This is a genomic window from Streptomyces sp. NPDC019937, assembly GCF_040631655.1.
In the GTDB taxonomy this organism is placed as follows: domain Bacteria; phylum Actinomycetota; class Actinomycetes; order Streptomycetales; family Streptomycetaceae; genus Streptomyces.
In genome coordinates this window covers 57,672-113,050 of the sequence record NZ_JBEYAL010000011.1, presented here as the reverse complement: position 1 = coordinate 113,050, position 55,379 = coordinate 57,672, and the positions used below count along the sequence as shown (strand labels likewise).

The 55,379-nt window shown below is 72.6% G+C and carries 55 protein-coding genes and 2 pseudogenes (2 of these 57 cut by a window edge); 29 read left to right on the top strand and 28 right to left on the bottom strand.

Annotation, left to right across the window (positions count from 1 at the left end):
* The 8 genes from ABZ562_RS13660 to ABZ562_RS13625 all read right to left on the bottom strand — a co-directional run.
* Positions 1-340, bottom strand: partial view of a helix-turn-helix domain-containing protein gene (locus ABZ562_RS13660; protein WP_361477694.1) — the 5' portion only. 617 nt of this gene lie to the left of the window's left edge; 340 of the gene's 957 nt are visible here — the first part of the coding sequence; the start codon lies at positions 338-340; the stop codon falls past the left edge of the window.
* A gap of 429 nt (positions 341-769) precedes the next feature.
* On the bottom strand, positions 770-1,291 hold the full coding sequence (locus tag ABZ562_RS13655) for a hypothetical protein (RefSeq protein WP_361477691.1): 522 nt from the start codon (positions 1,289-1,291) through the stop codon (positions 770-772).
* 141 nt (positions 1,292-1,432) lie between these two features.
* Positions 1,433-2,491, bottom strand: a complete 1,059-nt coding sequence (locus tag ABZ562_RS13650) for a hypothetical protein (RefSeq protein WP_361477688.1) — start codon at positions 2,489-2,491, stop codon at positions 1,433-1,435.
* A gap of 134 nt (positions 2,492-2,625) precedes the next feature.
* Positions 2,626-3,705 (bottom strand): oligopeptide/dipeptide ABC transporter ATP-binding protein, encoded by a 1,080-nt coding sequence (locus ABZ562_RS13645; protein ID WP_361477685.1) that lies wholly within the window; start codon positions 3,703-3,705, stop codon positions 2,626-2,628.
* Between the two features lie 13 nt (positions 3,706-3,718).
* Positions 3,719-4,756 carry an ABC transporter ATP-binding protein gene (locus tag ABZ562_RS13640; protein WP_361477682.1) on the bottom strand — a complete coding sequence of 346 codons (1,038 nt, stop codon included), beginning with the start codon at positions 4,754-4,756 and terminating at the stop codon, positions 3,719-3,721.
* A 12-nt stretch (positions 4,757-4,768) separates the two neighbouring features.
* Positions 4,769-5,746, bottom strand: a complete 978-nt coding sequence (locus tag ABZ562_RS13635) for an ABC transporter permease (RefSeq protein ID WP_055548110.1) — start codon at positions 5,744-5,746, stop codon at positions 4,769-4,771.
* A gap of 105 nt (positions 5,747-5,851) precedes the next feature.
* Positions 5,852-7,639, bottom strand: a complete 1,788-nt coding sequence (locus ABZ562_RS13630) for an ABC transporter substrate-binding protein (protein ID WP_361477679.1) — start codon at positions 7,637-7,639, stop codon at positions 5,852-5,854.
* Positions 7,640-7,717: 78 nt separating this feature from the next.
* A complete protein-coding gene (locus ABZ562_RS13625; protein WP_361477676.1) occupies positions 7,718-8,731 on the bottom strand; it encodes an ABC transporter permease in 1,014 nt (337 codons plus the stop codon).
* 524 nt (positions 8,732-9,255) lie between these two features.
* On the opposite strand from ABZ562_RS13625, the gene ABZ562_RS13620 reads away from it, so the two are divergent.
* Positions 9,256-10,278, top strand: coding sequence for a hypothetical protein (locus ABZ562_RS13620; protein WP_361477673.1), 1,023 nt, complete (start codon positions 9,256-9,258; stop codon positions 10,276-10,278).
* 1 nt (position 10,279) lies between these two features.
* Here ABZ562_RS13620 and ABZ562_RS13615 read toward each other — a convergent pair whose 3' ends face one another.
* Positions 10,280-12,445 (bottom strand): alpha/beta fold hydrolase, encoded by a 2,166-nt coding sequence (locus ABZ562_RS13615; RefSeq protein ID WP_361477670.1) that lies wholly within the window; start codon positions 12,443-12,445, stop codon positions 10,280-10,282.
* A 320-nt stretch (positions 12,446-12,765) separates the two neighbouring features.
* Here ABZ562_RS13615 and ABZ562_RS13610 point away from each other — a divergent pair, with 320 nt between their 5' ends.
* The 8 genes from ABZ562_RS13610 (at position 12,766) to ABZ562_RS13575 (ending at position 20,273) form a co-directional block, all read left to right on the top strand.
* The gene (locus ABZ562_RS13610) at positions 12,766-12,960 is read left to right on the top strand and encodes a hypothetical protein (RefSeq protein WP_055548098.1); all 195 of its coding nucleotides are present in this window, start codon (positions 12,766-12,768) and stop codon (positions 12,958-12,960) included.
* 60 nt (positions 12,961-13,020) lie between these two features.
* Positions 13,021-13,905 carry an N-acetyl-1-D-myo-inositol-2-amino-2-deoxy-alpha-D-glucopyranoside deacetylase gene (gene mshB / locus ABZ562_RS13605; protein ID WP_361477667.1) on the top strand — a complete coding sequence of 295 codons (885 nt, stop codon included), beginning with the start codon at positions 13,021-13,023 and terminating at the stop codon, positions 13,903-13,905.
* Entirely contained in the window at positions 13,902-14,270 is a 369-nt protein-coding gene (locus ABZ562_RS13600) for a DUF6113 family protein (RefSeq protein WP_361477664.1), read from the top strand. The genes mshB and ABZ562_RS13600 overlap by 4 nt, the downstream gene beginning before the upstream one ends.
* A 208-nt stretch (positions 14,271-14,478) precedes the next feature.
* Entirely contained in the window at positions 14,479-16,542 is a 2,064-nt protein-coding gene (locus ABZ562_RS13595; protein WP_361477661.1) for a hypothetical protein, read from the top strand.
* Positions 16,543-16,703: 161 nt separating this feature from the next.
* Positions 16,704-17,663, top strand: coding sequence for an ABC transporter ATP-binding protein (locus ABZ562_RS13590; RefSeq protein WP_361477658.1), 960 nt, complete (start codon positions 16,704-16,706; stop codon positions 17,661-17,663).
* A 2-nt stretch (positions 17,664-17,665) separates the two neighbouring features.
* Complete coding sequence (locus ABZ562_RS13585) at positions 17,666-18,409, top strand: ABC transporter permease (RefSeq protein WP_361477987.1); 744 nt, start codon at positions 17,666-17,668, stop codon at positions 18,407-18,409.
* Positions 18,406-19,620 (top strand): sensor histidine kinase, encoded by a 1,215-nt coding sequence (locus ABZ562_RS13580; protein ID WP_361477655.1) that lies wholly within the window; start codon positions 18,406-18,408, stop codon positions 19,618-19,620. Before ABZ562_RS13585 ends, ABZ562_RS13580 begins: the two co-directional genes overlap by 4 nt.
* A gap of 47 nt (positions 19,621-19,667) precedes the next feature.
* On the top strand, positions 19,668-20,273 hold the full coding sequence (locus tag ABZ562_RS13575; RefSeq protein ID WP_361477652.1) for a response regulator transcription factor: 606 nt from the start codon (positions 19,668-19,670) through the stop codon (positions 20,271-20,273).
* A 12-nt stretch (positions 20,274-20,285) separates the two neighbouring features.
* Here the strand turns inward: ABZ562_RS13575 and ABZ562_RS13570 are convergent, their stop codons facing one another.
* Together ABZ562_RS13570 and ABZ562_RS13565 are read right to left on the bottom strand one after the other, a co-directional pair.
* Entirely contained in the window at positions 20,286-21,113 is an 828-nt protein-coding gene (locus tag ABZ562_RS13570; protein WP_361477650.1) for a transglutaminase-like domain-containing protein, read from the bottom strand.
* Positions 21,110-22,135 (bottom strand): GNAT family N-acetyltransferase, encoded by a 1,026-nt coding sequence (locus ABZ562_RS13565; RefSeq protein ID WP_361477647.1) that lies wholly within the window; start codon positions 22,133-22,135, stop codon positions 21,110-21,112. Before ABZ562_RS13565 ends, ABZ562_RS13570 begins: the two co-directional genes overlap by 4 nt.
* A gap of 112 nt (positions 22,136-22,247) precedes the next feature.
* Between ABZ562_RS13565 and fdxA the strand changes: the two genes are divergently transcribed.
* Together fdxA and dapC are read left to right on the top strand one after the other, a co-directional pair.
* The gene (fdxA, locus tag ABZ562_RS13560) at positions 22,248-22,574 is read left to right on the top strand and encodes a ferredoxin (protein WP_014054705.1); all 327 of its coding nucleotides are present in this window, start codon (positions 22,248-22,250) and stop codon (positions 22,572-22,574) included.
* Positions 22,575-22,754: 180 nt separating this feature from the next.
* On the top strand, positions 22,755-23,852 hold the full coding sequence (gene dapC / locus ABZ562_RS13555; RefSeq protein WP_361477644.1) for a succinyldiaminopimelate transaminase: 1,098 nt from the start codon (positions 22,755-22,757) through the stop codon (positions 23,850-23,852).
* 529 nt (positions 23,853-24,381) lie between these two features.
* Here dapC and ABZ562_RS13550 read toward each other — a convergent pair.
* Both ABZ562_RS13550 and ABZ562_RS13545 read right to left on the bottom strand, forming a co-directional pair.
* A pseudogene (locus ABZ562_RS13550) lies at positions 24,382-24,570 on the bottom strand (ATP-binding protein); the annotation flags it as partial.
* Between the two features lie 203 nt (positions 24,571-24,773).
* Positions 24,774-25,688 (bottom strand): hypothetical protein, encoded by a 915-nt coding sequence (locus tag ABZ562_RS13545; protein WP_361477641.1) that lies wholly within the window; start codon positions 25,686-25,688, stop codon positions 24,774-24,776.
* A 108-nt stretch (positions 25,689-25,796) separates the two neighbouring features.
* Between ABZ562_RS13545 and dapE the strand changes: the two genes are divergently transcribed.
* Both dapE and ABZ562_RS13535 read left to right on the top strand, forming a co-directional pair.
* The gene (gene dapE, locus ABZ562_RS13540; RefSeq protein WP_361477638.1) at positions 25,797-26,867 is read left to right on the top strand and encodes a succinyl-diaminopimelate desuccinylase; all 1,071 of its coding nucleotides are present in this window, start codon (positions 25,797-25,799) and stop codon (positions 26,865-26,867) included.
* Positions 26,868-27,037: 170 nt separating this feature from the next.
* Positions 27,038-27,784, top strand: a complete 747-nt coding sequence (locus ABZ562_RS13535) for a TIGR00730 family Rossman fold protein (protein WP_361477635.1) — start codon at positions 27,038-27,040, stop codon at positions 27,782-27,784.
* 25 nt (positions 27,785-27,809) lie between these two features.
* Here the strand turns inward: ABZ562_RS13535 and folP are convergent, their stop codons facing one another.
* Entirely contained in the window at positions 27,810-28,670 is an 861-nt protein-coding gene (gene folP / locus ABZ562_RS13530; RefSeq protein ID WP_361477632.1) for a dihydropteroate synthase, read from the bottom strand.
* 136 nt (positions 28,671-28,806) lie between these two features.
* On the opposite strand from folP, the gene ABZ562_RS13525 reads away from it, so the two are divergent.
* Together ABZ562_RS13525 and ABZ562_RS13520 are read left to right on the top strand one after the other, a co-directional pair.
* Positions 28,807-29,166: a DivIVA domain-containing protein gene (locus ABZ562_RS13525; protein ID WP_361477630.1), complete on the top strand. Its 360-nt coding sequence runs from the start codon at positions 28,807-28,809 to the stop codon at positions 29,164-29,166.
* Positions 29,163-29,801, top strand: coding sequence for a DNA-3-methyladenine glycosylase I (locus ABZ562_RS13520; RefSeq protein ID WP_361477627.1), 639 nt, complete (start codon positions 29,163-29,165; stop codon positions 29,799-29,801). Before ABZ562_RS13525 ends, ABZ562_RS13520 begins: the two co-directional genes overlap by 4 nt.
* Here the strand turns inward: ABZ562_RS13520 and ABZ562_RS13515 are convergent.
* Positions 29,788-30,606 (bottom strand): enoyl-CoA hydratase-related protein, encoded by an 819-nt coding sequence (locus tag ABZ562_RS13515; protein WP_361477624.1) that lies wholly within the window; start codon positions 30,604-30,606, stop codon positions 29,788-29,790. The two genes, ABZ562_RS13520 and ABZ562_RS13515, sit on opposite strands and share 14 nt — an antisense overlap.
* Positions 30,607-30,831: 225 nt before the next feature.
* On the opposite strand from ABZ562_RS13515, the gene ABZ562_RS13510 reads away from it, so the two are divergent.
* Positions 30,832-30,999 carry a DUF3117 domain-containing protein gene (locus ABZ562_RS13510; RefSeq protein WP_003966491.1) on the top strand — a complete coding sequence of 56 codons (168 nt, stop codon included), beginning with the start codon at positions 30,832-30,834 and terminating at the stop codon, positions 30,997-30,999.
* Positions 31,000-31,130: 131 nt separating this feature from the next.
* Here the strand turns inward: ABZ562_RS13510 and ABZ562_RS13505 are convergent, their stop codons facing one another.
* Positions 31,131-31,799 carry an O-methyltransferase gene (locus tag ABZ562_RS13505; protein WP_055548063.1) on the bottom strand — a complete coding sequence of 223 codons (669 nt, stop codon included), beginning with the start codon at positions 31,797-31,799 and terminating at the stop codon, positions 31,131-31,133.
* 131 nt (positions 31,800-31,930) lie between these two features.
* Here ABZ562_RS13505 and sigE point away from each other — a divergent pair, with 131 nt between their 5' ends.
* The 5 genes from sigE to ABZ562_RS13480 all read left to right on the top strand — a co-directional run bounded on the left by sigE (position 31,931) and on the right by ABZ562_RS13480 (position 37,001).
* Complete coding sequence (sigE, locus tag ABZ562_RS13500; RefSeq protein WP_361477622.1) at positions 31,931-32,734, top strand: RNA polymerase sigma factor SigE; 804 nt, start codon at positions 31,931-31,933, stop codon at positions 32,732-32,734.
* Positions 32,731-33,639 carry a zf-HC2 domain-containing protein gene (locus tag ABZ562_RS13495; RefSeq protein ID WP_361477619.1) on the top strand — a complete coding sequence of 303 codons (909 nt, stop codon included), beginning with the start codon at positions 32,731-32,733 and terminating at the stop codon, positions 33,637-33,639. The genes sigE and ABZ562_RS13495 overlap by 4 nt, the downstream gene beginning before the upstream one ends.
* Before the next feature lie 389 nt (positions 33,640-34,028).
* Positions 34,029-35,642 carry a trypsin-like peptidase domain-containing protein gene (locus ABZ562_RS13490; protein ID WP_361477616.1) on the top strand — a complete coding sequence of 538 codons (1,614 nt, stop codon included), beginning with the start codon at positions 34,029-34,031 and terminating at the stop codon, positions 35,640-35,642.
* A gap of 110 nt (positions 35,643-35,752) precedes the next feature.
* The gene (locus ABZ562_RS13485; RefSeq protein WP_361477613.1) at positions 35,753-36,223 is read left to right on the top strand and encodes a sec-independent translocase; all 471 of its coding nucleotides are present in this window, start codon (positions 35,753-35,755) and stop codon (positions 36,221-36,223) included.
* 172 nt (positions 36,224-36,395) lie between these two features.
* Complete coding sequence (locus tag ABZ562_RS13480) at positions 36,396-37,001, top strand: hypothetical protein (RefSeq protein ID WP_361477610.1); 606 nt, start codon at positions 36,396-36,398, stop codon at positions 36,999-37,001.
* Between the two features lie 47 nt (positions 37,002-37,048).
* Here ABZ562_RS13480 and ABZ562_RS13475 read toward each other — a convergent pair whose 3' ends face one another.
* Genes ABZ562_RS13475 through ABZ562_RS13465 form a run of 3 tightly spaced genes read right to left on the bottom strand, consistent with a single transcriptional unit; the run spans position 37,049 to position 40,023 of the window.
* Complete coding sequence (locus ABZ562_RS13475; RefSeq protein ID WP_361477607.1) at positions 37,049-38,203, bottom strand: Mrp/NBP35 family ATP-binding protein; 1,155 nt, start codon at positions 38,201-38,203, stop codon at positions 37,049-37,051.
* 43 nt (positions 38,204-38,246) lie between these two features.
* Entirely contained in the window at positions 38,247-38,750 is a 504-nt protein-coding gene (locus tag ABZ562_RS13470; protein ID WP_361477605.1) for a DUF1003 domain-containing protein, read from the bottom strand.
* Positions 38,740-40,023: a CBS domain-containing protein gene (locus ABZ562_RS13465; RefSeq protein WP_361477602.1), complete on the bottom strand. Its 1,284-nt coding sequence runs from the start codon at positions 40,021-40,023 to the stop codon at positions 38,740-38,742. The genes ABZ562_RS13470 and ABZ562_RS13465 overlap by 11 nt, the downstream gene beginning before the upstream one ends.
* A 205-nt stretch (positions 40,024-40,228) precedes the next feature.
* Between ABZ562_RS13465 and ABZ562_RS13460 the strand changes: the two genes are divergently transcribed.
* Positions 40,229-40,945, top strand: coding sequence for a hypothetical protein (locus tag ABZ562_RS13460; RefSeq protein ID WP_361477984.1), 717 nt, complete (start codon positions 40,229-40,231; stop codon positions 40,943-40,945).
* Positions 40,946-41,294: 349 nt separating this feature from the next.
* Here the strand turns inward: ABZ562_RS13460 and ABZ562_RS13455 are convergent, their stop codons facing one another.
* A complete protein-coding gene (locus ABZ562_RS13455; RefSeq protein WP_361477981.1) occupies positions 41,295-41,822 on the bottom strand; it encodes a hypothetical protein in 528 nt (175 codons plus the stop codon).
* A 126-nt stretch (positions 41,823-41,948) separates the two neighbouring features.
* Positions 41,949-43,049 carry a magnesium and cobalt transport protein CorA gene (locus ABZ562_RS13450; protein WP_361477599.1) on the bottom strand — a complete coding sequence of 367 codons (1,101 nt, stop codon included), beginning with the start codon at positions 43,047-43,049 and terminating at the stop codon, positions 41,949-41,951.
* A 456-nt stretch (positions 43,050-43,505) separates the two neighbouring features.
* Here ABZ562_RS13450 and ABZ562_RS13445 point away from each other — a divergent pair, with 456 nt between their 5' ends.
* The 3 genes from ABZ562_RS13445 to ABZ562_RS13435 all read left to right on the top strand — a co-directional run bounded on the left by ABZ562_RS13445 (position 43,506) and on the right by ABZ562_RS13435 (position 45,846).
* Positions 43,506-44,108: a suppressor of fused domain protein gene (locus ABZ562_RS13445; RefSeq protein ID WP_361477596.1), complete on the top strand. Its 603-nt coding sequence runs from the start codon at positions 43,506-43,508 to the stop codon at positions 44,106-44,108.
* A gap of 89 nt (positions 44,109-44,197) precedes the next feature.
* A complete protein-coding gene (locus ABZ562_RS13440) occupies positions 44,198-44,836 on the top strand; it encodes a DUF6758 family protein (RefSeq protein WP_055548047.1) in 639 nt (212 codons plus the stop codon).
* A 134-nt stretch (positions 44,837-44,970) separates the two neighbouring features.
* A complete protein-coding gene (locus tag ABZ562_RS13435; RefSeq protein WP_361477592.1) occupies positions 44,971-45,846 on the top strand; it encodes a PHP domain-containing protein in 876 nt (291 codons plus the stop codon).
* Positions 45,847-45,921: 75 nt separating this feature from the next.
* Here the strand turns inward: ABZ562_RS13435 and ABZ562_RS13430 are convergent, their stop codons facing one another.
* Positions 45,922-46,077, bottom strand: a complete 156-nt coding sequence (locus ABZ562_RS13430; protein ID WP_009715242.1) for a hypothetical protein — start codon at positions 46,075-46,077, stop codon at positions 45,922-45,924.
* Between the two features lie 220 nt (positions 46,078-46,297).
* Here ABZ562_RS13430 and ABZ562_RS13425 point away from each other — a divergent pair, with 220 nt between their 5' ends.
* Positions 46,298-47,227 carry an NYN domain-containing protein gene (locus ABZ562_RS13425; RefSeq protein WP_055548044.1) on the top strand — a complete coding sequence of 310 codons (930 nt, stop codon included), beginning with the start codon at positions 46,298-46,300 and terminating at the stop codon, positions 47,225-47,227.
* On the opposite strand, the gene ABZ562_RS13420 is transcribed toward ABZ562_RS13425, so the two are convergent.
* Together ABZ562_RS13420 and ABZ562_RS13415 are read right to left on the bottom strand one after the other, a co-directional pair.
* Positions 47,224-48,087 (bottom strand): alpha/beta hydrolase, encoded by an 864-nt coding sequence (locus ABZ562_RS13420; RefSeq protein ID WP_361477588.1) that lies wholly within the window; start codon positions 48,085-48,087, stop codon positions 47,224-47,226. The genes ABZ562_RS13425 and ABZ562_RS13420 overlap by 4 nt on opposite strands.
* A gap of 121 nt (positions 48,088-48,208) precedes the next feature.
* A pseudogene (locus ABZ562_RS13415) lies at positions 48,209-50,426 on the bottom strand (DEAD/DEAH box helicase).
* A gap of 220 nt (positions 50,427-50,646) precedes the next feature.
* Between ABZ562_RS13415 and ABZ562_RS13410 the strand changes: the two are divergent.
* Positions 50,647-51,381, top strand: a complete 735-nt coding sequence (locus ABZ562_RS13410) for a ferritin-like fold-containing protein (protein ID WP_361477585.1) — start codon at positions 50,647-50,649, stop codon at positions 51,379-51,381.
* An 85-nt stretch (positions 51,382-51,466) separates the two neighbouring features.
* Here the strand turns inward: ABZ562_RS13410 and ABZ562_RS13405 are convergent, their stop codons facing one another.
* The 4 genes from ABZ562_RS13405 to ABZ562_RS13390 form a co-directional block, all read right to left on the bottom strand.
* Positions 51,467-51,736: a hypothetical protein gene (locus ABZ562_RS13405; RefSeq protein WP_361477582.1), complete on the bottom strand. Its 270-nt coding sequence runs from the start codon at positions 51,734-51,736 to the stop codon at positions 51,467-51,469.
* A gap of 197 nt (positions 51,737-51,933) precedes the next feature.
* Positions 51,934-52,161 carry a DUF3107 domain-containing protein gene (locus tag ABZ562_RS13400; protein WP_361477579.1) on the bottom strand — a complete coding sequence of 76 codons (228 nt, stop codon included), beginning with the start codon at positions 52,159-52,161 and terminating at the stop codon, positions 51,934-51,936.
* Between the two features lie 115 nt (positions 52,162-52,276).
* On the bottom strand, positions 52,277-52,918 hold the full coding sequence (locus ABZ562_RS13395) for a TetR/AcrR family transcriptional regulator (RefSeq protein WP_361477576.1): 642 nt from the start codon (positions 52,916-52,918) through the stop codon (positions 52,277-52,279).
* Between the two features lie 134 nt (positions 52,919-53,052).
* Positions 53,053-53,283: a hypothetical protein gene (locus ABZ562_RS13390; protein WP_361477573.1), complete on the bottom strand. Its 231-nt coding sequence runs from the start codon at positions 53,281-53,283 to the stop codon at positions 53,053-53,055.
* A 132-nt stretch (positions 53,284-53,415) separates the two neighbouring features.
* Between ABZ562_RS13390 and ABZ562_RS13385 the strand changes: the two genes are divergently transcribed.
* The gene (locus ABZ562_RS13385) at positions 53,416-54,495 is read left to right on the top strand and encodes an alpha/beta hydrolase (RefSeq protein WP_361477570.1); all 1,080 of its coding nucleotides are present in this window, start codon (positions 53,416-53,418) and stop codon (positions 54,493-54,495) included.
* Positions 54,479-55,379: the 5' portion of a DUF3152 domain-containing protein gene (locus ABZ562_RS13380; protein ID WP_361477567.1), read on the top strand. Its footprint extends 569 nt past the window's final position; 901 of the gene's 1,470 nt are visible here — the first part of the coding sequence; the start codon lies at positions 54,479-54,481; the stop codon falls past the right edge of the window. The genes ABZ562_RS13385 and ABZ562_RS13380 overlap by 17 nt, the downstream gene beginning before the upstream one ends.

The window sequence follows — 55,379 nt, the reverse complement described above, 5'->3', positions numbered from 1 at the left end:
CGAGCGCGAAGGCCCCCGTCGAGATGGCGGCGAGCCGCGCGCCCCGGGCGTGGGCGGCGACCAGCGCGTCGCGGACGGCCCCCGGCGGATCGTCGCGGTCCGGGAACCGGTAGCCGGGGATGAACACGATGTCGGCCCACGCGAGCGCGTCGAGGCCCTGGGCGACGTGGTACGACAGGCCGTCGCCCCCCGTCACCAGCCCGGGCGCCGCGCCGCACACCCGCACCTCGTACGGCATGCTCGCCCGGGTCGTGAACACCTGCGCGGGAATGCCGACGTCGAGCGGTTTGGCGCCGTCGAGCACGAGGACGGCGACGCGACGGAGGCGGGAGGCTGGCACGGGAACAGGCTACGCGGGGAGGCTAGCGGTCTGCCGAGGTCAGGGCCCGTTCGATGCCCCGGGGGAGACCGGGCCGGCCGTTGCCCAAGCCGTCGAGCGCGGTCCGGCCTCGGTGACCTCCTGTCAAGGTTCTCCGACACGCCATGCCTCGCCGTCCCACCTGTAGACGGGCAGTCCGTCGGCCGGGGTGGTGCGGAAGGGGCGTCCCCTGTCCGTGATCGTCGTGGTGCCGGAGGCGGCGCCGTCCGACCAGTGGAGCCGGCCGGTCCAGGTGCACGCGCAGTGCTGTGTCGACACGTCGATTTCGAGCTCGACGGGAGAGGCGGACGTCACCTGGTACGGGAAGGCCAGAGGGCTCGTCCGGACGCCGTCCCCGCGCTCCGCGCCCGGGACCCGACGGAGCGGGGATTCGCCGCCTCCACCGCACCTCTAGCTGACCAGCCGAGGGTCGAGCACCGTGCCTGTCATGGGCTTGGCGCGCTTGACGATGCGCACGGTGAAGTCCTCGAGGACGATGGTGCGGCCGCTCCGCCCCGACACCCTGAGGCCGAGCCTGAGGGCGTTCGGTGCCGCGCCCCCGAAGGCGTACGGGTCCCGGTCCCAGGTCGTCCCGTGCCGGCTGGGCCGCTCCCCGGGTACGTAGTCGGCCAGCCGGGCCGTCGGCGTGGGAAAGACCCACCCGCCGCCCGTGCCGCAACCGCTGTCGAGGTGCGGCGTGGCCTCCACCGTGACCATCGGCCCCTCACCGCTCGGGCTCGTCTCGGCCGTGGGCTGCGAATCGCGCGGCTCCGTGCGGACCGGTACGAACTGATCGATCAGGGGTTCCCCCGCGTACCGCAATGCGGCCCCGGCCAGTTCCTCCCCCCATACGACCATGCCGCCGACCAGCCCCAGCGGCAGCAGCCACGCCAGCCACCCGGCCCACTGCGGCCGCCTCCTGCCAGGCGTCATGGCGCCCCCCGCCCATGTATGACTGACCGTCAGGCAGATGCCCGTGACGGTCCATCGTCAAACGGGGCGAGGCCGCTGCGCGTGGCTACGCGATGAGGCCGTCGAACTCTCCGGCCTTGGCGGCGCGAGGGCGGCTCGGGATCAGCGCTGCGTGCGGCTCGCCCACACCGGGGCGCCCGCGTCGTTGTACAGGCAGAAGTTGCCGTCGTTCTGGATTTTCACGCTTGTGGCGTGCAGATCCATCCCCGTCGCCCAGACCGCGTTGTGGTCGCGGTCGTAGAGCACGAAGTTCCCGTCGGTCTGCAGGGTGGCGCAGTTGCCGCGGCCCAGGGCGTCCGGAGCGGCCCAGACGGCCTGCCCGTCCCGGTACACGACCAGGTTGCCGTCCTGTTGCATCCGCAGCTCGGTACGCCCGTCGCGCGAGGGCCAGCTCGCACCCATGCACAGTTCGCTGTTCGGTCCCCAGGCGGCGTCTCCCGCGCTCCCCGCGGCGCTCTTCTTGTCCTTGGGCTTCGCGGACGTCCGCTTGGGGGACGGTTTGTGCGCGGCGTTGGTCGGCTTGGCGGACTTCGGGCCCTTGGACGGGAGCGGGGAGCGGGCCGCAGGGGGCGGCGCACTCGCCGTGGACTCCTTGGACTTCGGTTTCTTCTGCGGGCTCCGGCTGGGTTCCGGGGAGGCCGCCTCGTACACCCCGGCACGCGCGCCTTCGCGTTCGAGTACCTTCGTCGCCGCCTTCGAGTCGTCCCGGCCGTCCTTCTCCGAGGAGCCGAGCTTCCCCGCCACCACGAGCAGCGGCACGGCCAGCAAGAGCGCTCCGACGATCGCGGCCCCCGCGAGCACCGGCCGGCGCGGACCGCCCGGCGGCTGCGCCGGTCCCGGTGTCCCGGCGGACGGCCCCGGGCCGCCCGCCGTGGCGGTTTCCGCGAGGCTTCCGCCGTCGTGCTCCTCGGTCCGTGAGGCGCGGGAGGCCTCCTCGGCCGATGCCGATGCCGATGCCGATGCGGAAGCCGGAGCCGATGCCGGAGTGGATGTCGAGGCCGGAGCCGGGGCGGGATCGGCGCCCTTGCCGGCCGCGGACCCGGCCTCGGCCTCCCGGGCCGCGGGGGTGGCCGGTGCCTCCCGCTCGGCGGGTTCCGCCGCCGCGGCCGCGTCTCCCGCGCCGAACGCCGCGCCGGACGCGTCTTGCTTGCGGACAGTCAACTTCCCACCGCATTCCTGAGAGCCGCCCCGCATACGTCTCGCAGCGGGCTGCTCATTAGAAACGCGGCCCCGCGTTCAGGTCAAGCAACTCATGGGAAGCCCCCGGCAGTTGTAGGGGAATCCGGCTTCGGGGACTACGACAGCGCCGGGTCCAGCACGATGTCCTGGTCGCGCGCCTCGGTGGTGGGGGCCTCGGGGAAGTGGCAGGCGGACAGGTGGCCCTCGCGGTTGCCCTCGATGCGCAGCAGCGGCGGCTCCTGCCGCGCGCAGAGGTCCTGGGCCTTCCAGCAGCGGGTGCGGAAGCGGCAGCCGGAGGGCGGGGCGATGGGGGAGGGGACGTCGCCGGCGAGGCGGATGCGTTCGCGGCCCGCGCCGGAGGACGCGTCGTCGCCGTCCATCACCACGGCCGCGTCCGGGACGGCGGACAGCAGGGCGTGGGTGTACGGGTGGCGGGGGCGGCGGTAGATGGAGTCGCGGTCGCCGACCTCCACGATCTTCCCGAGGTACATGACCGCGACGCGCTGCGAGAAGTGCCGTACGACGGCGAGGTCGTGGGCGATGAAGAGGAAGGCGATGCCCAGCTCGCGCTGGAGTTGCCGGAGCAGGTTGACGACCTGGGCCTGGATCGAGACGTCGAGCGCCGAGACCGGCTCGTCGGCGACGATCAGCCGGGGTTCGAGGGCGAGCGCGCGGGCCACCCCGATGCGCTGGCGCTGGCCGCCGGAGAACTCGTGCGGGAAGCGGTTGTAGTGCTCGGGGTTGAGGCCGACGGTCTCCAGCAGCTCGCGCACCCGGGCCTCGCGGCCGCCGGGCGGGCGGATGCCGTTGATCTCCATCGGCCCGGAGATGATGGTGCCGACGGTCTGCCGGGGATTCAGCGAGGAGTACGGATCCTGGAAGATCATCTGGATCTCGGAGCGGACCGGTGCGAGCTGTTTGCGGTCCGCGTGGGTGATGTCCCGCCCCCGGTAGGTGATCCGCCCGGCGGTGGGCTCCAGCAGCCGGGTCAGCAGCCGTCCGGTGGTGGACTTGCCGCAGCCGGACTCGCCGACCAGGCCGAAGCTCTCACCCGCGTGCACGGTCAGGTCGATGCCGTCGACGGCCTGGACGGCGCCCACCTTCCGCCGGAACGGGAAGCCGCCCATGATCGGGAAGTGCTTGGTCAGCTTCTCGGCGACCAGGAGGGGTTCGGGGGTGCCCGATTCGATGCTCATCTGAAGGCGCTCCTTAGCCCAGCCGGGGCTTGATCTGCTCGGTGAAGAGGACCTGGGTCCGCTCGGCGTCCAGATGGCAGGCGGCGCCCCGCCCGTCCGGGAGCGCGGGCCGTATCCCGTGGCACCGCTCGCCGTCCACCTCCGCGGTGTAGCCGCACCGCGGGTGGAAGGGGCAGCCGGGCGGTGGGGCGAGGAGGCTCGGCGGGGTGCCGGGGATGGGGCTGAGCGGTTCGTCGAGGGCGGAGGACAGCCGGGGCATGGAGCCCAGCAGCCCCCAGGTGTACGGGTGCCGGGGCGCCCGCAGCACCTCGCGGACCGTACCGCGCTCCACGGCCCGGCCCGCGTACATCACCAGCAGGTCGTCGGCGGTGTGGGCGACCACGCCCAGGTCGTGGGTGATGAGGATGATCGCGGAGCCGAACTCCTGCTGGAGGTCCTTGAGGAGGTCCAGGATCTGGGCCTGGACGGTGACGTCGAGGGCGGTGGTCGGCTCGTCGGCGATCAGCAGGTCGGGGTCGCACACCAGCGCCATGGCGATCATGGCGCGCTGCCGCATCCCGCCGGAGAACTGGTGCGGATAGTCGTCCACCCGCAGCCGCGGGTTGGGGATGCCGACCTTGTCCAGCATCTCGATGGCGCGCAGCCGGGCGTCCCGCTTGGAGGCGCCGGTGTGTTTGCGGTACGGCTCGGCGATCTGGCGGCCGACCGTGTAGTACGGCGAGAGGGCGGTCAGCGGATCCTGGAAGATCATCGCCATCGTGTTGCCGCGCAGCCTCTCCAGGGTGCGCTCGGGCGCGCCGGTCAGCTCCTGCCCGTCGAGGTGGATCGTGCCGGTGACCGTGGTGGTGCGCGGGTCGTGGAGGCCGAGCACGGTGAGGTTGGTGACGGACTTGCCGGAGCCGGACTCGCCGACGATGCCGAGGGTCCGGCCGCGTTCGAGGCCGAAGGAGAGGCCGTCCACGGCCTTGACGACGCCGTCCTCGGTGGCGAAGCGGACGTGCAGGTCGCGCACCGACAGAAAGGCGCCGTCGGATGGGGTGGGTGTGGTCACGTCGGCGTCCTTCTAGGCGAGGCGTACGCGCGGGTCGATGACGGCGTAGGCGGCGTCGACCAGGATGTTGAACACCACGATGGCCGCGGCGCTGACCAGCATCACGCCCATCAGCATCGGCAGATCGGTCAGCTGGACGGATTCCACGGCGAGCCGCCCGATGCCGTGCAGGGTGAAGGTGTACTCGGTGACCATCGCCCCGCCGAAGAGCGAGCCGAGGTCGATGCCGAAGATGGTGACGATCGGGGCGATGGCGCCGCGCCAGGCGTAGCGGAAGAAGACCGTACGGCTGGACAGCCCCTTGGCCCTGGCCGTACGGACGTGGTCCTCCTGGAGCTGCTCGACCATCTGGGAGCGGGTCATGCGGCTGTAGTTGGCCATGAAGATCAGCGAGAGCACCAGCCAGGGCAGCAGCATCCCGCTGAACCACTTCGCCGGATTGTCGGTGAAGGGGTGGTAGGCGGGCTGCTCCATGATGCCCAGTCCGCTGACGAACCAGGCCAGGCACAGCACGCCGACGAAGTAGATCTGCAGGGAGGCGCCCAGCAGCGACAGCGAGCTGAAGAACTTGTCGATCCAGGTGCCGCGCCGCCAGGCCGCGACCATCCCGATACCGATGCCGCAGACCAGGAACACCGCGGCGCCGCCGATGGCGAGCGAGAGGGTGGTGGGGAAGCGGTCGACGATGGTGCCCCACACCGGCTCCTGGCTGACGAAGGAGTAGCCGAAGCAGGGCGCGGAGCAGTGCCCGACCGCGAAGTCGCGCCCGGCGACGATCCCGACCATGAACTTCCCGTACTGCACCGGGACCGGCTGGTCCAGGCCCAGGTTCTTGTTGATGATCGCGAGCGAGGCGGGATCGCAGCTCTTGCCGCAGGCCAGCCGGGCGGGCTCGGCGGGCAGGGCGAAGAAGAGGAAGAAGGTGATCGCGCTGATCAGCAGGAGGATCAGAAACGCGCCGAGGGACCGGCGGGCGAGGAATCTCAACATGGCGTCATGGATCTTCCGGTCGGGGCGGGTACCGGCCGCGCCGCGGCGCCGGATGGTACGGCGGTGACGGCGCGGCCGGGCTCCTGATCGAGCTGGTACCAGCGGCTACTTGATGAACACGGCCGTCGGGTCCACGGCCCCGTAGATCGGGTTCCACTTCGTTCCGCCGATGCCGGAGCCCCAGAGGGTGAACAGCCGGTTGTAGAAGGTCGGGACCGCGGGCACCTGGTCGGTGAGGACCTTCTCGCTGAGCTTGATCCACTCCGTGGTGGCCTTGTTCAGGTCACCGACCTTGGCGATACGGCTGATCTCCTTGTTGACCGCCGGGACGTTCAGATGGCTGTAGTTCGCCGAGCCGTTGTAGACGTTCTCTCCGCCGTAGGTTGGAGGGACGACGGTCGAGGCGGACGGCCAGTCGGCGGACCAGGAGGATCGGTAGAGGTCGTACTTGTTGTCCACCTTGCCGATCTGGCTGTAGTACGTCGTCTGGTCGATCTCCTTCTTCTGGACCGTGAATCCGGCCCGCTCCAGGGCCTGCTGGACGACGACCGAGGCGTCCTGGTGGGTGTCGCCGTTGCCGTACGCGTAGACCAGCTCGTAGCCCTCCTCGCCGGCCTCCTTCAGCAGCTCCTTCGCCTTCTTGGCGTTGCCGCCGGGGTATTTCTTCTTCTGGAACGGGTCGAAGCCGGGGTCGTAGCCCTTGAGCGTCGGGCCGACCAGACCGCCCGCGACCTCACCGCCCTTCGGGCCGCCGAACTGCTGGAGGTACTGGCCGCTGGGGAACGCCCAGGCGATCGCCTCGCGCACCTTCTTGTTCTTGACCCGGTCCGTATTGATCGAGACGACGTCCACGAAGGGCTGGGTCTCGGTCATCGACCGGGCCATCGCGTCCTTGTTCTTGAGGACCGCCGAGATCTGCGAGGGATCGACGGCGTTGGTCCAGGTCATGCCGTTCTTGTCGGCGCCCTTGTCGGCCACCAGACGGCGGGTGGAGTCCACCCACTGATGGCCGAAGGAGACATCGAAGGTGTTCACGTACTGATGGCGTATCGGATCGGTCCTGGGATCCCACTGGTCGTTCTTGACGAACTGGATGCCCTTGCCCGGCTTGAAGTTCTTGATCTTGTACGGACCGCTGGCCACCGGCGCCTTGTCGTACTTCTCCTTGGTGTCCTTGCCGGGCGGCACCGCGCCGATGTTGGGCATGGCCACGGCGAACGGCACCTCGGCCCGCGGCTGGTCGAAGTGGAAGACGATCGTCTTCGCGTCCGGGGTGTCCAGCACCGACTTCGGCAGGTGCTTGCCCTTGTACGGGCCGTCCGGCAGCGCCTTGCGGTACTTCTGGCCCTCGCCCGAGAGCCACTGCTGCAGATAGGTCGGGCCGTTGGTCTGATACGGCGCGTAGAGCCGCTCGACGGCGTGCCGGACGTCCTTGGAGGTGATCGGCGAGCCGTCCTCGAACTTCAGCCCGTCCTTGAGCGTGTACGTCCACGTCCGGCCGCCGTCGGAGGACTTGCCGGTGTCGGTCGCCAGGTCGCCGACCACCTCGACCTTCCCGGTCTTGTCGTCGATCCGGTAGTTCGTCAGCGTCCGGTTGTAGAGGGTCTGCATGATCAGCTCATCGCTGACATAGATCTGTCCCGGATCCAGATGCTCGAACGCGTCGCGCTGGAGCACCGACACCGTGCCGCCCTTCTTCGCGCCCGGCAGCTCCTTGGCGGGCCCGGTGGAGTCGGCGGCGCTGCCCAGGGCGATCCCCTGGGCCTTCATCTTCGGTTCCCTGGAGTCATCGGTCCCCGAGCCGCCCCCGCTGCTGCACGCCGAGAGCGCCAGCGCGCCCGCGGCCAGGGCGACGGCGTAGGTACGTGCTCTGCGCCTGCTGTTCAACGTCATGGTGGTGAATGCACCTGCCTCGCTGGACCTCGTCGGACGGAACACTTGCCGTTCTCTGCGTCTGCCGTGCGGCGCCGGTCAGCGCCTGGTCTTCGGGTCCATGGCGTCCCGGACCGAGTCCCCGAGCAGGTTGAAGGCGACGACGAAGATCACCATGGCGATGCCGGGGAAGAACATGTAGGTGATGTCGCCCTCGTAGAAGTTGGCGCCCTTGGCGAACATCCGGCCCCAGTCGGGGGTCGGCTCGACCACCCCGACGCCGAGGAACGACAGGGCCGCCTCCGTCGTCACGAAGTTCGGCAGCATCAGCGTGGACTGCACCAGGATCGGCGTGCCCAGATTGGGCAGCAGCTCCTTGCGGACGATCCGCCACGGCGAGGCCCCCGTCACCTTCGCGGCCTCGACGAACTCGCGCTCCCGCAGCGACAGCACCTGACCGCGCAGCAGCCGGGCCAGCTGCATCCAGCCCAGCAGCCACAACACCGTGACCAGGGCCGTCACCCGGAAATAGGTCGGGGTCTCCTTCTGCGGGCTGACGAACAGCGCGGTGACCACCGGCATGAAGGCGACGAAGAACAGCTGCTGCGGAAAGGACAGCAGCAGATCGATCAGCCGCCCCAGGAAGTAGTCCGTGCGCCCGCCCAGATAGCCCGCGACGACGCCGACGACGATGCCGGTGATCGTGGACAGCAGCGTCGCGGCCAGCCCGATCAGCAGCGAGGTACGGATGCCGTACACCAGCTGCGTCAGCACGTCCCGGCCGAGCTTGGGCTCGATGCCGAACCAGAACTCGCCGTCGATGCCGCCGTTGGGCTTCGTCGGATAGCCGGTGAGCGGATCCAGCAGCTCGGGCCGGTCGAGGCCGTACGTCGTGTACGGATCCTTGCCGTACAGCGAGGAGATCACCGGGGCCAGCACGGCGACGGCGAAGAAGAACAGCACGACGCAGGCGGAGACCACGCCCGTGCGGTCACGCTTGAAGCGCCGCCACATCAGCTGACGGGGGCTTAAGCCGGCCGGCCGGCCGCCCGGTCCGCCCTCGTCGGCCTGCGCGCTCTTCCCGGCCACGGTGAGCTGGGATGGACTGGTCATCGCGTAGCGCCCCCCATGGTGATCCGCCCCGGTACACACCGCCAACTCGGTTTATCTACCCGCGTTGTGGCGGGTTGAGCGGACTTTCGCAACGGATTCACGGCCGGGTCAAGGGGCGGGCGAGCGCGGATGTGCCCGGCCTCGGAGTCTTGAGCGAACATTTGGCAGATCGAGGTCAGGACGTGCTTGACAGCGATCGCGAAGTGCCCACAAAGCATGAGCACTGTGGAGAAAACGCGTTAACGCACAGGCAACTCGACCGACGTCACACCGATATACGGACGCGCCAGGCTGAACTGCGTACGGCCGTGCGGGTGCCGTAAACCGGCCGGGGCGCACCATGTCGCCCCGGCCGGCATCCGGTTGGTCACGATCCGCGCACTTCTTCAGATTTCTTTGTGCTTCTTCGCCTCGCGACGATTGCCCGGGGTGTGCGGTGGGGGAAACCTACGGCTATGGGGCAGGGACGGATACTCACACGCGGAGCGCGTGTTTTCGGCGCACTCGTCTGCGCGGTGCTCGGAATGATCTCGCTGGCGTGGATCGTCCGGGACCTGGACGAGGCGGACAAGGCGAGTCATCTGTGGTGGACATGGTCCGGACTGCCGTTCCGGGCCTCGGGGAGCCTCTTCGGCTCGTCCCTCGTCGACCTGGTCCTGCTCGTCCTGTGCGTCGTGGTCGGGATCTCCGCGCCGCGCTCACCGGCCGCCGCGGGGGCGCTCGGCGCGGTCGCGGCCGTGACCCTCGTCCTGCGGCTGCCGAGCCTGTGGAACCTCAACGCGGACTGGATGCAGGGCATCCCCGACGACCTCAAGACGCGGGCCGATCTGAGCGCCTGGGCCGGGGTGGTGCTCGCGGGGCTGCTGCTGGCCACCGTCGCCGCGGCCCGGCGCCCCGCCGACGGGTACGCCGCGTCCCCCGCCGACCGGCCGCCCGGGCGGCCGGGTCCGGGGGCCGCCGTGACGGCGGCGCTGCTGCTGGGCGCGGCGGGCGCGGTCCTGGGCGCCTGGCAGATCTACTGGGCGCAGAAGGCGCACTGGGACATCTACAAGTACCAGCTGACCGGCAAGCACACCCTGGTCACGCTGCTCTCGCCGCCCGCCGCCTGGGAGAGCTGGGCCCTCGTCGCGTTCTGCCTGGCGGCCGCCGTGGCCGCGTCGGCCCGGGCGCCGCTGTCCCGGCCGCTGGGGATGGTGGCCGCGGTGCTGGTGCTGGCGACCGGGGTGAGCGAGACCTCGCTCTACGCCAGGCTGAAGTACCTCGAGCACCTCGGCGACCTGCCGACGGTCGGGGTGCTGTCGGTGCTCACCGCGTTCTTCGAACTGCTCGCGGGGCTGGTCGCGCTGATCGTGCTGGCCCGGCGGGGCGGGACGGACACCCCGGCCCCGGCATACGGTGCGGGGGCGTACGAGCCGGGGGCGTACGGCGGCTACGGCGGCACCGGATACGCGCCGCCGCCCGCCGCCCCGCCGGGCTACGCCCCGCCCCCGCCCGCCGCGCCGCCCACGGCGCCGCCGCCTCCGCCGTCCCCGCCGCCGGGCTGGTGAGTCAGCTCAGCCCGAGCGACCGCCTGAGGAAGTCGACCTGGAGCAGGAGCAGGTTCTCGGCCACCTGCTCCTGCGGGGTCATGTGCGTCACCCCGGACAGCGGCAGCACCTCGTGTGGGCGGCCCGCGGCCAGCAGGGCCGAGGAGAGCCGCAGCGAGTGGGCGACGACCACGTTGTCGTCCGCCAGCCCATGGATGATCATCATGGGGCAGGCCGGGCCCTCCGCCGCGCCGGACAGCCCCTCGTCCGTCACCAGCGAGTTCGCCGCGTACACCGCCGGCTGCTCGTCGGGGTGGCCCAGATAGCGCTCCGTGTAGTGGGTGTCGTACAGCCGCCAGTCGGTGACCGGCGCGCCCACCACCGCCGCGTGGAAGACGTCGGGCCGGCGCAGCGCGGCGAGCCCGGCGAGGTAGCCGCCGTAGGACCAGCCGCGGATGGCGACCCGGCCGAGGTCCAGCGGATAGCGCCCGGCGAGCGCGGTGAGCGCCTCGACCTGGTCCTCCAGGGTGACGGCCGCGAGATCGTCGCGGACGGCCTTCTCCCAGCCGGGGGAGCGCCCGGGGGTGCCGCGCCCGTCGGCGACGATCACGGCGAAGCCCTGGTCGGCGAACCACTGCGAGGTGACGTACGCGTTGTGGGCGGCGACCACGCGCTGGCCGTGCGGTCCGCCGTAGGGGTCCATCAGGACCGGCAGCGGCCCGTCGCCCTCGGCGTACCCGGTCGGCAGCAGCACCGCGCAGGGGATGTCGTGCTTGCCCGCGAAGGTGAGCCGCGGCCGCGCGGTGATGACCGGGGTCTCGGCGTACGAGGCGATCTCGGCGACCGTCTCCGCGGCCCCGTGGTCCGCGGCCCGCAGCAGCTCCGTCCGGGCGCCGGGCCGGGCGAGACCGGCGTGGGTGAGCGCGATGAGCCGGTCGCCGCGGGTGGCGGAGTGCACGGCGGGGAAAGGCCGCTTGCCGACCGGCTCCCAGCCGCCCTGGTCGCCGCTGCCGCGGAACCAGGCGCGGTACACGTCGATCTCGCCGGGCCCCTCGGGCAGCGCGGCCTCGGCGCCGGGGGAGGCGGAGAACAGCACGTCGTCCTCGCCGACGGAGAGCACCGCGCGCACCTGGAGGGCGCCCGAGGTGAGCTTGCGGTCGCCGACCATCAGGGCCCGGGCGCCGCCCTCGTCCGCGATCCGCACGAGCCGCCCGTCGGGCGTCCAGGCGGGCACGCCGGGGAAAAGATCCAGCCATACCGCGTCCTCGTCGGCGTGCACGGTGCTGGTCCGCCCGGTCGCGGTGTCCACGGCCAGGTACCGCTGGCCGCGCTGGTCCCGGGCCTGGACGAGGAGCAGCGGCGGACCGTAGGCCGACCAGTGCACCCGGGCGAGGTAGGGGTATCGCTGCCGGTCCCACTCGACCTCCGTACGGGAGCCGTCCAGGCCCAGCAGGACCAGCCGCACCTCGGCGTCGGCGGTCCCGGCGGCCGGGTAGGCGACCTCGGTGGGCGCCTGGCCGGGGTGGGCCGGGTCGGCGATCCACCAGCGGCGTACGGGCGCGTCGTCGGCCCGGGCGGCCAGCAGGGCGTCGCCGTCCGGGGACCACCAGAAGCCGCGCGTGCGGTCCATCTCCTCGGCCGCGATGAACTCCGCGAGACCGTAGGTGACGGTGTCGGCCTCCGGTTCGGCGAGCGCCCGGTCGCCCTCGCCGCCGGTGCCGGTGACGCGCAGCGCGCCGCCCGCCACATAGGCGACATGGCGGCCGTCGGGGGAGGGGCGCGGGTCCACGACCGGGCCCGGGACGCGCAGCTCACGGGACTCGCCGCCGGTCAGATCGGCGACGAACAGCCGCCCGGAGAGGGCGAAGGCCGCCGTCTCGACGGCGTCGTCCACCGCGTAGCCGACCACCCCGGCCGACCCCTCGCGGCTGCGCTCGCGGCGCGCCCGCTCCTCGGAGGACAGTTCCTCGTCCGCGCCGCCGAGCAGGGCCACCGGGTCGGCGGCCGGGTACTCCCGCCGCCCGGCGACGTCGTACACCCACAGCAGGCCCGCCCGGTCGGTGCCGCCGCGGGACCGCAGGAAGACCACGCGGGAGTCGTCGGGGGCCACGCGGAAGGCCCGGGGCGCCCCGAGCGTGAAGCGCTGGGTGCGCGCGTGCTGCCGAGGGAAGGAGAGCTGTCCGGTCATGGGGCGAGCGTACGGGTCCTGAAGATCACCAGGGGCGTACTGGTCGGTACCACGCGCCGGGGCCGTTGCCAGGGGCACTGTCCGGCCGTCCGGCGGCCGGAACAAGCCAGCTTCTCACTGGGTGAGATGGCGGATAACCAGCGAGAAGTCACCCTGATCAAGCGCCAGTTCGTGCGATCAGGCATGCGCCCCTGTCATGCTCCCGTGCACCGACTCGTGCGCACGCGCCGATAGTTATGATCGCTTGCGCATAGTGGGTAGGCCCCGTGTGGCATCAATATGTTGTCTGTCCGAGCGCGTGTTCCTGGAGGTGAGTCGCTGTGGCGCTCTCGATCTCGTTGTCTGTGCTGCTGCTGATCATCGTATTCATGCTCGTCAACAAAGCCGGGCTGAAAACCGCGCACGCGCTCATCTGTGTGCTGCTCGGCTTCTACCTCGCCAGTTCGTCGGTCGCCCCGACCATCGACGACCTCACCACCAACGTGGCGAACATGATCGGCGACGTGAAGCTCTGACCCACGGGGAGCCCGGCCCGCGGTCCGCGGGTGCCGACGGGCGAATCGTAGGCTGTGGTCATGACCGTTCTTCCCGCCCGTCGTCTGCTCCTGGTGCACGCGCATCCGGATGACGAGTCGATCAACAACGGCGTGACCATGGCCAAGTACGCGGCCGAGGGTGTCCACGTCACCCTGGTGACCTGCACCCTCGGTGAGGAAGGCGAGGTCATCCCGGCTGACCTGGCACACCTCGCCGCCGATCGCGACGACAGCCTCGGCCCCCACCGGATCGGTGAACTCGCCGCGGCCATGGAGGCGTTGGGCGTCCAGGACCACCGCTTCCTGGGCGGTCCGGGCAGATACCGCGATTCGGGCATGATGGGCGCCCCGCAGAACGACCGGTCCGACTGCTTCTGGCGGGCCGACCTCGACGAGGCCGCCTCCCACCTGGTGGCCGTGATCCGAGAGATCCGGCCGCAGGTCGTGGTGGCGTACGACGCCGACGGGGGCTACGGGCACCCCGACCACATCCAGGCGCATCGCGTCGCCATGCGCGCGGTGGAGCTGGCCGCGCAGCCGGGCTACCGCCGTGACCTGGGTGATCCGCACGATGTCGCCAAGGTCTACTGGAACTGTGTGCCGCGCTCGGTCGTCGAGGAGGGCTTCGCGCGGCTGCGGGCGGCGGGCCGGGAGGCCCCCTTCCCCGGCGTCGCCACCGCCGGCGACGTCCCCGGAGTGGTGGACGACGCGGAGGTCTCGGCGGTGATCGACGGCTCCGCGTACGCCGGCGCCAAGGCCGCCGCGATGCGCGCGCACGCCACCCAGATCGCGGTCGACGGGCCCTTCTTCGCGCTCTCCAACGACCTGGGCCAGCCGCTGCTCGTCCGCGAGCACTACCGCCTCGTCAAGGGCGAGCCGGCGGCGGAGCGCGAGGACGACCTGTTCGCGGGGGTGACGGCATGACCGCCGCACGTCTCGGGGGATACGCGCTGCTCACCGTCCTCGGCGCCCTGGTCGCCGCCGCGGGCGCGCTCGTCCAAGGGCTCTGGTTCCCCGGCGGGTTGGTGCTCGCGCTGCTCGGCGTCGCGGCCGTCTGCTACGGCGGGGTGAAGGCGACCGACCGGCGGCTGGGCGGCGGTCTGCCCGCCGGTGCGTGGACGCTGGTCGTCCTGCTGCTCACCAGCACCCGCCCGGAAGGGGACTTCCTCTTCAGCGCGGGTGTGGGGTCGTATGTCTTCCTGCTGGGAGGCATGTTCATCGGTGTGATGTGTGCCACCCTGCCGGTGGTGTCGCAACCGGGCGCGCCGGCCGCCCGACTTGGTAAGTGACGTGACCTTTACGGTGTGACGTCCCCGGGACCCCGCGCGATGTTCCCGGGACACCAAACGCTCCTCCACCGGCGCACAACGGATCCACACGGTGCGGCCACAGGGCGGGCGTCAAGTACGCGACCGCGGCGCCCAGTATGGTGGTGCGCGCCGCCGAGCCGCCCGCGCGAGGTCTGACGGGCGGCGGAGCTAACTGGGAGAACCTGCTTTGAGCCGTGAATCTGACAGTTCGTCCTCCGGGGCCCAGGGGGGTAGCGGCGGTGCCGCCTATCCGTCGGGCACCCCGCCGTACGGATCCCGTCTGTCCCCGTCGCCGGAGACCCTTCAGGGTGGCGTCGGTGACGGTGAGGCGCGTGCCGCGGCCAAGCCGGAGGATCCGAAGACCGAAACCACCCTGACGACCCGGATCCGGATCAACATCCCGGGTTCGCGTCCCATTCCGCCGGTCGTCATGCGCAAGCCCGTCGCCGAGGACGGCGTGCCCGCTCCCCGCTCCGGCGAGGATGACGGGGACGGCGCCGAGCACACCGGGGCCACGCCCCGGCCCGAGGGCATCCGCGCCCCGGAGCTGGGCGCGGCGGCCGCCGAGGGGCGCGCGGACGGTGCCAAGGACCGCGAGGGCCGCGAGAAGGGCGGCAAGGGCGGCAAGGGCGACGGCGAGAAGACCAGCGACTGGTTCGCGCCGCCGCGCCGCCCCAAGGGCTCCTCGACCACCCAGAGCACCCCGCTGCCCCCGGCGCCGGAGACCACCCAGCAGTTCCCCGCGCCGTCCCTGGGCGGCGGACCGCAGGCCGACCTGCCGTACTTCACGGACACCGGCGGCCACCCCGGGGCGCCGGAGCCCAGCGGCCCGACGACCGGCCCGGTCACCGGCGAGATGCGGATGCCCGGCGCCCCGGCGCGGGACGAGGACCTGCTGGCGCCGCCCGGTCCGGGGAAGCCGACCGGTCCCGGCCTGCCCGACAGCTCGGGCGTCGGCCCGCTGAACGGGGCGGCCGGGCAGCCCCCGACCCCGCCCGGCGGCTCGCCGCTGTCCGGCAGCCTCGGCGCCACCACGGGCGCGAGCCCGGCCGTGCAGCCCGGTCCGGGCGGCTTCGGCGCGGACGCCGGCCCCTCGCCGTCGCTCTTCCGCGACCCCGAGTTCACCGCGCCCGGCGGGCCGGACCAGGTCTCCAGCGACACCCTGGTCAGCGGGGTGCCCGTGGTCCCGCCGGCCGACGCGAAGTCCGGGCAGGGCCCGGCCGGGCCGCCGCTGTCCACCGGGGAGGGCGCCCCGCCGAGCAGCCCGGCGCCCAAGGCGCCCGCGGCGGGCAAGCCCAAGAAGAAGGGCCGCTCCAAGCTCGTCATGCTGGGTGCCCTGCTGGTGGCCGCGGCCGGTGTCGCGTACACCGCGGGCCTGGTGATGAACCACGCGGACGTGCCCAACGGCACCACCGTCCTCGGCGTCGACATCGGCGGCTCCTCCAAGCAGGTGGCCATCGACAAGCTGGACACCGAGCTGGGCGGCCGCACCGGCGCCCCGCTGAAGGTGACCGTCGACGGCGAGCAGAAGGAGATCAAGCCGTCCGTCGCGGGCCTGACGCTGGACACCGAGGCCACCGTGCGGAACGTCGCGGGCCGCGACTACAACCCGATGACGGTCATCGGCTCGCTCTTCGGCGGCACCCACGAGGCCGAGCCCGCCGTCACCGTCGACGAGGAGAAGCTCCGGGACGCGCTCGGGCGGCTCGCGGGCCACTCGGGCACGGCGCGCGAGGGCACGATCACCTTCAAGCCGGGCAAGGCCGTCCCCGTCTACGGCAGGGAGGGCCAGGGCCTGGACATCGACAAGGCGGTCACCGCCGTGTCCGACGCCTACCGCGAGCGGGCCGAGACCGGCAAGGACAAGCCGGTCGACCTGCCGATCGTCTCCAAGCGGCCGACGATCAGCAAGGCCGAGGTGGACGCGAAGATGCGGTCCTTCGCCAAGCCCGCGATGTCGGGCCTGATCACGATCAAGACCGATGACGCGCACGCCATCCAGTTCGGCCCGGACCGCTCGCTGCCGCAGATCCTCTCCATGCGGCCGATCGACGGCAAGCTCCAGCCGCACTTCGACCTCGCCGCGATCAAGAGGCTCTACGGCCAGACCTTCGACGGGGTGCTGATCGAGCGCGCCGACGGCGCCAAGAAGCCGGTCACCCCGCAGGAAGTGGCCATCGCCATGCGGACCGCGCTGCTGGGCAAGTCGACCGCCGACCGGACCGCGGTCATCGACACCTCGCCGAACTAGCGGCGTACGTCCCGAACGGCCCCCGCCCGGCACCGCGCCGGGCGGGGGCCGTTCGCATGGCACCCATGACCCGTTCGCATGGCACCCATGACATCTGTCATCCCAGGGTCACGACCACAGACACTGCCGCCGACCGGCCCCGCTCGGCGAAGCTGGGGGGCATGACAGCGACCACCGCACCCTCCGCCACCGGCGAGCGGGCCCGCACCACGGCCTCCCCGCCGGTGGTCAGCTTCACCGGCGTCAGCAAGAGCTACGGCAGCGTGCGCGCCGTGGCCGACCTCGACCTCCACCTCCACCCGGGCGAGACCATCGCCCTGCTGGGACCCAACGGCGCGGGCAAGTCCTCCACCCTCGACCTGCTGCTGGGCCTGCGCACCCCCGACAGCGGCCGCGTCGAGGTCTTCGGCACCACCCCCCGGCAGGCCATCGCCCGCGGCCGGGTCGGCGCGATGCTGCAGAGCGGCTGCCTCATGGAGGACGTCACGGTCCGCGAGCTGGTGCGGCTCGCCTGCGATCTGCACCCCCAGGGCTATCCGGTCGGCGAGGTCCTGGAGCGGGCGGGCATCACCGACATCGCCGGCCGCAAGGTCAACAAGCTCTCCGGCGGCCAGGAGCAGCGGGTGCGCTTCGCGTTCGCCACCGCGGGCGCCTCCGACCTGATCGTGCTGGACGAGCCGACGACCGGGATGGACGTGGCGTCCCGTCAGACCTTCTGGGGCACGATGCGCGACCAGGCCCGGCAGGGCCGCACCATCCTGTTCGCCACCCACTACCTCGAAGAGGCCGACGAGATCGCCGACCGGGTGATCGTGCTGCACCGGGGCCGGGTGCTGGCGGACGGCACGTCCGCCGAGATCAAGGCGATGGCCGGGGCCCGGCGGATCTCCTTCACCCTGGACGGCCCGCCCGACGAGGCGGCGCTGCGCGCCCTGCCCGCCCTGACCGGCCTCGATATATCGGGCGGTACGGTACGGATGCGGTCCTCCGACGCGGACGCGACCGTGCACGCGGTCTACGGGCTCGGGCTCTACCCGCGCGGCTTGGAGGTCGCAGGGCTCGGCCTGGAGCAGGCGTTCCTCGCCATCACCGACGCCGCCACGACGCCCGAGGAGGCGTGACGATGACGACCCTGGTCAAGCTGGAGATCGTCCGCGCACTGCGCAACCGGAAGTTCATGTTCTTCACGGTCATCTACCCGTCGGCGCTCTTCCTGATGATCGCGGGCACTTCGAAGGAGACCGACATCGTCCCCGGCACCCATCTGTCGATGCCGCTCTACTACATGGTCGCGATGGCCTCCTTCGGCGCGCTGACCGCCGTTCTGATGGGCAACAGCGAGCGGATCGCCAAGGAGCGCGAGGGCGGCTGGGTGCGTCAGCTGCGGCTCACCTCGCTGCCCGGACGCGGCTATGTGACGGCCAAGATCGCCGCGGCCGCGGTCGCCACCCTGCCCTCCATCGTGATCGTCTTCATCGTGGCCGCCACCGTCAAGGGCGTGCGGCTGGACGCCGCCTGGGAGTGGCTCGCGCTGACCGGCGCGATCTGGGCGGGCTCACTCGTCTTCGCCGCCCTGGGCGTGGCCATCGGCTACCTGGCCACCGGCGACGCGGTACGGCCCCTCACGATGATCATCTACTTCGGTCTGTCGATCCTCGGCGGCCTGTGGATGCCGACCGCAGACTACCCCGAGTGGCTGCGGAACATCGGCGAATGGCTGCCCACCCACGCCTACGCCGCGCTCGGCCAGGCGATCGAAGTGGGCAACGCCCCGCACGCCAAGGACGTGGCCCTGCTCGCCGGATATCTGGTCCTCTTCGGGGGCGCGGCGGCCTGGCTGTACCGCAAGGACACCCGCACGGCATGAACCGGCCGACCTGGTGGCGCCACACGGCGGCCCACGACGAGGACACGGACGCCCCGGCCGTCGGACAGATCCCCGAGAACCGCCGGCAGGCCCTGATCAAGCTGTTGTGGACCGGGATCTGGATGGCCTACCTGGGCGCGCCGGTGAGCGACCTCATGGAGGGGAACCACACCGTCCCCGCCACCGTGTTCGGCGCGCTCGGCCTGCTGGTCTTCGTCGGCATCTATCTGCTGCTGGTCTTCCGGTACACGGGCCGGGCCATGTCCCGGGCCTCCGTCCACCGGGGGCTGGTCACGATCTGTGTGCTCGCCGCCGTCCTCACGGTCACCCTGGGCGAAGCCTGGCTGGTGCTGGCCGTCTACGTCTCCGTCGCCTTCGGAGCGGTGCTGCCCACCCGGGTCGCCCGGTGGGTGATCCTGCTGAACACCGCCGCCATGGTGGGCGCCGGGCTGCTGGTCCGCGGCTCGGACGACCTGATGTCCGCCCTGGTCGTCCCCTCCCTGCTCGGCGGCTTCGCGATGAGCGCGGTGCGGCAGATGGTCCGTACGACCCGGGCGCTGCGCGAGGCCCGCGCCACCGTCGCCCAGCTCGCCGCCAACGAGGAGCGGCTGCGGCTCGCCCGCGATCTGCACGACCTGCTGGGCCACTCGCTCTCGCTGATCACGCTCAAGAGCGAACTGGCCGGGCGGATGCTGCCCGGCAAGCCCGAGCAGGCGGCGCAGCAGGTCGCCGACATCGAACGCGTCAGCCGACAGGCCCTGGTCGACGTGCGGGAGGCGGTGAGCGGCTTCCGCCGCCCCACCCTGGAGGCCGAGCTGGCCGGGGCCCGCACCGCGCTCGCCGCCGCGGGCATCACCGCGGATCTGCACCGTGCCGGGGCCCACCACCCGGACCTGCCGCCCGACCAGGAGGGCGCGCTGGCCTGGGCGCTGCGCGAGGCGGTCACCAACGTGGTCCGGCACAGCGGGGCGCGCCACTGCGTCGTGACCCTCGGCGAGGTGGGCGACGACCTGTGCCTGACCGTCACCGACGACGGCCGCGGCACCACCGGCCCGCACGGCAACGGGCTGACCGGTCTCGCCGAACGGCTCCAACTGGCCGACGGCCGCCTGGAGACCGGCCCGGGCGCCCACGGCGGCTTCACCCTGCGCGCCCTCGCCCCGCTCTCCCGGAGCGCGGAGCTCCCCGCCGGGCCTTCCCCCGGCCCGTAACCGGCCACCCTGGCCCATGACCGGCCGTCGCCCGTTACGCTGCCCGGATGATCCGGGTACTGCTGGCCGAGGACCAGTCCATGGTGCGGGAGGCGCTGGCCGCGCTGCTCGGTCTCGAGGACGAGATCGAGGTCGTCGCCCAGGTGGCCCGCGGCGACAAGGTCGTGGACGCGGTCCGGGATCACCGGCCCGATGTCGCCCTGCTGGACATCGAGATGCCGGGGCTGAGCGGCATCGAGGCGGCCGCCGCGCTGCACCGGGCGCTGCCCGGGGTACGGATCGTGATCCTCACGACCTTCGGCCGCCCCGGCTATCTGCGCCGGGCCATGGAGTGCGGCGCCGACGCCTTCCTGGTCAAGGATGCCCCCGCCGCCCAGCTCGCGGACGCCATCCGGCGGGTGTTGCGCGGCGAGCGGGTCATCGACCCGACCCTGGCCGCGGCGGCCCTGGTGGAGGGGGCCAGCCCGCTGACCGCGCGGGAGCGCGAGGTGCTGGGCGCCTCGGCGGACGGGTCGACCAACGCCGAGCTGGCCCGGGCGCTGGGCCTGTCGCAGGGCACGGTCCGCAACTACCTCTCCACGGCCATCCAGAAGACCGCCGCCCGCAACCGGGCCGACGCGGTCCGCATCGCCCGCGAAAAGGGCTGGCTGTAAGGGAACGCGCGGTCAGTTGAGCCGTGCCCGGGCCGCGCGCGCCTGGCGCCGTACCGCCTCCGCCGCCTCCGGCTCGACCGCGTCCACCACCTCCGCGTAATCCTCCAGCTCCCGCGCCCCGGTGAGGAAGTCGCCGCGCTCGACCAGCAGCCGCGCCCGCTCGTAGCGCAGCCGGGCGGGGTGGCTGGGCAGCAGCAGGGCCAGCTCGACCGCCCACAGCTGGACATCGGTGCGCTCGGGCCGGGCGGCGGCCCAGGCGCGGATGTTGTTGAGGATGCGCAGCATGATGTCCAGCGGATCGGCCGGGCCCAGCACCGACGGCTCGGGCGGCGTGCCGGTGACCCCCGACACCAGCAGCGCCGCGTCCTGGCCGGACAGCCGCCGGCCGCCGTCGAACGGGTCGGCCAGCACATGCTCCCCGTACGGATCGCCGAAGCCGACCACGAAGTGGCCCGGCAGCGCGACCCCGTACACCGGCGCGCCCGCCCGCCGCGCGACCTCCATCCACACCAGCGACAGCAGGATCGGCAGCCCCCGGCGGCGCCGCAGCACCTGGTGCAGCAGCGAGGACTCCAGCCGCCGGTAGTCGGCGGCGGCGCCCCGGAAGCCGTACCGCTCGCCGAGCACCCGGGCGAGCGCGTCGGCCCAGGCGGCGGGCCCGCCGGGGGAGAACGGAACCTCCCCGGCGAGCCGGTCCAGTTCGATCTGCGCCTCGTCGATCCCGGCCTCGTCCAGCCCGTCGTCGGCCTCCATGCCCATCAGCAGGCACAGCAGCGCCAGGTCGGGCCGCTCCTCGCGGGCCTCGTCGGCGAACCTGCGGCGTGGTGACGTCTCGTTCATGCGTTATCGGTGCTGGGCGCGCGCCAGTGGTGGTAGCTGTGGTGGAGGGCGAACCCCAGGCCGTCGTAGAGGGCGTGGGCGCCGCTGTTGTCCGTCTCGACCTGGAGGTACGCGGCCGAGGCGCCCTCGTCCAGCGCCTGGCGGGCCAGCGCGGTCATCACGGCCCGGGCCAGCCCCTGCCGGCGCCGCTCCGGGGCGGTCTCGACCGCCGCGAAGCCGGCCCAGCGGCCGTCCACCACACAGCGCCCGATCGCGGCCGGGGCCTCTTCGGCAGCCTCCCCCGGCTCTCCGCGTATCGTCGCGAACCACACCGACGGGCCGCCGGAGAGCACCGCCAGCGCCTCGGGGGTGGGCCGGGCCGAGCGCTGGTAGCGGGCCAGCCAGGCGTCGTCGATCCGCCGGGAGAGGGTCACCGCGGAGACGTCGGCGTCCTGGTCGGCGATCGGGGCCAGGGCCGCGATGCGCACCTGCGCGGAGACCTCCCGGGTCCAGCCGCGCTTCTCCAGCTCCGCGGCCAGCGGCTCCTGGGTGCCCTCGGCGCCCGTGCTGACCTGGATGTACGCGGGCAGCCCGCGCTCGGCGTACCAGCCGGTCACCCGGCGCAGCGCCTCGTCGAGCCCGTGGCCGGGGTCGCCGAGCGGCAGGACGGAGTTGGCGCGGCGGGTGAACCCGCCGGACGCGCGCAGCTCCCACTCGCCCAGCCGCTCGCTCGTCGTCGGCGGCCAGCCGCGGGCGGCGACCCGGTCCAGCTCGTGCGCGGTCGCCGCCGGGCCCCGGCGGCGGGCCGGCGCGGCGGGCACCACCTTGCCCGCGACCAGCGAGGACTCCTCTATCCGGACGGACTCTCCGGTGCGGCGGGTGATGTGCAGCACACCTTCGGTCCACGATGTGAGAACGCCGACCACGTCGGTGAACCTCTCCGGGCCGCTCCGGTCGCCGGTGAGTAGTCTGACGGACACTCGTTTCCGCACGTCATCGGGGGTGATCCGGACCTCTAGCCGTCCGCCGGTGGTGAAATCCACTGCTCTGCCAACCCCTCATGTGCGTCCGGTGCCCCGGAACGGAGATACTAGGTGCGGGCATCGACGACGCCGCGCTCCCGCGCGATACAGCCCTAAGAGGAGGAACGACAGCGTGACCTACGTCATCGCGCAGCCTTGTGTCGACCTGAAGGACAAGGCGTGCATCGAGGAGTGCCCCGTCGACTGTATCTACGAGGGCCAGCGGTCCTTGTACATCCACCCGGACGAATGCGTCGACTGCGGGGCCTGTGAGCCGGTCTGCCCGGTCGAGGCGATCTTCTACGAGGACGACACTCCGGAGGAGTGGAAGGACTACTACAAGGCGAACGTCGAGTTCTTCGACGAGCTCGGTTCGCCCGGCGGTGCGAGCAAGCTCGGCCTGATCGAGCGCGACCACCCCTTCATCGCCGCGCTTCCGCCGCAGGAGCACGACGAGTGACCCTGCCCGGGAATTGAGACCCGGCGCGGCCTTCGGTCCCGTATGGCATGTGGCCTGCGGGACCGGGCTGTTCCCGGGAATCCACCCGGGATTCCCGGGGCCCGGCGGGTGCCGGACACCTCTTGGGGTGTCGGACATCCCCGTGCGCCCCGGGCTGTTTCGAAGAAAGCGAGCCACCCCGTGCCACCCGTCTCCGCCCGCCTGCCGGTCTTCCCCTGGGACCGGCTCGAACCGTACAAGGCGACCGCCGCCGCCCATCCGGACGGCATCGTCGACCTCTCGGTGGGCACCCCCGTCGACCCGGTCCCCGAGCTGATCCGCACCGCGCTGGCCGACGCGGCGGACAGCCCCGGTTATCCGACCGTCTGGGGCACCCCCGCGCTGCGGGACGCGCTGACCGGGTGGGTGGAGCGGCGGCTGGGCGCGCGAGGGGTCGCCCACACCCAGGTGCTGCCCGTGATCGGCTCGAAGGAGCTGGTGGCCTCGCTGCCCGCGCAGCTCGGCCTCGGCCCCGGAGACAAGGTCGCCTTCCCGCGGCTGGCCTACCCGACGTACGAGGTGGGCGCGCGGCTCGCGGGCGCCGAGCCGGTGCCGTACGACGAGCCTATGGATCTGGACCCGGCGGGGCTGAAGCTGCTGTGGCTGAACTCCCCGTCCAACCCGACCGGCCGGGTGCTGTCCCGGGACGAGCTGCGGGCCGCGGTGGAGTGGGCCCGGGCGCACGGGGTGCTGCTGGTCAGCGACGAGTGCTATCTGGAGCTGGGCTGGGAGGCGGACCCGATGTCGGTCCTGCACCCGGACATCTCCGGCGGGAGCTTCGACGGGCTGGTCGCGGTCCACTCGCTCTCCAAGCGGTCCAACCTGGCGGGCTACCGCGCGGCGTTCCTCGCCGGTGACGAGAGCGTGCTCGGCGAGCTGCTGAAGATCCGCAAGCACGGCGGGATGATCGTGCCCGCCCCGGTGCAGGCCGCCACGGTCGCCGCGCTCGGCGACGACAAGCACGTCGCGGAGCAGCGCGCGGTTTACGAGACGCGGCGGGCCGCGCTGCGCGGCGCGCTGCAGGGGCACGGCTTCCGCATCGAGCACAGCGAGGCGTCGCTGTACCTGTGGGCGACGCGCGACGAGCCGTGCTGGGACACCGTCGGCGCGCTGGCGGAGCTGGGCATCCTGGTGGCGCCCGGCGAGTTCTACGGCCCGGCGGGCGGGGCGTACGTGCGCGTCGCGTTCACCGCGACGGACGAGCGCGTGGCGGCGGCGGTGCGCCGCCTGACCGCCTGACGCGACGGAACGGAGGGTGCCCCGGCCGCTGTGGCGGCCGGGGCACCTTGCGTCAGGCGGCTCAGCCGAGCAGCGGGAGTCCCTTCACCGACGGCAGGCCCTTGACCGGCAGCTCGTCGGCCTGCTGCGGGACGCCGGACGCGACCTGCTGCGGAGCCGGGGCGGCGGCCGGTACGGGCGCCGGGGCGGGCACCGGGGCCGGGGCGGGGGCGGGGTGCACCGGGGCGCCCTTGGCGTGGACGCCCTTGCCCTTGGCCAGGCCCTTGCTCAGGACCGCCTTGCCCTTGCCCTTGGCGTGCAGGCCGCCCTTGCCCTTGGCGTGGGCGCCGCCCTTGCCCTTCCCCTTGCCCGGGCCCTCCTTGGCGGCGTGGGCCGCGCCCTTGCCCTTGGCCTGGGAGCCCTTGGCCACGGCGGGCTTGGCCATGGCGGGCTTGGCGGGCGCGGCCTCGGCGGGCGCGCCCTTGTCCGGGGTGGTCTGCGCCGGGGCGGCCTTGGCGGGGAGAATCTCCTTGACGGTCCGCCCGGCCTGCTGCGAGGCGACGTCGGTCAGCTCACCGACGGAGGAGGGGTCCAGCGCGCTCAGCCCGCCCAGCTTGGGAGTGTGCGGCAGGGCCGGATCCGCCGCACTCGCGGCGCCGGCGGCACCGACCACGGGAGTCGCGCTCGCCGCTACCAGCAGCGCGGCCCGGGCGATCCGACGCGTGAGAGGGAGGGACATGGTTCTCCTTTGACGGGGGGACAAATGCGGTGAAGCGTCCAGCGATCGGACGCAGTGAATATCGCGTGAGCCGCGCGAAGGTTGCGGTGTCCCAAGGTAAAGAATTGATAATGCGTCGCATTATCCGTTTACGCGCACAACATCCGTCCACAACGGCCGCCCAACGCCCCGTCAACCGCGCTGAGCTGCGGCGATCTATCCCGTTATCGCATGAGCGTGAGGCGTATATCCGACCCGGAACTCTTGTCGGACGTGCGCCAGCCGCCGCCTGAATTCCGTGCGCTCCATACGTGCTTGCCGTAAGAGACCCGTTCGATGCGCAACTCGTCCGAGTGAGCCACCGCCCAATAGGCCAGCTCCCAGCCGCGCTGCTCCGGGCCGCCCCGGGCCGTGTCCGCCACCGGGACCAGCACCTCCCGGGGGACCGCGGCGTGCTTGCCGCCGCCCTGCCCGGCCACGTCCAGCCGCGACCGGGCGTCCGACCCGAACTCCCGCTTCAGCGCCGCCCTCACGCGCGCCGGATCGCCCGCCTTCCCGTCGTCCGGCGGCCCCGGGCAGCTGAAGGCGGCCGCCGAACGCCCGGTGAGGGTGGCGGTCAGCACCACGGCCTCCGTCTCGTGCTTCGCGTAGGCCTGCGGGAAGCCGCTGTACTGCACGCGCTGCGCGGCCACCGTGAGCGGCAGCCGCGAGTAGCCGGGCACCTTCACCAGGTGGTCGTAGAACTTCCCGGCCGCGTACACCGGATCCTGGATCTGCCGCGCCGTACCCCAGCCCTGCGAGGGGCGTTGCTGGAACAGCCCGAGCGAATCCCGGTCGCCGTGGGTGATGTTGCGCAGCCCCGACTCCTGCAGCGCGGTGGCGAGCGCGATCGTGACGGCCCGCTCCGGCAGGCCGCGGGAGGCGGCCACGGCCTCGATCGTGGCGGCGTTCACGGCCTGTTCGGGGTCGAGCGGCACATCGCCGCCCTCCGCCCGCGCGACGCAGCGCGGCGGCCCGCCGCCACCGGTCAGCAGGTGCGCCGATACGTACGCGACGAGCCCCAGCAGGACGGCACACGCGACCGCGGCACGGAGCAGGCGGGGACGGCTGGAGAAGACGGACCGGGGCACGCGGCACACGTTACTGGGTGGCCCGGGGCCCGGTGCCGCACAGGGGCGGGGGGTGGCAAAGCCCACGCTCCGAGTCCGCCGCCGGGCCGCGGGGACGGACGGGCTAGGGTCGCCGGTATGGCACACCCAGCACTCGATCTGTCCCAGGACGCGGCCCGGCTCACCGCCCGGCTCGTCGACTTCCCCTCGGTCAGCGGCGACGAGAAGGCGCTCGCCGACGCCGTCGAGCAGGCCCTGCGCGCCCTGCCGCACCTGACCGTCGACCGGGACGGGGACGCCGTCGTCGCCCGTACGGACCTGGGGCGTGCCGAACGGGTCGTGCTGGCCGGTCACCTGGACACCGTGCCGATCGCCGACAACGTGCCCTCCCGGCTGGACGAGGACGGCACGCTGTGGGGCTGCGGCACCTCCGACATGAAGTCCGGCGTCGCCGTGCAGCTGCGCATCGCCGCGACCGTGCCCGAGCCCAACCGCGACCTCACCTTCGTCTTCTACGACCACGAGGAGGTCGCCGCGGAGCTGAACGGCCTGAAGCGGCTGGCCGAGCACCACCCCGAGTGGCTGGCCGCCGACTTCGCCGTGCTGCTGGAGGGCACCGAGGGCAAGGTCGAGGGCGGCTGCCAGGGCACGCTCCGGGTGCGGGTGACCACGGAAGGGCACCGCTCGCACTCCGCGCGCAGCTGGCTCGGCGAGAACGCCATCCACAAGGCCGCCCCGATCCTGGACCGGCTGTCCGCCTACCAGCCGCGGCAGGTGGACATCGACGGGCTCGTCTACCGCGAGGGGCTGAACGCGGTGGGCATCGAAGGCGGGATCGCGGGCAACGTCATCCCCGACGCCTGCGCCGTGACCGTGAACTTCCGCTTCGCGCCGGACCGTTCGGAGGCCGAGGCGCTCGCCCACGTCCGCGAGGTCTTCGACGGCTTCGAGGTGACCGTCACCGACTCCGCGCCCGGCGCCCTGCCCGGTCTCTCCCACCCGTCGGCCGCCGCCTTCGTGGCGGCGATCGGGGGCGAGGCGGCCCCCAAGTTCGGCTGGACCGACGTCGCCCGCTTCTCGGCGCTCGGCGTGCCCGCCGTCAACTACGGCCCCGGCGACCCCAAGCTGGCCCATACGCGCGAGGAGCACGTGGACACCGCGCTGGTGCTGGAGGCCGAGGAGCGGCTGCGGGTCTGGCTGACCGGCTGAGCCGTCGCGCTGCCGTCCCGAGCGGCCCGGTCGCCGGGTCGAACGCCGTCGTCCGCTTCTTCGCTGATCAGAGAACAGATGAGCGTGGCGCGGATTTCGGACTTTCGCCGCCCGGTGGGCCTACGCTGAACGACAGATCTTTGGCAGATCTTGGCGAAGGGAGCACATCGATGGGCAACGCCGAGGAAGAGCGAGCGCTGCACGAGCAGCGTCTGGGCCCGGTCGTGCGCCGTCGCCACCAGATGCGGCCCGGCACGACCGACCAGCGGCTGCTGGACACCCGGGGAGCCACCGACTGGGTGCACGAGGACCCGTTCCGGGTGCTGCGCATCCAGTCGGAGTTCGTCGAGGGCTTCGGCACGCTGGCCGAGCTGGGACGGGCGGTCAGCGTGTTCGGCTCCGCCCGTACGCCCGAGGGGTCACCGGAGTACGAGGCGGGGGTGAAGATCGGCCGGGCCCTGGCCGAGGCCGGGTTCGGGGTGATCACCGGCGGCGGCCCCGGCGCGATGGAGGCCGCCAACCGCGGCGCGGTCGAGGCGGGCGGCGTCTCCGTCGGCCTCGGCATCGAGCTGCCGTACGAGCAGGGGCTGAATCCGTACGTCGACATCGGGGTGAACTTCCGCTACTTCTTCGTGCGGAAGACGATGTTCGTGAAGTACGCCCAGGGGTTCGTGGTGCTGCCCGGCGGGCTGGGCACCCTCGACGAGTGCTTCGAGGCCCTGACCCTCGTGCAGACGAAGAAGGTGACCCAGTTCCCGATCGTCCTCTTCGGCAGCTCCTACTGGGGCGGTCTCGTCGACTGGCTGGAGAACACGCTCATCGCCCAGGGCAAGGCGTCCCAGCAGGACCTGGAGCTGTTCCACCTCACCGACGACATCGACGAGGTGGTCGACCTGGTGACCAAGGAGTCCGGCTGACGCGGCGCGGGAGCCGCACCGGGTCTCAGGCCAGTCCCCGGCGGGCGACCGCCGGGGGCCGGTGGCCCGCGATGGACGACACCATGTCCAGCACCTGACGGGTCTCGGCCACCTCGTGCACCCGGTAGACCTGGGCGCCCAGCCAGGCGGAGACCGCGGTGGTCGCGAGCGTCCCGATCACCCGCTCCTTCACCGGGCGGTCCAGCGTCTCGCCCACGAAATCCTTGTTGGACAGCGAGACCAGCACCGGCCAGCCGGTCTCCCTCAGCTCCCCGAGCCGCCGGGTGGCCTCCAGCGAGTGGCGGGTGTTCTTCCCGAAGTCATGACCCGGGTCGATCATGATCCCGTCGCGCCGGACGCCCAGCTCCACCGCGCGCTCCGCGAGCCCCAGGGTGACCCGCAGGATGTCCGCCACCACGTCGTCGTAGCCGATCCGGTGCGGCCGGGTGCGCGGTTCGGCCCCGCCCGCGTGCGTACAGACCAGCCCTGCGCCGTAGCGGGCGGCGACCTCGGCGAGCTTCGGGTCGACCCCGCCCCACGCGTCGTTGAGCACGTCCGCGCCCGCCGCGCAGACCGCCTCGCCGACCTCGTGCCGCCAGGTGTCCACGCTGATCACCACGTCCGGATGGCGGCGCCGCACCTCGGCCACGAAGCCGACCGTGCGCCGCGCCTCCTCGGCGGCGCTGACCTCCTCCCCGGGCCCGGCCTTCACCCCGCCGATGTCGATGATCGCCGCGCCGTCCGCGACGGCCTGCTCGACGCGGGTGAGCGCGGGCTCGTCGTGGAAGGTCGCACCCTGGTCGTAGAAGGAGTCCGGAGTCCGGTTGACGATCGCCATGATCACTCGCTCGTTCTCGTCGAACTCGCGTCGGCCCAGCCGCAGCATGCGTACTTCCTCTCAGGTGTCCGGCAGCGACGATAACTGTCAGTGGGGCATGGCACGATCGGGTCAGACAGTTGACGGGGCCGACGTCACGCGTGACGTCACGGCCGAGCCGCCCTAGCCGAGGAGAACGATCACCGTGTTCCTGTTCTTGCTGATCACGCTGGTCGTCGTGGTCGGCGCCGTCACCCTCGCCGTGGTCGGCGGTGGCGACGGCGGCCAGCTCGCCGAGGCGCCGCCCGACCGGCTGGACGACCCGCTGCCGGCCGACCGGCCGCTGGACCGGGAGGACGTCGAGGCGCTGCGGCTGCCGATGACGCTGCGCGGCTACCGGATGGCGGACGTGGACGATGTGCTGGGGCGGCTGGGCGCCGAGCTGGCCGAGCGGGACGCCCGGATCGCCGAGCTGGAGGAGGCCCTGGCGGGCGCGCGGACCCCGGGCTATGCCGACGGCAAGGCCGCCGGGGGCCCGGCCGATTTCGAGGGGAGCGGCTCGTGAGCGGTCAGGGGACGGTCGTCGGAGCGGACGGCCTGGCGCGCTGCCCGTGGGGGCTGGAGGCCGAGTCCATGGCGGACTACCGGGTCTACCACGACACGGAGTGGGGCCGTGCGGTCCGCGGCGACGACGCGCTGTACGAGCGGATCTGCCTGGAGGCGTTCCAGTCCGGGCTGTCCTGGCTGACGATCCTGCGCCGCCGGGAGGGGTTCCGGGCCGCCTTCGCCGACTTCCGGATCAAGGCGGTCGCGGAGTTCACCGAGGCCGACGAGCAGCGGCTGCTCGCCGACCCCGGCATCATCCGCAACCGGGCCAAGATCACGGCCACGATCGGCAACGCGCGGGCGGCGGCGGAGCTGGCCGAGGGCGAGCTGGAGGAGCTGATCTGGTCCTTCGCCCCCGACCCGGCCACCCGCCCGGTCCCGCGCACCTTCGCCGACGTCCCGGCGATCACCCCGGAGTCCACGGCGCTCAGCCGAGAGCTGAAGAAGCGCGGCTTCCGCTTCGTCGGCCCCACCACGGCCTACGCCCTGATGCAGGCCTGCGGCCTGGTCAACGACCACCTGGCCGACTGCCATGTCCGCGACCTCGTCGGGCAGTCGGGATCCGGAGCGTCGCCGCAGGTCAGCGGCCCGTGAACCGCGGCTGCCGCTTCTCGACGAAGGCGTCCACCGCGGCGCGGTGGTCCTCCGAGGAGCCCGCCCGGCGCTGCAGCTCGTCCTCCTTGGTCAGGGAATCGGTGAGGCCGTGCCCGGCCGCGTAGGCGAGCGATTCCTTGATCGCCGCATAGGCGGCGGTCGGGCCCTCGGCCAGCCGCCGGGCGATCGCCGCCGCCTCGGCGGGCAGCTCGGCGGCGGGGACGACCCGGTTGGCGATGCCCAGCTCCAGCGCCTCCGCCGCGCTGACGCCGCGCGGGAAGAGCAGCAGGTCGGCGGCCCGGCCGTGGCCGATCAGGCGCTGCAGGGTCCACGAGACGCCGGAGTCGGCGGTCAGCGCGACGCCCGCGAACGAGGTGTTGAACGAGGCGGTGTCGGCCACGATCCGGTAGTCGGCGGCGAAGGCGAAGCCCGCCCCGGCCCCGGCCGCGACCCCGTTCACGGCCGCGACCACCGGCTTCGGCATCCCGGCGATCGCGGTCACGATCGGGTTGTAGTGCAGCGAGACCGTGCTCATCGTCGAGCCCTCGGCCCGGTCCCCCCGGGCCTGCGCCTCGCGGTCGGCGGCCAGCAGCCCGATGTGCTCCTTGAGGTCCTGCCCGACGCAGAAAGCGCGCCCGGTGCCGGTGAGCAGGACGGCCCGCACCGCCGGATCCTCGGCGGCCTGCAGCAGCGCGTCGCGCAGCGCCACCTTGGTGTCGATGTTGAGCGCGTTCATGGCGTCGGGACGATTCAGGGTGATCGTCGCGAGTCCGTCGGCCTGCTCGTAGAGCACGGTGTCGGTCATGGGCGGCCCTCCCGTGGGCAGATGTTCGGTGGCGGCGGGCGTACGTTATCGCGATCGCCTCCCCGAATTGAGTGGTTTTGGGGGACCGCTCCGCGCGGGGGTTGCCGACCGATGTTGGTCATCGGGTCATGGCATGCGGGATAATGACAGAGAAGCAACGTGTTCGATGCCGGTGACGCCTGGGTTGTCGGCTGCGATGAGCTGGTTTCAGGAAGGGGAACGAGCATGGCGGCCATGAAGCCGCGGACGGGCGACGGCCCGCTCGAGGTGACCAAGGAGGGGCGGGGCATCGTCATGCGCGTTCCGCTCGAAGGCGGCGGTCGGCTCGTCGTGGAGCTGACACCCGACGAGGCCGACGCGCTCGGCGACGCACTGAAGAAGGTTGTCGGCTGAGCCACCGGCCCCACCATCACCCGAGCTCCGCCCCGGCGTCCGGTACGAGGTACCGGACGCCGGGGCGGTGCTGTGTGCGGGCAGTCTTGTCGCGGGGAAGGGCCGGTGCGGCGGGGGAGAGCCGGCCTCTCTCAGCCGCCGCGATTGACGGCGCAGAGCAGGCCGTCCCCGACCGGCAGCAGCGAGGACTGCAGCACGGTGGACTCGCGTACGGTGCGCAGCAGCTCCCGCAGCCGCAGCACCTCGGCGGGCTGGGCGGCGGAGTCCACGGTCCGCCCGTTGGCGAAGACCCCCTCGAAGCAGACCAGGCCGCCCGGCCGCAGCAGCCGCAGCGCCTCCTCCAGGTAGTCCAGGCACTCCAGCCGGTCGCCGTCGCAGAACACCAGGTCGTAGCCGCCGTCGGCGAGCCGGGGCAGGACGTCCAGGGCGCGGCCGGGGATGAAGCGCGCCCGGTTCCCGGCGAAACCGGCGGCCCGGAAGGCCTGCCGGGCGAACTGCTGCATCTCGGGTTCGGTGTCCACGGTGGTCAGCACGCCGTCGGGGCGCATGCCGTGCAGCAGATGGATGCCGGAGACGCCGGTCCCGGTGCCGATCTCGGCGACGGCCTTGGCATCCGCGGCGGCGGCGAGCAGGCGCAGCGCGGCGCCGGTGCCCGCGGACACCGAGCGCAGCCCTGCCTCCCGGGCCCGGTCACGGGCCCAGTGAAGGGCTTCGTCCTCGGCGACGAACGCGTCGGCGAACGCCCAGCTCGTCTGCCGGTTGCCGGTAATGACCCTCTCCTGTCCCCGTAGTTGGCGCAACGGTGACTGTATCCGCTGCGCACGGGAACCCGCAGATGGGACCAGGCGTTGTGGAGAGAAGGGGGGACCGTATGGATCACGACCAAATGCAGGTCAAAAATGCTTATCCGGAGCTAACGGGCGAGGTGGATATGGTAGGGGCTCTACTGGACACCACCAGAGCCGACAGGGGAGGTGCGGCTGCGGCCGGTGACCGGCGAGTGCTGAGGCGCTTTCGCAGGTCAGCGGGCGAGCCGAAATCCGTGACCGACACCGCTGACCGTTCCCGTTCCGCCGACTCCACCACCGCGACCTTTGCCACCACCGCGTCGTTCGGTGCGGAGGGGGATGCTCCGGCGTGGACGCCTCCCACCTGGGAGGAGATCGTCAGCACGCACAGCGCACGGGTCTACCGCCTCGCCTACCGGCTCACCGGTAACCAGCACGACGCCGAGGACCTCACCCAGGAGGTGTTCGTCCGCGTCTTCCGCTCGCTGTCGACGTACACCCCCGGCACGTTCGAGGGCTGGCTGCACCGCATCACCACCAATCTCTTCCTCGACATGGTCCGCCGTCGTCAGCGCATCCGCTTCGACGCCCTCGCCGAGGACGCGGCCGAGCGGCTCCCCAGCCGTGAGCCCTCCCCCCAGCAGCACTTCAACGACACCCACTTCGACGCCGATGTGCAGCAGGCGCTGGACACCCTCGCCCCGGAGTTCCGCGCGGCCGTCGTCCTCTGTGACATCGAGGGCCTGTCGTACGAGGAGATCGCCGCGACGCTCGGCGTCAAGCTGGGCACCGTGCGCAGCCGGATCCACCGTGGCCGCTCGCATCTGCGCAAGGCGCTGCAGCACCGCGCCCCGGCGGGGGCGCGCGCCGAGCAGCAGCGCGAGGTCGCCGCGGTGGTGCCGCGGGTCTCCGGACCGCGGCTGAGTGGGGAGGTCGGGATCGCGTGACCCGATCAGGCGGTCCGTCCCCCGCCGAGCAGCATCTCGGCGACCGCCTTGCGGCTCTGGTCGACGGCGAACTCGGGCATGACGCGCGTGAGCGCGTGCTCGCACACCTGGCGACGTGCTGTAAGTGCAAGGCGGAGGCCGACGCGCAGCGGCGGCTGAAGAGCGTGTTCGCCGAGACGGCGCCCCCGGCGCCGTCCGAAGGCTTCCTGGCGCGCCTGCAGGGCCTCCCGGCCATCGGCGGTGACGACGACGGCCCGGGCAGCGGTTCCCCCTTCGCGGACCCGGGCGTCCTCGGCCTGCGTGGCGCGCGGAGCGTGCGGGAGGACGCCCCGGACGTGCGGGCGTCGGAGCGCAGACGGGAGCAGACGTTCGCGTATCTGCCCGCGGTGGCGCCGGTGGACCCGGTCGCCGCCGCCTCCGCGCACCGGGAGCGCGGCTTCCGGATCCATGAGGTCGAGCGTCCCGGGCCGCGCCGCCGCTTCGCCTTCGCGGCCGCGGGCGCGGTGTCCCTGGCCGCCTTCGCGCTCGGCGCCGCCCTGCCGCTGGAGGCCGCGGTCGACCCCGGCCCCCGGACGGACGGCTCGGACACCACGGTCACCCCGGTCGACGCCGCCACCGTCGGCACCGGCACCCGTGAGCGGACCGGCGGCGAGGTGGGGCTGCTGGCCACCACCGAGACCCGGCCCGCCGGGCTCCCCTCCCCGAGCGCGACCCCCAGCCACCCGCTGCTGAGCCGGCCCTCCGGCGCCGCGGTGAACCCGCTGATACAGCCGGCCCTGTCGGTCAGGGACCTGTTGCGGGCCCCGACCTCCACCCCGGCGGCGCCCGCGCCGACCCAGCTGGAGGGCCCGACCCAGCCGGCGCCGAGCACCCCCTACCTCGGGTTCGGCACGCCCCCGCCCTAGGGGGGTGTCGTGTGGATCATGCCGGGCTCCCGACGCCCGGCACGGCACCTCGCGGACCCGCGCTCGTCGCACGCAGCGCCGCTGCGCTCTCCTCACGCGGGTTGCGAGCTACCGCACCAGACGCCGCTCGCTGATCCGGCCTGACCCACAAGACACCCCCCAAGGCCCCCGCCCTGGCGACCCGGGGATTCTGCGCCATATCGCTCACACGTCCGGTCGTTCCGCTCGTTCCGCGCACGCGGGCCCGGGTGGACTGATTGAATCGCTTCCGGGCAGCCCTGCCCTGTCGGGGGCACCCCCGACGGTGGCCGTGGGCGAGCCGAAGAGTCGCGGTGACGTACGACCCGGGCGGCGCGGTTGGCGTCCGCTTGCGGGAACTTGGGGAGATCATGGACGAGCGGAAGGCCCCCGGGCCCAAGCCGAAGTGGTGGAGCCGTCCGGTCGCACGACCCGGCGACCGGCAGCCGGACGCGGCGGCGGAGACCGGCACGGAGCCATCGGCCGGGACCGCGGCCGAGGCCGTGGCGGAGACGCCGGCCGAGCGGCCACCCGCCGCCGGGGACGCCGAGGCGGCGGACGCGGCCCGCGCGGGCGCCGGGCGGCCGCTGCACGAGCCCGATCCGTACAGCACCCCGCCCTACGGCGGCCCCGGGCCCTGGGCCCCGGCCCCGCCCGTACAGCATCCGGGCACGACCCCGGCGCACGGTACGAACCTGCCGCCCGGCGCCGTCCCGCAGCCCGGGGTTTCGCAGCCCGGGGTTCCGCAGCCCGGGATGGTGACCCCGGCGCACGGCACCCAGCTGCCGCCCGGGGGTCACGGCGCCCCGGTCCCCGCCCAGTGGCAGAGCTATGACCCCTGGACCGTGGCCCGGCCGCCCGCCGAGCGCAAGGTGGTCTCCCGCCGCCGCGCGTTCGTCGCCGTCCTGCTGATCGCGCTGATCGCGGGGTGCCTGGGCGGCGGGATCGGCGCGTACGTCGAGCGGGACCGGGCCTCCGGGGGTGTCGACGTGAAGCTTCCGCAGGCCCCGCTGGAGAAGGGCACCCGGGACCCGGACAGCATCGCGGGCATCGCCTCCAGCGCGCTGCCGGGCGTGGTGACCATTCATGTCAGCGGCAGTTCCGAGGAGGGCACCGGCACCGGCTTCGTCCTCGACAAGCAGGGCCACATCCTCACCAACAACCACGTCGTGGCGCCCGCCGGTTCCGACGGCGACATATCGGTGACCTTCAACGGTGGCCAGACCGCCCGCGCCGAGCTGGTCGGCCGGGACGCCGGGTACGACCTGGCGGTCATCCGGGTCGAGGGCGTCTCCGGGCTGAGCCCGCTGGCGCTGGGCAACTCCGACTCCGTCCGGGTCGGCGACCCGGTGGTGGCGATCGGCGCCCCGTTCGACCTGGCGGGCACGGTCACCTCCGGGATCATCAGCGCCAAGGAGCGTCCGATCACCGCGGGCGGCGAGAAGGAGGACGGCAGCGACATCTCCTATGTCGACGCGCTGCAGACCGACGCCCCGATCAACCCGGGCAACTCCGGCGGCCCGCTGGTCGACGGCAAGGCGCGGGTCATCGGGATCAACAGCGCCATCCGGGCCGCCGACGACGGCGCCGAGCTGGGCGGTCAGGGCGGCTCCATCGGCCTGGGCTTCGCGATCCCGATCAACCAGGGCAAGCGGGTCGCCGAGGAGCTGATCAACACCGGCAAGGCCACCCACCCGGTGATCGGCGTCACGCTCAACATGGAGTACACGGGCGACGGTGCCCGGGTGAACGGCAAGGGCGCCGACGGCCCGCCGGTCACCCCGGACGGCCCGGGCGACAAGGCGGGGATCAAGGCCGGTGATGTGATCACCGAGGTGGACGGCGTCCGGGTGCACAGCGGCCAGGAGCTGATCGTCAAGATCCGCAGCCACCGCCCCGGCGACCGGCTCCGGCTGACCGTCAAGCGGGACGGCGACGAGCGCACCGTGGAGCTGACGCTGGGCTCGGCGAGCAGCGAGGGCTAGAGGGCTCTGACGCCCGATGTTGGCCCGGGCGTCTCCCGCGCCGGCCCTGCCGACAGGTACGGTGTTGAGTGGCCCACTCAGGGTTTCGGACGTCTTCTAGGAGCTGCAAGGTGTTGGACATAGGACCTCTCGAGCTTGTCGCGCTCGTTGTCCTTGCGGTGCTCATCTTCGGCCCGGAAAAGCTTCCGAAGGTCATCCGGGACGTGTCGCAGTTCATCCGCAAGGTCCGGGAGTTCTCCGACAGCGCCAAGGAGGACATCCGCTCCGAGCTGGGGCCCGAGTTCAAGGACTTCGAGTTCGAGGACCTGAACCCCAAGACGTTCGTGCGCAAGCACGTGCTCGACAACGACGAGCTGGGCCTCAAGGAAATCCAGAACGGTTTCGACCTCCGCAAGGAGATGGCCGAGGTCGCCGACTCCGTGAACGGCCGGGAGAGTGACGTCCCACACGGCTCTTCAGGGGGCTCCGGCACCACCCCGCCGTCCCTGTCCAAGGGCGACTCCGGCACCCCTGACCTGCTGCGCAAGCGCGATGACCAGCCTCGTGAGGACCGTCCGCCTTTCGACTCCGACGCCACTTGATCCCCCCGTATGCCCGGGCTGGTTGACCCGTATGGCTATCCTCCCTTTGTCCGGGGTGAGGTCGCCCGAAGGGGGGCGGGCCGCCCACGACGAAGGGCAACGAGGAGGCTCCGCGCACATGGGCACGACGAGTCGGCTAGGGGTGCATGGGGTGGACGGTTCGGTACGGGGGATGCCCGCTGAGGCTCGGCGGAGCGTCGACGGCTACCTGATGGCAGCCTTCCCCTGGTACGGCCTTGACGAGGCGTTCACCGGGCCGCGCTGGCTCATGCAGGTGGGCGCGGCCGCCGATGGCCGGGTGGAGTACGGCTCGACCGGGCACGGCGAGGAGCCGTCGCTGCGTGTCGAGACCGATATGGACCAGCAGCGCTTCACGGTGGTGGTGACGGTCGGCGGCCGCCCCGTACGGGACAGCGCGGACGGCACGGGCAAGCTGGAGGCCACCTCGGTCTCCTCGGCCGCCTGGCTGGCGGGCTCGGGCCTGCTGTCATGCACCTGGCCGACCCGCATGGAGCGGGGGCTGCGCCAGGACTGGCTGGACCAGCAGACCGCGATCGCCTGGGAGCTGGCGGACGCCCTGGACGGCGAGGAGTGGTCCCAGCTGTCGCTGCCGGTGGACGGCGTGCCGACCGACTTCCACTACCGCGAGTCCGAGTACGGCTGGGTGCTGGCCGGCTCGGCGGGCGAGAGCGTGCACATCGGGGCGTACGGGCGCGGGATGAGCGCCTACGGCCTGGGTTTCTCGGTGATCAAGGACATCACCGGCTACGACGCGTAGACAGGGCACAGGGGCGGCCCCGCGAGGCCGCCCCTGCCGCATCCGTCTCAGAACTTGTTGCGCGGCGTGACGCCCAGCGACATGCCCGCCAGGCCCCGCTGCCGTCCGCCGATCTTGCCGGCGATCGAGCGCAGCGCGCTGCCCGCGGGGGAGTCGGGATCGGACAGCACGACCGGCTTGCCCTCGTCGCCGCCCTCGCGCAGCCGTACGTCGATGGGGATGGAGCCCAGCACCGGCACCGTCGTCCCGGTGGTCCGGGACAGCCCCTCGGCGACCTTCTGCCCGCCGCCGGTGCCGAAGACGTCGACCATCTCGTCGCAGTGCGGGCAGGGCAGCCCGGACATGTTCTCCACCACGCCGACGATCTTCTGATGGGTCTGGACGGCGATCGAGCCCGCCCGCTCGGCCACCTCGGCGGCGGCCTGCTGCGGCGTCGTCACCACCAGGATCTCGGCGCCCGGCACCAGCTGGGCGACGGAGATCGCGATGTCGCCGGTGCCCGGCGGGAGGTCCAGCAGCAGGACGTCGAGATCGCCCCAGTAGACGTCGGCCAGGAACTGCTGGAGGGCGCGGTGCAGCATCGGCCCGCGCCACACCACCGGGGTGTTGCCCGGGGTGAACATCCCGATCGAGATCACCTTCACGCCGTTCGCCGACGGCGGCATGATCATGTCCTCGACCTGGGTCGGCTTTCCGTCGGCGCCGAGCATGCGCGGCACCGAGTGGCCGTAGATGTCGGCGTCCACGACGCCGACCTTGAGCCCGTCGTCGGCCATCGCGGCGGCCAGGTTGACCGTCACCGACGACTTGCCGACGCCGCCCTTGCCGGAGGCCACCGCGTACACCCGGGTCAGCGAGCCGGGCTGGGCGAAGGGCACCTCGCGCTCGGCCTGGCCGCCGCGCAGCGAGGCGGCCAGCTCGCGCCGCTGCTCGTCGCTCATGACGTCCAGCTCGACGGTGACGCCGGTCACCCCGGCGACCTGGTGGACCGCCTCCCGTACCCGGCTGGTGATCGTCTCCCGCATCGGGCAGCCGGAGACCGTGAGGTACACCACCACCGCGACCGTGCCGTCCGACGCGATCTCGACGGATTTGACCATGCCGAGGTCGGTGATCGGCTTGTGGATCTCCGGGTCGTTGACCGTGGCGAGCGCGGCGCGCACCGCGTCTTCGCTCGGTGCCGGGACAGTGTCGGTAGCCATACGAAAGATGGTACGGCGCCGCGGGTGTGCGCCGGAAAGCCCGTCAGCGGTCGCGTTCCTCACGCGAGGGCGCGGGCCGCCGCTCGTCCAGCTCCCGGACCAGGTCCTCGAACTCGGAGCGGATCCAGTCCCGCGTCGCGACCTCGCCGAGCCCGGTGCGCAGCGTCGCGATCTCCCGGGTCAGGAACTCGGTGTCGGCGATGGCCCGCTCGTCCCGCGCCCGGTCCTGCTCGAGCGTGACACGGTCCCGGTCGGACTGCCGGTATTGCGAGAGCAGGATCAGCGGCGCCGAGTACGACGCCTGGAGCGACAGCATCAGCGTCAGGAAGATGAACGGGAACGGATCGAACCGCAGCGGGCGTGGCGCGAGGGTGTTCCAGGCCAGCCAGGCGACGACGAAGACCGTCATCCAGGCGATGAAGCGGCCGGTGCCCAGGAAGCGGGCGATCAGCTCCGACGCCCTGCCGAACGCCTCCGGGTCCCAGCGCGGCAGCGGGCTGCGGCGGCGCTCCCTGGGCCGGTCCAGACGGCCCCCGTCACCGTCCATCGCCCACCTCCGGGATCGGCACCCCGCCGTGCAGCTCGCGCTCCCGCCAGTCGGTGGGCAGCAGATGGTCCAGCACGTCGTCCACGGTCACCGCGCCCAGCAGCGACCCGCCCTCGTCCACGACCGGTGCCGCCAGCAGGTTGTACGTCGCCAGATGGCCCGCGACCACGGGCAGCGGGGTCTCCGGGGGCAGCGGCCGCAGATCGGTGTCCACGGCCGAGCCGACGAGGGTGAACGGCGGGTCGCGCAGCAGCCGCTGGAAGTGGATGGTGCCCAGATAGCGCCCGGTGGGCGTCTCGTCGGGCGGCCGGCACACATACACCTGGGCGGCGAGCGCCGGGGTGAGGTCCTGGTCGCGCACCCGCGCGAGGGCGTCCGCGACCGTGGCGTCCGGCCGCAGCACGATGGGCTCGGTCGTCATCAGCCCGCCCGCCGAGCCCTCCTCGTACGACATCAGCCGCCGCATGTCGGCGGCCTCCCTGGGCCGCATCAGGGCCAGCAGCCGCTCCTTGTCCCGTTCGGGCAGCTCGGAGAGCAGGTCGGCCGCGTCGTCGGGGTCCATCGCCTCCAGGACGTCGGCCGCGCGCTCCTCCTCGAGCTTGCCGAGGATCTCCACCTGGTCGTCGTCGGGCAGCTCCTCCAGGACGTCCGCGAGCCGTTCGTCGTCCAGCGCCGCCGCGACCTCGCCGCGCCGCTTGGCGGAGAGGTGGTGCAGGACGTTCGCGAGGTCGGCGGGACGCAGCTGCTCGAAGGTGGCCAGCAGGTTCTCCGCGCCCTGCCCGTGCTCCTCCAGCGAGAATCCGGTGACGGCCGACCAGTCCACGGTCAGCGTCTCGCCCCGGCGGCGCAGCGCGCCGCTTCTGCCGCGCCGTACGAAGACCTTGTCGATCTCCCATTCGCGCCGCGCGGGCAGCTGCGCCATCGCCACGTCCAGGACCGTGACGTCCTCGCCGGTCTCCACCAGCCGCACGGTGCGGTCCAGAAGTTCGCCGAGGACCAGCGTCTCGGTGGGGCGCTGCTCGAAGCGCCGCATGTTCACCACGCCGGTGGTGATGACCTGGCCCGACTCCACGCCCGTCACCCGCGTCATCGGCAGGAAGATGCGGCGGCGGGTGACCACTTCGACGACCAGCCCGAGCACCCGCGGCGGCCGCCCGGCGAGCCGCAGCATCGCCACCAGATCGCGGACCCGCCCCACGTGGTCGCCGTTCGGGTCGAAGACGGCGACGCCGGCCAGATGCGAGACATAGATCCGCGAGGCGCCTGCCGGCATGTCATGCGCCTCCTTCCCGCCACGCACCGGTGCGTATTCACCGGGTTCAGGCTAGCCTGCCCCGTTCTGCCCCGCCGCCGGACGAGCGGCCTCCGGCGCCCCGCGCACACTTCCGCGCGGCACCGGTACGCTGCCGTACTGCACCGGACCGGCATCAGGAGGCAGAGCGGACGTGCGCATCCGGAACACGGCTCTCGTCGCGGTGATGTGCGCGGGATTGGCCGCGACGCTCACCGCGTGCGGCGGCGAAGGGGAGAAGGACCCCGACGCGGGAACCAACGGCGTGGGCAAGCTCCCCGCCACCAAGATCCAGAGCAAGGCCCGGACGGCGGCCGGGAGCGCGGACGCGGTCCATCTGTCCGGCAGCCTCGTCTCCAAGGGCCGCACCTACAAGGTGGACATGAAGCTGAAGGGCGACGGCGGCACCGGCGTCGTCTCCACCAAGGGCACCCGCTTCGAACTGCTGCGGGTGGGCGAGGAGCTGTACCTCAAGGCGGACGCGGGCTTCTGGGGACACCAGGGCACCGACGGCGGCGGACACAGCGGCGACGCGGCCGCGGCGGACAAGCTCGACGACAAGTACGTGAAGGTGCCGTCCGGGGACCCCTCCTACAAAAGGCTCAGCGGCTTCACGGAGAAGAGCGTCATGCTGGACGGGCTGCTCGGCCTGCACGGCACCATCACCGCGGGCGACCGCGGCGAGGTCGGCGGCATCCGTACGATCCGCATCCTCGGCGGGCAGCAGGGCGACGGCGGCTCCCTCGACGTCTCCCTGGAGGGCCGCCCGTACCCGCTGCGGCTCCAGCGGGCCGGGGGCGCGGGGGTGATCCGGCTGGCGGACTGGAACAAGGACTTCCAGCTGACCGCGCCGGAGAAGGACGCCGTGGTCGACTACGGCCAGCAGATCCCCACGGGAACGTAGCGGCAGGTCGGCCCGGGCGGCACACCCAGCCCCGGGCACCACACCCCAGCCCCCGGCAACACACCCCAGCCCCGGGCGGCACGCACCAGCCCCGGGCACCACACCCCAGCCTCGGGCGGCACACCTCAGCCCCGGGCGGCACGCCCCAGCCCCTCCGGCGTTTGAGGAGCGGGGGTGGGGGGCGGAGCCCCCACCCGGGGCCCGGGGGCGGAGATGCCCCATCCCCAGCCTCTCCGGCGTTTGAGGAGCGGGGTCCAGGGGCGGAGCCCCGGCGGGGCGCGGGGCGGAGCCCCGCATCGGGGGCCGGGGGCTTGCCCCCGGTTTCGGGAAGGGGCGGGGCGGGGAGAACTCAGCCCGCCCCGCGCGCCCGCTTGCCCCGGGCGATCAGCTTCGGCAGCCCCGCCGGCATCGCCCGCCGCGTCACGGCAGCGGTCGGCAGGGGCGCCGCCGCGAGCGAACCCGCCTCCGCCGGCACGAGCGCCGCGTCGGTCACCGGCTCCAGCCGCAGCACCCGGCACTCCCGGGCCCACCGCTCCGCGATCGTGTCCGCGTCCGCCGCGTTCAGCCGCTTGCCCTTCAGCTCGCCGACGGCCGCCGTCCACGCCTCACCCTCCGGGGCGAGTTCGACCACCCGCGCGGGCCAGCCGACCAGCCGCCCGCCCTTGTCCTTGCTGCGCACGGTCACCGTCGCGGTGCCGCCGTCCACGAGCCCGAGCCCCTTCAGCGGCTGCTCGTCGGGGCCGTCCCCGACGAGGCAGACGGCGCCCTCGTGCCAGATGTGCCACAGCGCGCGGGCGGCGCCCTCGGAGCCCTGCACCCAGACCAGGGCGGACTTCTTCGCCGCCTCCTCGACCAGGGCGCGGTCGATCGGGTCCATGGCGTCCGTCGGTGGCGGCGTCGGCGTCGGCGTCTGCGTCATGCGAACAGCGTAGGACAGCGGGTCCGGCGCCCTCCGCGCATCCCATCCAGCGAAACGACTCCGCCCAGAGCCGCCCAGAGCCGCCTACAGCCAGCCGTTCCGCTTGAAGCCGCGGTGGATCGTGACACAGATCGCCACGGTGACGGCCATCACCGTCGGGTAGCCGAACCTCCAGTGCAGCTCGGGCATGTACTCGAAGTTCATGCCGTAGATCCCGGCGATCATCGTCGGGACCGCGCAGATCGCCGCCCAGGAGGTGATCTTGCGCATGTCCTCGTTCTGGGCGACCGTCGCCTGCGCCAGGTTCGCCTGCAGGATCGAGTTCAGCAGGTCGTCGAAGCCCAGCACCTGCTCGTTGACCCGGGCCAGGTGGTCCGCGACGTCCCGGAAGTACTTCTGGATGTCCGGGTCCACCAGCCGCATCGGGCGCTCGCTCAGCAGCTGCATCGGCCGCAGCAGCGGCGAGACGGCCCGCTTGAACTCCAGCACCTCGCGCTTGAGCTGGTAGATGCGTCCCGCGTCGCCGCCGCGCCGGGAAGTCGCCTGCGAGAAGACCTCGATCTCGACCTCGTCGATGTCGTCCTGCACGGCGTCGGCGACCGCGAGATACCCGTCCACGACCTGGTCGGCGATGGCGTGCAGCACCGCCGAGGGGCCCTTGGCCAGCAGCTCCGGGTCCTCCTGGAGGCGGTGGCGCAGGGCGCGCAGCGAGCCCTGGCCGCCGTGCCGCACGGTCACGATGAAGTTGTGGCCCGTGAAGCACATCACCTCACCGGTCTCCACGACCTCGCTGGTCGAGGTGAGTTGGGCGTGCTCCACGTAGTGGATGGTCTTGAAGACGGTGAAGAGGCTGTCGTCGTACCGCTCCAGCTTCGGCCGCTGGTGCGCCTGCACCGCGTCCTCGACGGCCAGCGGGTGCAGCCCGAACTCCTGTGCGATGCCCGCGAACTCGCGCTCGGTCGGCTCGTGCAGCCCGATCCAGGCGAACCCGCCCTCGGCGCGCACCCGCTCCATGGCCTGCGCCGGGCTGACGTGGTCGCTGACCCGCTTCCCGTCGCGGTAGACGGCGCAGTCGACGATCGCGCTGTTGACGGACGGGTCGCGGGTGGTGTCGTAGTTGCTGGTGTTGTGCGTCCGGCGCAGGGCGGGACGGACGGCTGCGCGCAGGTCACGGATCATCGACATGACGGGCTCCTTCACGGGCAGGCCGTCAGCGGCGGGCGCGCGGCGCAGCGCTGCGCCCGGAAGGTGGACGTACGGCACGTCCCTGAGGCGTACCTACGTCCGCAAAGCGGGCGGCGCTCCGTGCGATGACGCTGACGGAAGTTCGCGGAGAACAGAACAGATGCGATACGAAGGCGCTCTGCCGTCACATGCCCTTGATGTGAGAAGACTTCACGTGTTTCACCGCGAGGCGGTGGGGTACGGAAGGTTTCAGATCATGAAGCCGCATACCAAGGGGAAACGACGGGAGAACTGTCGGTACTGCACGGTCGACTAGGATCCACCGCAGCCCCACCTCCTCCGGCCGGTCCCCCTTGGGGGACGACGTAAATTCCCTGGGCAGGCAGCAAGGCTATCAGCCGCCGGAACCGCCCGGCCGCCGCTTTGCCCGTTCGATACGCGATCTATGCTCACCGCATGTCAGACGTTCTGCAGCTGGTCGAGGCCCGGTTGATCACCGCGCTGGGCGAGCCGGACGCCCGCGCCGCCGTCACGTTCGTCGGTACGGACCGCATCGAGGTGCTGCGTTTCCGCGCGGACGGGAACGTCGTCAGGTACGCCACCCTCGGCATGTCGGACCATCCGATGACCGACCCCACCGCCCCCGTCGCCGACCCCCTCCGCGGCCCGCGCGCCGAGCTGGTCCTCACCGTGCGCGGCGGCGGGCCGGGGCCCGCCCCCGCCGTCCTGGACGAGGTGCTGCGCCCGCTCGCCGTGCTGGCCGCCTCGCCGCAGGTCGAGGGCGTGGTGGTGGCCCCGGGCGCGTCCCTGGACCTTGGCGGCCCGTTGTGGCCCGGGGCGCCCTTCAGCTCCGTGCTCGTGGGTGAACCGGGTGGTCTGGTCGAGGACTTGGAGCTGATCGCGCCGATGGAGCCGGTGCGCTTCCTGCCGCTGCTGCCGATGACCGGGAACGAGGCGGCGTGGAAGCGGGTCCACGGCGCCGGCGCGCTCCAGGACCGCTGGCTGCGGCACGGCACGGACCTGCGCGACCCGGCCAGATCCGGTGTGCCGCTCGTCTGAGGCTCGTCCCCGACTCGTGTCCGGTCCGCCCCCTCCACATGGGTGATCGTCCTTGACGTGGGGACGGGCGGGGAGGACCGTGGGGCCCTATGAGGGGCGAACCCAGTTGCCCGAAGTGCGGTGGCCGGGTGCGTGCGCCCGGTCTCTTCGCCGACTCCTGGCAGTGCGGTGTGCACGGCACGGTGCACCCCGTCCAGCCGGTCGTCCCACCGAGCGTGGAAGCACTCGTGGTGGTCACCAACCGTGCCCGGGTGCCCGTATGGATGCCGTGGCCGCTGCCCGTCGGCTGGCTGTTCACCGGGGTCGCGTGCGCCGGTGACGACCGCAGCGGCGGCCGCGCGACGGTCGTGGCCTGCTCGGGCCCGGGCCCGCTGGGCGGCCCGGGGGAGCTGCTGCTGGTGGCGGAGGAGCTGGGCGTGGGGCTCGGCGCGCGGTACGCGGGCATCCCCGGCCCCGATCCCGGGCCCGGGATGCGGGTGGACAAGCCGCCGCATGTCAAGGTGCTGGCCGCCGGGCGGCCCACCCCGCTGTGGCACGTCGAGGGCACCCCGGACGACCGTGCGGTGTTCGCGGGCGAGGCGTGCGGGCTGTGGCTGTGGGCGGTGGTCTGGCCCGAGCAGACCGGGCTGCTGATGTACGACGAGATGGTGCTCACCGATCTGCGGGACGCGGGCGCCGAGGTGGATCTGGTGCCGTGCGGCGCGCTGTCGCCGCGGCTGCTGTCCTGACGCGGGGTGTGCGGCCCTGACGCCGGGTGGCCGTACGGATCGTACGGGTCACCCCTGACGCGGGCATGCCCTGGACTGCGGCTACCCTGAAGCAGGCCGCCCGTTCACCCTGTTACCGCTGGGAGCCCGCGTTCGTGCGCATCGACCTGCACACCCACTCCACCGCGTCGGACGGTACGGACACCCCCGCCGAACTGGTGCGCAATGCCGCCGCGGCCGGGCTGGACGTCGTCGCGCTCACCGATCACGACACGGTCGGCGGCTACGAGGAGGCGGCCGGGGCGCTGCCGGACGGGCTGACGCTGGTCACCGGCGCCGAGCTGTCCTGCCGTCTGGGCGGGGTGAGCCTGCACATGCTGGCGTACCTCTTCGATCCGGCCGAGCCCGAGCTGGCGCGCGAGCGCGAGCTGGTGCGCGACGACCGGGTGCCCCGGGCCAAGGCGATGGTGGGCAAGCTGCGTGAGCTGGGCGTGCCCGTCACCTGGGAACGGGTGGCGGAGATCGCCGGGGACGGGGCCGTGGGGCGGCCGCACATCGCGACCGCGATGGTCGAGGCGGGCGTCGTCGAGAGCGTCACGGACGCGTTCGACTCGGAGTGGCTGTCGAACGGCGGCCGGGCGTACGTGGAGAAGCACGAGCTGGACCCCTTCGAGGCGGTCCGGCTGATCAAGGGCGCGGGCGGGGTCGCCGTCTTCGCGCATCCGCTGGCCGTCAAGCGGGGCGAGTGCGTACCGGAGAGCGCGATCGGGGAGCTGGCCGCGGCCGGTCTCGACGGCATCGAGGTCGACCATATGGACCACGACGAGCCCACCCGGGCCCGGCTGCGCGCGATCGCCGCCGAGCACGGGCTGCTGACCACGGGCTCCAGCGACTACCACGGCAGCCGTAAGACCTGCCGGCTCGGCGAGTACACCACCGACCCCGAGGTCTACGCGGAGATCGTGCGCCGGGCGGCGCTGGCGCCACGCGAAGCGCCCCCGTACGACGGCGTACGAGGGCGGCTGCGGTGACGCGTCACTCTTCTCGTCGGTGACGTGTCGGCGTCTGAATCTGCGTCTTTGTCTGCTGCTTCTGCGTCGGTGGTACTACCGGGCGGCGGTTTCGGCTGGACGGATGTAGATGCGCTGGCCGATCGCGGCGGCCTGCTGCACGATCCGGTTGACGGAGGCGGCGTCCACGACGGTGCTGTCCACGGCGTTCCCGTCGACATCGTCAAGGCGCATGATCTCGAAGCGCTGCAAGGCTTCTCCCTTCGTCTGATCCTCCTGCTGGAGAACTGGTGTATACGGAACACGCGGCTTCGCTGCCGCGTGCTTCCACAACCTGTTCAACGAAGCATGCCCTGAAAAGATTCCCTACGCTAATGAAATTTTTCGCCAGACTAAGCATTCCCTGGTCGGGCGCCGATGAGACGGAGTCCGGTTGTGCCCCTCCTGCGGAGGCCCGGAGAATGAACCGCGTATGAGTGACGTGATGCCTGCGGGCCAACCAGACCTCGCCTCGATCGTCGACGGCATCGAGCGCACCAACGAGCTGCTGCAGCGCGTGCTCGCCGAGGTCGCGACCACGCCCTCCACTCATGCGATCTTCGTGGACGCCGGATACGTCTACGCCGCCGCCGGGCGGCTCGTCGCCGGGACGGAGGACCGCCGGGCCTTCGAGCTCGACGCGGAGGGGATCATCGAGGCGTTCATCGACAAGGCCCGGACGATCTTCCCGGACAGCCGGCTGCTGCGGGTCTACTGGTTCGACGGGGCCCGGCGCCGCATCCACACCCCCGAGCAGCAGAGCATCGCCGAGCTGCCCGACGTCAAGGTCCGGCTGGGCAACCTCAACGCCAACAACCAGCAGAAGGGCGTCGACTCACTCATCCGCTCCGACCTCGAATCCCTCGCCCGGCACCGGGCCATCGGCGATGCCGTGCTGATCGGGGGCGACGAGGACCTGGTCTCCGCCGTCGAGGCCGCGCAGGGCTACGGAGCGCGCGTCCACCTGTGGGGCATCGAGGCCCTCGACGGGCGCAACCAGGCCGAGCCGCTGCTGTGGGAGGTCGACAGCCAGCGCACCTTCGACCTCGACTTCTGCAAGCCGTACGTCACCCGGCGGGCGACCGGCTACGAGCCGAACGGCGACAGCCCGCTGTGCGGGCCCGCCCCCTCCCGCGACGAGGTGCGCTTCATCGGCGCCCAGATCGCCGCGCAGTGGCTCTCCGCACGCGGCCGCGAAAGCCTCGCCGAGCTGCTGCCCGGCCACCCCTATCTGCCCGGCTCGGTCGACCAGGAGCTGCTGATCGACGCGGAGGGGATGCTGCGGCTGTCCCTGCGCGCCCACGCCGATCTGCGGCGGGCGCTGCGGGACGGCTTCTGGGAGCACCTGCAGGCGCAGTACTAGGGGGTGTCCTGCCAGAAGGAGATCAGTGCGTCGGCCGTGGGGTGCGGCCGCTCCGCGTTGGGGGAGTGCTCCGCGCCCTCGATCACGGTCCGGCGGGCGGACAGCCGCTCCGCCATCGCGTCCATCAGCGGCACCGGCCAGGCGTAGTCCACCTCACCCGACAGCACATGCTTCGGGAGCGCCGTCGCGGCCAGCTCCCCGACCCGGTCCGGCTCACCGTTCAGCTGCCGCCCGGTGGCCATCAGCTGCTCCGGAACGGTGCGCATCCAGCGCGCGTGCAGAAAGTCCCGTACGCCGGGCGGCGTCACCTCATCGGCCGCCTCGGGCGGATCGAGTTCGCGCATCGCCTGCCAGACGGACTCCATGTCCATCACGCTCAGCGCGTCGATCAGCAGCTTGGTGCGCTCCTGCTGCGGGGGCGCGATGGCGCCGGGCCCGGAACTCATGATCGTGAGCGAGGCGAAGGCGGCGGGGTCGCGCAGCACGGCGGCCCGTGCGATCAGCCCGCCCAGCGAGTGCCCCAGCACATGGACCGGCCCCGAGCCGTCCGCCAGCGCCGCCGCCTGGGCGAGCAGATCCCGCGCCAGCTCGTCCTGCGCGTAGGCGGCCTCGTCGCGCGGCCCGGGACTCTCGTACTGCCCCCGCCCGTCGACCGCGACCGCCCGGTAACCGGCGGCGGCCAGCGGCTCCAGGAGCGCGATGAAGTCCTCCTTGCTCCCGGTGAACCCCGGCACCAGCAGCACGGTCCCGCGCGCGGAGCGCCCCGGTGGTGCGTCATGCACGGCGAACTCGCCGCGCGCGGTCGACAGCCGGTGGGCGCGGGCGCCCGTGGGGAGGGTGAGGAACGGCGGCCTGCTCATGGAGACGAGGCTATACAGGACGCGGAGAACGGGGTGTGAACGGGGCGTTGTGCCCGGGGCCCCACGTGCCCGGGGCCTGATCCGCGGTGTGCGGATCAGGCCCCGTCGGGTGCTGTGGCCGTCAGGCCTCGGGTGTGGCTTCCGCCGCGGCGCGGGTGCGGGTGCGGCGGCGTACGGGCTTCGCCTCGGCCTCGTCGGGCTGAGCGGCCGGCTCCGTGGCCTTGGCCGCCGCACGGGTGCGACGGCGCGGCTTGGCGGGGGCCTCGGCCTCCGGCGTCTCGGCCGTATCGGCCGTGGCGGCCTTGGCCCGGGTACGGCGACGCGGCGCGGCCGGGGCGGTCTCCGCCGCCTCGGCTCCGGCCTCGGCCGTCTCGGCCGCCTTCGCCCGGGTGCGGCGTCGGGGCTTGGCCGGGGTTTCCTCGGCTGTCTCGGTCGTGCCCTCGGCGGTGGCGACGGCCGTTTCGGCGGCGTCGGCCTTGGCGCGGGTGCGGCGTCGGGGCTTGGCCGGGGTTTCCTCGGCTGCCTCGGTCGTGCCCTCGGCCGTGGCGACCGCGGTCTCGGCGGTGTCCGCCTTGGCGCGGGTGCGGCGGCGCCGGGGCTTGGCGGGGGTCTCCTCCGGCGCGGCATCCGCCGGAGCCTCCGCCGCCGGGGCCTCCACTGCCGGGGCCTCCGCCGTGTCGACGGCGGTGACGGCCGCCGCGTCCGCGTCGGCCGCCGCACCGGACCGGGTACGGCGACGGCGGCGCGGACGGCGCGGCTCCGTCGCGGACTCGGCGCCCTCGGCCTCGGGGGTGGCCGGGGCCGAAGCGTCCACCGACTGGCCGCCGCGGGTGCGGCGGCGGACCCGCGGGGTGCGGGTGCGGCGCGCGGGGCGCTCCTCCGTGGCGGGGGAGCGGCGGCCGCGGCCACCGGTCTCACCGAGGTCTTCGATCTCCTCGGCGCCCAGCCCGGCCCGGGTGCGCTCGGCGCGCGGCAGGACACCGGTGGTGCCTTCCGGGATGCTCAGCAGCTCGTACAGATGCGCGGAGGTCGAGTACGTCTCCTCCGGATCGTTGAACGGCAGGTCCAGCGCCTTGTTGATCAGCTGCCAGCGCGGGATGTCGTCCCAGTCGACGAGCGTGATGGCGATACCCGAGGCGCCCGCGCGGCCGGTGCGGCCGATGCGGTGCAGATAGGTCTTCTCGTCCTCGGGGGACTGGTAGTTGATCACATGGGTGACGCCCTCGACGTCGATGCCGCGCGCGGCGACATCGGTGCAGACCAGGACGTCGACCTTGCCGTTGCGGAAGGCGCGCAGCGCCTGCTCGCGGGCGCCCTGGCCGAGGTCGCCGTGGACCGCGCCGGAGGCGAACCCGCGGCGGGCGAGCTGGTCGGCGATGTCGGCGGCGGTCCGCTTCGTACGGCAGAAGATCATCGCGAGGCCGCGGCCCTCCGCCTGCAGCACGCGCGCCACGACCTCCGGCTTGTCCATGGAGTGGGCGCGGAAGACGTGCTGCGTCGTGTTGGCGACCGTCTGGCCCTCGTCGTCCGGCGCGGTGGCGCGGATGTGCGTGGGCTGCGACATGTAGCGGCGGGCGAGACCGATGACGGCGCCCGGCATGGTCGCCGAGAACAGCATGGTCTGGCGCTTGGCCGGGAGCATGTTGATGATCTTCTCGACGTCGGGCAGGAAGCCCAGGTCGAGCATCTCGTCGGCCTCGTCGAGGACGAGGGCCTTGACGGACGAGAGCCGCAGCTTCTTCTGGCCCGCGAGGTCGAGCAGCCGGCCGGGGGTGCCGACGACCACGTCGACGCCCTTCTTCAGGGCCTCGACCTGCGGTTCGTACGCGCGGCCGCCGTAGATCGACAGCACCCGGACGGCGCGGACCTTGCCAGCGGTCAGCAGGTCGTTGGTGACCTGCTGGCACAGCTCGCGGGTGGGGACGACCACGAGCGCCTGCGGGGCGTCGGTCAGCTGGTCGGGCTTGGCCCGGCCCGCCTCGACGTCCGCGGGGACGACGACGCGCTCCAGCAGCGGGAGGCCGAAGCCCAGCGTCTTGCCGGTGCCGGTCTTGGCCTGGCCGATGACGTCGGAGCCGGAGAGGGCGACCGGGAGCGTCATCTCCTGGATGGGGAACGGGGACGTGATGCCGACGGCCTCGAGGGCCTCGGCTGTCTCGGGAAGGATCCCGAGTTCTCGGAAAGTGGTCAGGATGCTTGCCTCTTCTGTGAGACGCGGCGGGAGGCGGCGAAGGGGGTCGCACTGCGCCCGGGTACACCGGCCTTGGCCGGTTCGGCGCGGGACCACTGCCCTCGCTCGAGCGCTCACGCCGCGAGCGGGTCCCTCCTGCCGTGCGCATGGAAGATGCGCGCCGCGCGGAGAGCGGTCGGGTGTTGGAGCCGATCGGGCCACCGACCGGGCATCCGTATTCGTGGAACGACCCGCCGATACTCGACGGGTGCAAATACCACTGTACCCCGGAAGCGCGCATCTGTGACCGGGTAACCCGAACCGGGGCGTGGGGGGACTTGGCTGACCAGGGCCTTCCTCGCCCCGTCCGGCGGACTATTGTGCGCTCCATGGAGACGTCTGATACGCCTGAGACCGAGAAGACCCCGACCGGGATCGCCGCCCAGGACTGGGAGACGGCCGCCGCCGAGCCGCAGTACCGGGCCGCGGTGGTGGACCTGCTCGGGGCGCTCGCCTATGGCGAGCTGGCCGCGTTCGAGCGGCTCGCGGAGGACGCCAAGCTGGCGCCCACGCTGGAGGACAAGGCGGAGCTGGCGAAGATGGCGTCGGCCGAGTTCCACCACTTCGAGCGGCTGCGGGACCGGCTGGCCGCGGTCGGCGAGGAGCCGACCGCGGCGATGGAGCCGTTCGCGGCGGCGCTGGACGGGTTCCACCGCCAGACCGCGCCGTCCGACTGGCTGGAGGGCCTGGTCAAGGCGTACGTGGGCGACTCGATCGCCAGTGACTTCTACCGCGAGGTGGCGGCCCGGCTCGACTCGGACACCCGCGCCCTGGTGCTCCAGGTGCTGGACGACACCGGCCACGCGAGCTTCGCGGTGGAGAAGGTGCGGGCCGCGATCGAGGCCGACCCGCGGGTCGGCGGGCGGCTGGCGCTGTGGGCCCGGCGGCTGATGGGCGAGGCGCTGTCCCAGGCGCAGCGGGTGGTCGCCGACCGTGACGCGCTGTCCACGATGCTGGTGGGCGGACTGGCCGACGGCTTCGACCTGGCCGAGGTCGGCCGGATGTTCTCGCGGATCACCGAGGCGCACACCAAGCGGATGTCGGCGCTGGGCCTGGCCGCGTAGTCCCGCGCGGGGGGCGCGAGAAAGGGCTCCGGGACCCCGGAGCCCTCGCGCGCCGCGCCTCGGCGGGCCGTGCCTGAGCCGTGGCTCAGGCCGGGACCGACCGGCGGCGCCCGGCCCGGGGCCGGACGAGCAGCGACAGCAGGGCGGCGGCGAAGCCGAGCGCGACCATCAGTACGACCGCCGAGTGGCCCGAGCCCAGCACGGTGTGGGCGATCATCGCGCCGAAGAACGCGGCGGCGGGGCCGGTGGACAGGACGAGGGGTGTGGCGGGCAGTCGGCGGGGCAGCCGGTGACTCGCCCCGTACGCGATGGCGAGACCGATCAGTACCGAGCCGAGCGCTTCCCAGAAGATCATGGCGCGTCCTTCCCGTGAGCGGATCGGGACCGAAGCGTGATCACGCGTCGGTCGTGCCGGTCCTACCCGGGGCCAAGCGGGGGCAACCCTGATCGAGGGGGATCGGAAGAGCGGGCCGCGGCGCGACGGCGCACGACGGCGGCGGGGTCCGGTGAGAGAAATCCCACCGGACCCCGCCGCCGTTACGCGTGATCCGCTCAGAGAGCGCTGAAGCCGACCTTGCGGGCGCTCGGCTCACCGATCTCGACGTAGGCGAGACGGTCGGCCGGAACCAGGACCTTGCGGCCGTGTTCGTCCGACAGGCTCAGCACCTGCGCCTTGCCAGCGAGCGCGTCGGCCACCGCACGCTCGACATCCTCGGCAGACTGCCCGCTCTCCAAGGTGATCTCGCGGGGCGCGTGCTGCACGCCGATCTTGACCTCCACGGCCTTGTCCCTCCGACGGTCAGTTGGTGCGCGGCGTCCGCGCTGTACGCAGCACACATTAGCCCGGGAACCGGGCCCGCTGGGCGGCGCGGGCCAAGCCCGCAGCGAACAGGCCTTACGTCCCGCTCTCCGCTCCGTGCAGCGGGAAGCCCGCGATACCGCGCCAGGCGAGCGAGGTGAGCAACTGCACAGCGGTGTCCCGGGGGACGGTGCTGCCGCTGGAGAGCCAGTAGCGGGCGACGACCTGCGAGACGCCGCCGAGGCCGACGGCCAGCAGCATGGACTCGTCCTTGGACAGCCCGGTGTCCTCCGCGATGACCTCGCTGATCGCCTCGGCGCACTGGAGCGAGACCCGGTCCACGCGCTCGCGCACGGCGGGCTCGTTGGTGAGGTCGGACTCGAAGACGAGCCGGAAGGCGCCGCCCTCCTCCTCGACGTACGCGAAGTAGGCGTCCATGGTGGCGGCCACCCGCTGCTTGTTCTCGGTGGTCGAGGCGAGCGCGGTGCGGACCGCCTGCAGCAGGGCGTCGCAGTGCTGGTCGAGCAGGGCGAGATACAGCTCCAGCTTGCCCGGGAAGTGCTGGTAGAGCACGGGCTTGCTGACTCCCGCGCGCTCGGCGATGTCGTCCATCGCGGCCGCGTGGTAGCCCTGTGCGACAAAGACCTCCTGGGCGGCCCCCAGGAGCTGATTGCGTCGGGCTCGGCGCGGCAGGCGCGTACCCCGCGGGCGCGCCTCTGTCTGCTCGATGGCTGTCACGCCGCCTCCCATTGAATGTTCCGAGCACGGTGTCCACCGCGCCCGCCATCGTACTTTTGGGTAACAGGGCCGCGCGCCGTCCGTGCGGAGATTTTCACGGACTGGACACTATGAAAGCCCACAAAGGGTGCTGGTCATCGGTAGTCCTCCTCGTTCTCCTCGACGACCCGGGCCTGCTCCGCGCGGTCGGCCTCGTTGGCCTCCAGCGGTTCGTCGGCGGTCGGCAGGTCGTCGCGGTGGGGGACGAGGTCATGGTGCTGTTCGGCGGCGTCCGCCTCGGGGGCCTCGACGCTGCGGAGGGCGGGGCCGTCGTTGTTCTCGAGGGCGTTCGCGAAGGTCTCGGGGTCGCTCGGATCGACGGACATGTACTCCCCTTCCCAGAGGCAGATGATCGCCTCTGTGTATGTACGAGCCTAGGAGAGGTCACTTTCGGACGCTACGTGGTCTGTGAGCGTGAACACACGGTCAGCCATGTGATCGTCTCGTAACATTGCGGCATGTCTTCGACCGAGCCGCCGGAAGCCCGCATCGTCGCCGCGGTGCCCCCAGCGCGGCCCGTGCGGGTCGGGGCGGGTGAAAAGCTCCGCACCACCAGCCTGCCCGGTCTCACGCTGAACGTGCGTACCCGTCCGCCCGTGGTTTCAGACCTGCCGCCCGCGGTGTTTCTCCACGGGCTGGGCGGATGTTCGCAGAACTGGTCGCCGCTGATGGAACAGCTCGCCGACCGGCTGGACATCGAGGCCCCCGACCTGCCCGGATTCGGCGACTCCCCGCCGCCCGACGACGGCGACTACTCCATATCCGGCCACGCCCGGGCCGTCATCCGTCACCTCGACGCGAGCGGCCGCGCCCCCGTGCACCTGGCCGGGAACTCCATGGGCGGCACGATCGCCATCCGCGTCGCGGCCGTGCGGCCGGACCTGGTGCGCAGCCTCACCCTCGTCTCGCCCGCGCTGCCCGAGCGGCGCCCGCAGCGCACCGCGGTGCCCACCGGGCTGCTCGCGATCCCCGGGGCGACCCGCCTCTTCAGCCGCGCGACCCGCGACTGGGACGCGGAGCGGCGCACCCGGGAGCTGCTCGCGCTCACCTACGGCGATCCCGGGCAGGTCACTCAGGAGGACTTCGCGCTGGCGGTCGAGGAGTACGAGCGGCGGCTCGCGCTCCCGTACTTCTGGGACGCGCTCGCGCGTTCGGCGCGCGGCCTGGTCGACTCCTACGCCCTCGGCGGCCAGCACTCGCTGTGGCGGCAGGCCGAGCGGGTCCTCGCGCCCACCCTCCTCGTCTACGGGACGCGCGACCAGCTGGTGTCCTTCCGCATGGCCCGCAGGGCGAGCGCAACCTTCCGCGACTCGCGTCTGTTGACGCTGTTGGACGCCGGACACGTGGCGATGATGGAGTACCCCGGAGCGGTGGCGCGCGGCATGCGCGAACTGCTCGACGACGTCGAGGGACGAGCCGCCGGTGGGCGGGCCGTCGGCCTGAGACACGAACGACAAGCGACAGACGGACGGGACAGCCGGAAGACACGGGGCGTACCGGTGCCCGGAGCGGACGGGAGCGGTGCGGCGCGTGGGTAAGCACAGCGCACGGGGCAGCCAGGAGGACCGGGATCCCGGGTCCACCGAGGCGGATTCCGGCCCCGGTGCGGGGCGTCGGCGGCGCTCGGCGGCGCCCGGCGCCCAGGACCCGGGCGTGACGCCGCCGCAGGGCATCCCGCGGACCGTCCACGGACCGGCCTCGCCGCCGGCGCGCTCCAGGGGCGGCCACCCCGGGGCCTCCGGCCACCCCGGGGCCTCCGGACACCCCGGGCCCTCCGGGCCGCCCGGGCGCCCCGCGCAGCGCGAGACGAGCGGTGGCTGGAGCGCCTTCGGCACCGCCACCATGAACGCGCCGCAGCGCCCCGGCGGCTCCGCCGCCGGTGGTGCGTCCGGCGGCGGTGCGGGCGGACTGATGCCCGGTCCGCGCAAGGAGTACCTGGAGGCGTTCGACACCACCGGAACCCCGGAAACCTCCGGCGAGGACGTCTTCGCCGCCGGTGCGCCCGGTACGGTGCCGCCGCCACGCCGTACCGGACGCACCGGCGCGGATGCCGACGACGACCGCGGGAACGCCGGCGGGGGCCCCGGCAACCCCGGTAGACCGGGCACCGCCTCGCCGTCCGACGGGCTCCCCGGGGCCGACGGCCCCGACCCCGTGGGCAAGGGCGCGCGAGGGGCCGGCAAGGGCGGCAAGGGGCGTACGTTCACCGGTGTCGCCGCGGCGGCCGTGACCACCGTGCTGGCCGTCGTGGTGGCCGGGCAGGTGGCGAACGGCCCGCAGAGCGACGGCAAGGCGCAGTCCAAGGGCGGCCCGGAGCGCGGCGACGGGGGAGCGCCGTCCCGTACGGACGGCCGGGGCACCCCGTCCGCTTCCGCGAGCCCCGAACTCGCCACGTACCAGCAGAAGATGGCCGCCCCGTATC

Coding starts and splice junctions, on each gene's coding strand:
- ABZ562_RS13515 (WP_361477624.1), bottom strand. CDS start 30,606: ATGACCGACACCGTGCTCTACGAGCAGGCCGACGGACTCGCGACGATC.
- ABZ562_RS13600 (WP_361477664.1), top strand. CDS start 13,902: ATGACCGCCGCACGTCTCGGGGGATACGCGCTGCTCACCGTCCTCGGC.
- sigE (WP_361477622.1), top strand. CDS start 31,931: ATGGTAGGGGCTCTACTGGACACCACCAGAGCCGACAGGGGAGGTGCG.
- ABZ562_RS13630 (WP_361477679.1), bottom strand. CDS start 7,639: ATGACGTTGAACAGCAGGCGCAGAGCACGTACCTACGCCGTCGCCCTG.
- ABZ562_RS13585 (WP_361477987.1), top strand. CDS start 17,666: ATGACGACCCTGGTCAAGCTGGAGATCGTCCGCGCACTGCGCAACCGG.
- ABZ562_RS13475 (WP_361477607.1), bottom strand. CDS start 38,203: ATGGCTACCGACACTGTCCCGGCACCGAGCGAAGACGCGGTGCGCGCC.
- ABZ562_RS13625 (WP_361477676.1), bottom strand. CDS start 8,731: ATGACCAGTCCATCCCAGCTCACCGTGGCCGGGAAGAGCGCGCAGGCC.
- ABZ562_RS13420 (WP_361477588.1), bottom strand. CDS start 48,087: ATGAGCAGGCCGCCGTTCCTCACCCTCCCCACGGGCGCCCGCGCCCAC.
- ABZ562_RS13470 (WP_361477605.1), bottom strand. CDS start 38,750: ATGGACGGTGACGGGGGCCGTCTGGACCGGCCCAGGGAGCGCCGCCGC.
- ABZ562_RS13510 (WP_003966491.1), top strand. CDS start 30,832: ATGGCGGCCATGAAGCCGCGGACGGGCGACGGCCCGCTCGAGGTGACC.
- ABZ562_RS13590 (WP_361477658.1), top strand. CDS start 16,704: ATGACAGCGACCACCGCACCCTCCGCCACCGGCGAGCGGGCCCGCACC.
- ABZ562_RS13615 (WP_361477670.1), bottom strand. CDS start 12,445: ATGACCGGACAGCTCTCCTTCCCTCGGCAGCACGCGCGCACCCAGCGC.
- ABZ562_RS13390 (WP_361477573.1), bottom strand. CDS start 53,283: ATGTCCGTCGATCCGAGCGACCCCGAGACCTTCGCGAACGCCCTCGAG.
- ABZ562_RS13405 (WP_361477582.1), bottom strand. CDS start 51,736: ATGATCTTCTGGGAAGCGCTCGGCTCGGTACTGATCGGTCTCGCCATC.
- ABZ562_RS13655 (WP_361477691.1), bottom strand. CDS start 1,291: ATGACGCCTGGCAGGAGGCGGCCGCAGTGGGCCGGGTGGCTGGCGTGG.
- ABZ562_RS13480 (WP_361477610.1), top strand. CDS start 36,396: ATGCCCGCTGAGGCTCGGCGGAGCGTCGACGGCTACCTGATGGCAGCC.
- ABZ562_RS13570 (WP_361477650.1), bottom strand. CDS start 21,113: ATGAACGAGACGTCACCACGCCGCAGGTTCGCCGACGAGGCCCGCGAG.
- dapE (WP_361477638.1), top strand. CDS start 25,797: ATGGCACACCCAGCACTCGATCTGTCCCAGGACGCGGCCCGGCTCACC.
- ABZ562_RS13465 (WP_361477602.1), bottom strand. CDS start 40,023: ATGCCGGCAGGCGCCTCGCGGATCTATGTCTCGCATCTGGCCGGCGTC.
- ABZ562_RS13425 (WP_055548044.1), top strand. CDS start 46,298: ATGAGTGACGTGATGCCTGCGGGCCAACCAGACCTCGCCTCGATCGTC.
- ABZ562_RS13440 (WP_055548047.1), top strand. CDS start 44,198: ATGAGGGGCGAACCCAGTTGCCCGAAGTGCGGTGGCCGGGTGCGTGCG.
- ABZ562_RS13385 (WP_361477570.1), top strand. CDS start 53,416: ATGTCTTCGACCGAGCCGCCGGAAGCCCGCATCGTCGCCGCGGTGCCC.
- ABZ562_RS13445 (WP_361477596.1), top strand. CDS start 43,506: ATGTCAGACGTTCTGCAGCTGGTCGAGGCCCGGTTGATCACCGCGCTG.
- folP (WP_361477632.1), bottom strand. CDS start 28,670: ATGCTGCGGCTGGGCCGACGCGAGTTCGACGAGAACGAGCGAGTGATC.
- mshB (WP_361477667.1), top strand. CDS start 13,021: ATGACCGTTCTTCCCGCCCGTCGTCTGCTCCTGGTGCACGCGCATCCG.
- ABZ562_RS13645 (WP_361477685.1), bottom strand. CDS start 3,705: ATGAGCATCGAATCGGGCACCCCCGAACCCCTCCTGGTCGCCGAGAAG.
- ABZ562_RS13635 (WP_055548110.1), bottom strand. CDS start 5,746: ATGTTGAGATTCCTCGCCCGCCGGTCCCTCGGCGCGTTTCTGATCCTC.
- ABZ562_RS13460 (WP_361477984.1), top strand. CDS start 40,229: ATGTGCGCGGGATTGGCCGCGACGCTCACCGCGTGCGGCGGCGAAGGG.
- ABZ562_RS13455 (WP_361477981.1), bottom strand. CDS start 41,822: ATGGACCCGATCGACCGCGCCCTGGTCGAGGAGGCGGCGAAGAAGTCC.
- ABZ562_RS13580 (WP_361477655.1), top strand. CDS start 18,406: ATGAACCGGCCGACCTGGTGGCGCCACACGGCGGCCCACGACGAGGAC.
- ABZ562_RS13450 (WP_361477599.1), bottom strand. CDS start 43,049: ATGTCGATGATCCGTGACCTGCGCGCAGCCGTCCGTCCCGCCCTGCGC.
- ABZ562_RS13410 (WP_361477585.1), top strand. CDS start 50,647: ATGGAGACGTCTGATACGCCTGAGACCGAGAAGACCCCGACCGGGATC.
- ABZ562_RS13535 (WP_361477635.1), top strand. CDS start 27,038: ATGGGCAACGCCGAGGAAGAGCGAGCGCTGCACGAGCAGCGTCTGGGC.
- ABZ562_RS13490 (WP_361477616.1), top strand. CDS start 34,029: ATGGACGAGCGGAAGGCCCCCGGGCCCAAGCCGAAGTGGTGGAGCCGT.
- ABZ562_RS13575 (WP_361477652.1), top strand. CDS start 19,668: ATGATCCGGGTACTGCTGGCCGAGGACCAGTCCATGGTGCGGGAGGCG.
- ABZ562_RS13620 (WP_361477673.1), top strand. CDS start 9,256: ATGATCTCGCTGGCGTGGATCGTCCGGGACCTGGACGAGGCGGACAAG.